Source organism: Paraburkholderia fynbosensis, from assembly GCF_902859935.1.
GTDB classification, from domain to species: Bacteria; Pseudomonadota; Gammaproteobacteria; order Burkholderiales; family Burkholderiaceae; genus Paraburkholderia; species Paraburkholderia fynbosensis.
Genome location: NZ_CADIKI010000006.1, coordinates 1 through 56,878, shown reverse-complemented (window position 1 = coordinate 56,878; position 56,878 = coordinate 1). Strand labels below are relative to the sequence as shown.

Here is a 56,878-nt window from a genome sequence, read left to right as displayed (position 1 = left end):
TGCTGTCGGCGATTCCGTCATATCGGCCTGCGTGTGTCATTCTGGACATCCAGATGCCGGGAACTGGCGGCCTGGAAGTGCAGCGTCAACTTGCGCCGCTTGGTTTGCCGATCATCATGATCACGGCTCACGACGAACTCGCCGTTCGACAGGCGGCGCTGGCGTCGGGCGCCGCAGCGTATCTGCGCAAGCCTTTCAATGCGGCGATTCTGCTCAAGGCGGTGGAACTGGCGATAAACGGTCCGTTGCGCCCTTGAAGCACGCTCACCCCACCTGGCGATATGAGACCAAAGTCCCATTGTCTCGCCGTATGGCTACAACCAAACTGACCTAAGTCCGCGCGTCAACCGGGCGGTCGGCCGCTTCGAACCGAAGGCGCGGCTAGCTGACCCGACGCGTTCGCTGGGTGAGGGCGCGTGCGGGTTCACTGTGCGCGCAGCCTTCAAAGAAAACGCGGGAGTACGCGATGAAATCCGGGTCCGTTTTACTCACGATTCTGCTCAGCGTCGTCGCACTCGATACATGGGCCGCCGGCTTCGATGGCAGCAAGCCGCTCCTGTGCGCGACGATCGACGCGCACGCGTGCGATCCGGGCATCGCCTGCACCCGTTCGTTGCCGGACGACATCGGCGCCCCCCGGTTTCTATCGCTCGATTTCGACAAGAAAGTGATCACCGGACCCGCGCGAACGACGCCCATGCATATCGCCAGCAAGGACGCCAACCAGATCATCATGGACGGCACCGAGATGGGCTTCGGGTGGACGCTCGTCGTCGATTCGACAGACGGATCGATGACCCTGACGATCGTCAATAGCCAGGACGCCATGGTGCTGTTCGGCAACTGTACGGTCTTATGATCAGGCGGGTCGCGCAATGAAAACCGTCTCCGTCCTCCACACCGAGCAGCGGCGGCATCTTCGCGGACCCGCGGAGCCCTCCGGCTGGTTGCATCGTTCGGGGCGCGCGCTGCTCTTGCTGGCAGCGGCCATGACCCTGCTGGTCGCCTGCAAGAAGCATCCCGCCGCGCCCGCGGCCGCCGCGCCGGAGGTGACCGTCACGACCGTGGTCCAGCGCGATACGCCGGTCGACTTCCAATTTACCGCTCAAACCCAGAGTTCTCGCGAAGTGGAGATTCGCGCGCGGGTGGATGGCTTTCTCGACAAGCGCATGTATACCGAAGGGCAGGTCGTCAAGACAGGCCAGACCATGTTCCAGATGGACAGCAAGCCGTTCGAGGCCGCGCTGCAAACGGCCAAGGGGCAACTGGCGCAGCAGCAGGCGCGGCTGCAGGTGGCCCGGGCGAATCTCGCGCGCGTGGAGCCGCTGGCCGCCCAGAACGCATTGAGCAAGAAAGACCTCGACGACGCGATCGGCAACGAAAAGCAGTCTGCCGCAGCGGTCATCGCCGCGCAGGGAGAGGTCCAGACGGCGCAGCTCAATCTCGGCTACACGACGATCAAGTCGCCGCTCACGGGGCTGTCGAGCTTCGCGCGTCAGCAGGACGGCAGCTATGTCACGGCGACTTCCAACAGCTTGCTGACCTACGTCTATCAACTCGACCCGATGTGGGTGAACTTCAGCATCTCTGAAAACATGATGCTGAAGTACCGCGACGAGATTGCCGCCGGACAATTGAAATTCCCGCAGAACAATGATTTCGTGGTGCACATCGTTCTGGCCGACGGCTCGACGTTCGCGCAGTCGGGGCGCATCGACTTTGCCAATCCGGCCTTCAACACAGAAACCGGGACGTTCCTCGTGCGGGCGGTTTTCGCCAATCCGACAGGGACCTTGCGCCCCGGCCAGTTCGTCAAGGCCCGGATCTCCGGCGCGCTGCGGCCCAACTCGATTCTCGTGCCGCAACGCTCCGTCCTGCAAGGCTCGAAGAGCCACTTCGTGTGGGTTGTCGACAACGAGTCCAAGGCCCGGCAGCGTGTGGTCGAAGTGGGCGATTGGAAGGGCGAGGACTGGTTCATATCGGAAGGGCTCAAGCCGGGCGAACGCATCGTGGTGGATGGCGCGTTGCGTGTCTCGGCGGGACAGCAGCTCAAGATTGTCGCGGGCCCGGTGCCAGGCGCAGCGCCCGCCGAGGCGGCCGCCTCCGGCAGTGCCGCGCCGCCGCCTTCCGCGCAGGCATCGGCGACGGCGCAAGGAACCCACAGCGGTACGACCCAATGAAAGGGCCGCCGATATGAGCATCTCGCACTACTGCATCGATCGTCCGATTTTCGCGTCGGTCATTTCGATCGTCATCACGCTAGGTGGTGCGCTGGCGATGTTCTCGTTGCCGGTCGCGCAGTATCCGGACATCACGCCGCCGCAGATCACCATCTCCGCGACCTATCCAGGCGCCAATGCGGAGGTCGTGGCGAACAACGTCGCCGCGCCGATCGAGCAGCAGGTCAACGGCGCGGACAGAATGATCTATATGAACTCGTCGAGTTCATCCACTGGCAACCTGACCATCAACGCGTACTTCGAGATCGGCACGAACCCGGAACTGGCTCAGGTCGACGTGCAGAACCGCGTGAACCTCGCGCTGCCGCAGTTGCCGCAGTCGGTCCAGGCGCAGGGCATTCAGGTGCAGAAGAAGTCGTCCGCTTTCATGATGGTGATCGCGGTCTATTCGCCAACGGACCGGTACGATTCGGTCTACATCGCGAACTTCACCAACATCTACGTACTCGATGCGATCAAGCGCGTTCCGGGTGCGAACCAGTCCAGCATTTTCGGCAACCCGGACTACGCGATGCGGATCTGGCTGAAGCCCGACCGGATGGCGCAACTCGGCGTAACGGCCGCCGACGTGCAGCGGGTGGTCGCCAATCAGAACCAGCAGTTCGCGGTGGGCAGCATCGGGCAGTCGCCGACGGGCAAATCCGTCGAGCAGTCGTTCGCCGTCACGACGACCGGCCGTCTCGCCGAGCCCTCCGAGTTCGAAAACATCATCGTGCGCGCGGCGAGCGGCGGGGCGGCGATCGTGCGGATCAGGGACATCGGGCGGGCCGAACTGGGGCAAAAGGATTACTCCATTCGCAGCCGATTCCAGGGCAAGCCCGCGACCGTCCTCGCCGTTTATCAGCAGCCGGGCGCGAATGCGCTCGAAGTCTCGAAGAAGGTCCGGGCGACGCTGGCGGAGTTGAACAAGTCGTTTCCGGAAGGGCTGACCTATGAAATCGCCATGGACACGACCGAGTTCACCCGGGCGTCGATCTCCGACGTGATTCACACCTTCTTCGAAGCGCTGGTGCTCGTCGTCATCGTCGTGTTCGTGTTCCTGCAAAGCCTGCGCGCGACGCTGATCCCGATCGTCGCCGTGCCGGTCTCGATTGTCGGCACCTGCATGTTCATGCTGCTGCTGGGCTTCTCGATCAACATGCTGACCCTGTTCGGGATGGTGCTCGCGATCGGGATCGTCGTGGACGATGCGATCGTCGTGATCGAGAACGTCGAACGAAACATGACGGTGTACAAGCTCAATCCCAAAGACGCCGCCAAAAAGGCGATGGACGAGGTGGCGGGACCGGTCATCGCGATCGTGCTGGTGCTGTGCGCGGTATTCGTGCCGGTGGCGTTCCTCGGCGGCATCACGGGGCAAATGTACAAGCAGTTCGCCATTACGATTGCGATCTCGGTCGTGCTGTCCGGCATCGTGGCGCTGACCTTGTCGCCCGCGCTCGCTGCGTTGCTGCTCAAGAGCACCCATCACGAGAAAAAGGGCTTTTTCCGCTGGTTCGACAGGCAGTTCGCCCGCATGACGGCGGGCTACTCGCGCGCGGTCAAGCTGGTAATCAAGCGGTTCATTTTCGGGCTGCTGTTCTTCGTGGGCATGATCGTCCTCGCGGTGCTCATGGTGCGCTCGATTCCGTCGGCGTTCCTGCCGCCGGAGGACCAGGGCTATCTGCTCGGCGCGGTGATCATGCCCGACGCGGCGAGCCTCGACCGGACCGGAGAGGTCTCGCAGAAGGTGACCGACTACTTCATGAAACAGGATGCGGTCGGGAGTATCACGGTGGTCGATGGGTTCAGCCTGCTCGATAGCCAGAACAAGAACAATTCGAGCACGTTCTTTGTCGGCCTGAAGAGTTTCGAGGATCGTTACACGTCGGCGAACATCAGGACGCAGAATGCGCGCACGGTGCTGCTCGACGCGTACCGCCACTTCGCGGACGTGAAGGAAGGCGTGGTGTTCCCCGTCAACCCGCCGTCCATTCCGGGGCTCGGTACGACCGGCGGCACCGAAATGTGGATTCAGAGCACGGGCGACGCGAGCATCGCGCAGCTCGCGGAGGTGACGCAGCAGTTCGTGCAGAAAGCGCGGCAGCGTCCAGAGCTGACCGGCGTGACCATGACGTTCAACGCGTCGTCGAGGCAATTGCTGGTCGAGGTAGACCGCGATAAGTCCGAAACGCTCGGCGTGCCGGTCGAAGACGCGTATAGCACGATGCAGACGATGTTCGGCTCGCTGTACGTGTCCCAGTTCAACCGTTCGAGCCGGCTCTGGCAGGTGATCCTGCAGGCCGAACCGTCGTCCCGGTTGACGCCCGCCGACCTCGATCAGATCTACGTGCGCAGCAAGTCCGGCACGATGCTGCCGGTCACCTCCGTGGCGACCTACCGGTTCGTCGTCGGGCCCGATCTGGTCACGCGCTTCAACAACTTCCCGGCGATCAAGATCACGGCGAACGCCGCGCCCGGGTTCAGCTCCGGGCAGGTGATCTCCACCCTGGAGGAACTGGCGGCGCAGATGCCGCCCGGCTATAGCGTGGCCTGGAGCGGAGAGGCCTACGAGGAACGGCAATCGGGCGGCACGTCGGGGCTCGTGTTCGTGTTCGGCCTCGTGATGGTGTTCCTCATCCTCGCCGCGCAGTACGAGAAATGGAGTTTGCCGGTCGGCGTGCTGATGGCGGTTCCGTTCGCGCTTTTCGGCGCATTGCTCGCCGTTCTGCTACGCGGCCTGAGCAACGACGTCTACTTCCAGATCGGGCTGACGATGCTGGTGGCGCTCGCCGCCAAGAACGCGATCCTGATCTTCGAATTCGCCGTGTTGAACCGGGAAACCGGCGCGTCCGTGATCGATGCCACCATGACGGCCGCGGAAGAGCGCTTGCGTCCGATCGTGATGACGTCTCTCGCGTTCATTCTCGGCTGCGTGCCGCTCGCCATCGCGACGGGCGCGTCGGCCAACAGCCGCCATTCGATCGGCACCGGGGTGATCGGCGGGATGATCGGCGCGACAGCCATCGCCGTGTTCTTCATCCCGATGTTCTATTACCTGCTCGAAACGATGTCGTCGCGCTCGCGCGGCGGCAAGCCGACGCCGGACAAAGGCGCGGCCGGAGCGGGGCCGGGCGCGAGAGCGGCGGAGCCCGGCTTGCCGCCGCAAGCACCGTCGCAAGAGAGCAACTGACATGGACGGGACGCTACTGGCGCGTTTGTCGGCTTGCGCTGCGCTGCTTGCGCTGAGCGGCTGCCTGCTCGGCCCCGACTATGCGCGCCCCAAGGTGGACGTGCCTGCAACATACCGGTTCGCGCAGGGCGAGGCTGCCGAGATTGCCAACGTCGTCTGGTGGGAGCAGTTTCAGGATCCCGTGCTCGACCAGTTGATAGCCACCGCGCTGCAGGAGAACCGCGATGTCAAGATCGCCGCGGCCCGCGTCGACGAGTTTCGGGCCCAGTTCGTGACGACGCGCTCCGCGCTCTTTCCGCAGATCGGCGCTGGCGCGGACGCGTCGCGCCAGCGTGCGTCGGCGGCGGCCGGCATACCGATACCGAACGGTGTCAGCCCCATCTACAACCAGTTCGACGCGACGGCGTCGGTCGCGTGGGAAATCGATCTGTTCGGCAAGGTTCGCCGTCAGACCGAGGCGGCCCGCGCGAACCTGCTGGCGAGCGAGGAGGGCCGCCGGGCCACCATTCTGACGCTGGTCGGCTCAGTCGCCTCCGCGTATATCAATCTGCGCAATCTCGACCGGCAGCTCGAGATCGCAAAGGAAACCGTGGAAAGCCGCGACGAGTCGGTGCGGGTCTTCACGCTGCGCTTCAAGGGCGGCGAGGTGTCGCAAATGGAACTGGCGCAAAGCCAGTCCGAGTCCGAGGCGGCGCGAGCCACCATTCCGCAGATCGAGATGCAGATCGGCCAGCAGGAAAACGCGCTGTCCGTGCTGATCGGCAAGAATCCGGGCGCGATTCTGCGCGGCCGCGAACTGTCGACGTTGGGCACGCCGCAGGTTCCGGACGGATTGCCCTCCGACCTGCTCGGACGCCGTCCGGATCTGCTGCAGGCCGAGCAGGCCCTGGTGTCGGAAAACGCGCTGATCGGCGCGGCCAAGGCGCTTTACTTTCCCTCCATCTCGCTGACGGGGATGTTCGGCACGGTCAGCTCGCAGTTCTCGAATCTCTTTACCGGGCCGGCGCGGGTGTGGTCGTTTGCCGGCAGCGTGACACAGCCGATCTTCACGGCGGGCAATATCTCGGGCCAGGTGCACCAGGCGGAGGCACGCCAGCAGGAAGCGCTGTTCCAGTACGAGAAGTCGATTCAGGTGGCGTTCCAGGAAGTCGAGGACGCGCTCATCTCTGTGCAGAAGACACACGAGCAGCTGGCCGTGGTGGGCAAGCAGGTCGAGGCGCTGCACACCTACGCGCGGCTCGCGAGTCTGCGTTACGAGGGCGGTTATACGAGCTACATCGAAGTGCTCGACGCCGAGCGCAGCCTGTTCAATGCACAGCTGAACTACACGCAGACGCAGGGCGCCGCGCTGACGTCGTTCGTCAACCTCTATAAGGCGATGGGCGGCGGCTGGGTTCTCGCTGCGGAAAAACTGTCGTATCCGCAGCCCGCATCGGCCGCGTCGCCGGATAGCGCACCGGCAGCGCCCGCGGCCCCCGAGGCACCCATCGCGCGCGGCGCGGCTCCGGCGCGCGACCCGGCGGTTGCTCTGGAGGCGAGATGAGCGAGACGACGCAGCGGGAGATCATCGCGTGCGAGGAGTGCGACCTGCTTCAGCTTGGAGCGCCGCTCATGCCCGGCAGCTCGTTGCGTTGCCGCCGTTGCCGCGCCGAGCTTGGCAGGGGGCGCACGAACGGCCCCGAATATGCGCTCGCCTTTGCCATCGCGTCCGCCGTGCTGCTCGTCATTTCGAACGTCTTTCCGATCGTCGGTTTGTCGATCAACGGCAATCTCGTTCAGACGACGCTGGCCGGCTCGGTCCGCATGCTTTACACGCACGGCACCTGGCCGCTCGCGGTGCTGGTTTTCATGACGACGATCCTGATGCCGGTGCTGCAGACCCTGGCGATGCTGTGGCTGCTCGTGCCCTTGCATTTCGGGCGCGTGCCGTGGCGCGCGGTCGAGGGCTTCCGGCTGTTTCAACTGTCGCGGCCGTGGGGCATGACCGAGGTGCTGATCCTCGGTCTGCTGGTCGCACTCGTCAAGCTCGCGCACATCGCGAAGGTCGTGCCGGGCACCGCGTTATGGTCGTTCGTCGTGCTGATGCTGCTGCTCGCCGCGGCATCGGCGGCATTCGATCCGCACGAGATCTGGTCGCGCATCAGCGCCGGAAAAAACGGTAACGGCGCGTGGCGGCCGCCGCCTCTGAAGCTGCGCCGCCGCGCGGTGACGGCATCCGCGTATGGGCTCGTGCTGTGCGAGGAGTGCGGACTCCTGTTGCGCGATCCGGCGCGCTCGGGCATGCACGCGTGTCCACGCTGCAAAGCGCATTTGCATCGGCGCAAGCCCGCGAGTCTGTCGCGGACATGGGCGTTTCTGACCGCCGCCATGGTGCTGTATATCCCCGCCAACGTGCTGCCCGTGATGAACACGAGTTCGCTCTTCGGCGCGCAGAAAGACACGATCATGAGCGGCGTGGTCTATCTGTGGATCTCCGGCTCATGGCCGCTCGCCGTGCTCGTGTTCGTCGCGAGCATCGTGGTGCCGATGCTCAAGATTCTGGGCCTCGCGTATCTCGCGGTCTCGACCCAGCTTCATTCGCAATGGCTTCCCGTGCAGCGCACCCGGATCTATCGCACGATCGAACTGGTCGGGCGCTGGTCCATGCTCGATATCTATGTGATCACGATGCTCGTCGCGCTGGTGCAATTCCACGCGCTGGCGACGATCGAGGCGGGCCCGGCCGCGATCGCGTTCGGGGCGGTCGTCGTGCTGACACTGTTGGCGTCGATGGCTTTCGACCCACGTCTCATCTGGGATGCAGCGGAGAGGGATCATGTCCGGGTCAAGTGACGAGTCCGATGCGCCTGATTTGCCCGCGGCGGAGCCGGTTCCGCGCTCGCGCTGGCGCATGCAGCTGGTGTGGCTCGTGCCGATCGTGGCGGTGCTGATCGGCGGATGGCTTGCCACGAAGGCGATACTGGAACGCGGCGAGAAAATCTCCATCAGCTTTAAGACCGGCGAGGGGCTTGAAGCCGGCAAGACGAAACTCAAGTTCAAGGACGTGGACATCGGCGTGGTCGAGGCCGTGAACCTGTCGCCGGATCACAAGAACGTGGTCGCGCAGGCGGAGGTCGCTCGCGACGTCGCGAGTCTGATGGTGGAGAACACGCGGTTCTGGGTGGTGCGACCGCGTATTTCGGGCGGTACGGTCTCGGGGCTCGGCACGCTGCTCTCGGGGTCGTACGTCGATGTCGATGTCGGCAATGCGACGAAAGCGCGGCGCAGTTTCGTCGGACTCGAAGAGCCCCCGGTGTTCGCGAGCGACGTGCCGGGGCGCGAATTCACGTTGAAGAGCACGGGGCTCGGCTCGCTCGATGTGGGCACGCCCGTCTATTTCCGCCGACTCAGGGTCGGTCAGATCTCCTCCTACCAGTTGGACCCGGACGGCCGCGGCGTCACGCTGAAGGTGTTCGTCAATGCGCCTTACGACCGCTTCGTGAAAACCGACACGCGCTTCTGGCACGCAAGCGGGGTCGACATGGCGATCGATACCAACGGTGTGCGGATCGAAACCCAGTCGATCGTTTCCATCATCATCGGCGGCGTGGCTTTCGAGTCGCCGCCGGACTCGCAGGAAGAGGCCAACGCCCCGGCCGGCACGGGGTTCGAACTGTACGCCACGCGTGCCGACGCGATGAGAAAGCACGATCGGATCGTCGATAAATACGTCGTGAATTTCATAGACTCGGTGCGCGGTTTGACGGTTGGCGCGCCGGTCGATTTCCGCGGCGTCGTGATCGGCGAAGTGACGGCCATCTATACACGCTTCGACCCGGCGCACAATCGCTTCAGCATTCCCGTCGAGATACAGATCTATCCGGAGCGCTTTACGTCACGCTACCAGGGCGACCGCACCGGTGGGCGCATCAGCGACGACCCGCGCGGGGTCGCGAACTATCTGATCGAACACGGCTTCCGGTTCCAGCTCAGAAGCGGCAATCCGCTGACCGGCCAGCTATACGTCGCGCTGGATCGTTTCCCGGATGCGCCCAAGGCGACGATAGACTGGAGCAAGACGCCGCCGGAATTGCCCGCGATACCGCGTACGCTTCAGTCGCTGCAGGACTCCGTCACGCGCCTGCTGGCCAAGCTCAACAATATTCCGTTCGAGGCGATCGGCACCGACACGCGCACGATGCTGCGCTCGACCAACACGATGATCTCGCAGCTCAATAACGAAGTCGTGCCGAAGGCGCGTGACACACTCGCGTCCGCGCAATCCACGCTCGATTCCGCGAATACCGCGCTGCAACCGGATTCGTCGCTACAGCAATCGACAGAAGAGGCGATGCACGAATTGACCCGCACCGCCGCGACGCTGCGTACGCTGGCCGACTATCTGTCGCGGCATCCGGAAGCGCTCGTGCGGGGCAAGTCGGAGGACACACCATGAGGTACGCGGCGGCATGTTTCCGATGCCTGTTAATTGCGCTCGTCGCCGGCGGGCTCGGCGGATGCAAGTCGCCCTCGGCCAGTTTCTACACGCTGAGCCCCGACCGGTCGCTCGCCAGCTCGGGCGCGACCCGCTCGATCGCAGTGGTGATCGGTCCGGTCACGATACCGGACATCGTGGATCGTCCGCAGATCGTGACCCGGCTCGGCGATAATGAGGTCGAAGTCAACGAATTCGCCCGTTGGGCGCAACCGTTGAGCGGCGACGTTGGCCGCGTGATTGCCGCAGACCTGGCCGTGCTGCTCAATTCACCGCAGGTTTCGGTGTACGACACGACGCGCGATCCGCTGGGCGTTTGGCATGTGCGCATCGACGTCATGCGCTTCGAGTCCGCGCCGGGGCGGGACGTCACCGTCGACGTGCTATGGGCCGTGCGCCCGCCTGCGAAAGGCCGCACCGTAACGGGCCGCTCCGTTGCGCGCGAGCCGGTGTCCGGTGCGGGCTTCGAACCGATGGTCGCCGCGCACGATCGCGCGCTGGCGTCTGTCAGCCGCGATATCGCGGCGGCGCTGCAAGCGAATCCGGTTCAGTGACGCGGCTTGCGTCGACACCGAGCTGCGGCGCCGCGTGCAAGGTAACAGTCGAGGAGCAACCATCATGGCAGACCTGATGCTTGGCAACGTGGAGGAAAGTGTCTCCGATGAAGAAATCGGCGAATTCCTGGTACGGTACGGATTCCCCCAGTTCAGTACGATCCGGCGTATTCCAGGCGCGGGCTCCCGGCCCGCCGCGCTGGTGACTTTCGACGACGTCACGCCGGACGGGCTGCGCAACCTGCAGCCGCGCGTTCACAACCTGTTCTGGAAGGGCCGCACGATCACGGCGCTGCTGCTTCCGGAGCGCGACGAATCTTAGAGCGCGAGGAGCCGGGCATGGGTCTGCTGTCGTGGTGGTCGGGCAGGCGCCGCGCGTCTGACACAGGCGATTCTCAACAGACGAAGCACATCGTCGAGCGGATCGTCAGGCTCTACCCGCAGTTGCGCCTCGCGCCCGATTACGAAGCGCGTATGGCGCCCGCTGTGCAGCGCACGCTCGGCTACCTGCGCGACCTCGTCGCGCAGGTGCCGGCGGCGCGCGAGGCCAGCGCGGCGGCATGGGCGACGGACCCGTACATTCATGCGTTCTTTGCCACGCCTGAGGACGTCGCTGCGGTTTTCAGCCATGCCGAGCCGTTACGCCAGTGCTTCAACGATCATCCCGCGGCGGCCGAGGTCTTCGCCGTACTCGGTATGGCCGTCAACGAACGGCAAACGCTCGGCGCCGCACAATATGGCGCCACGACGCGCACCGACGTTGCCCAGACGACCGTCAACTTCAGCGACCACCAGGTGCGCGTGTGTGCCGTGTCGGAGGCGACGCTGCGAGAGGAAATCATTTTGCGGGTCGTCGATCAGCTCGCGCTCGAAGGGCTCGGCGCGATCGAGTCGGACACGCTGCAGCGCGATTCGCTGGAGCACGAACGGGCGCTGCTGAAGACGCGCCTGAAGATCCTCGAACGGCAGGGGACAGGGGTACGCGCGCTGACGGGGGGCGAGGCATCGTGCAGTTTCGCGGAAGTGACGCGCCTGCAGACGCAAATCGACGAGAACGATCGGGCACTGGCGAATCTGGGCCTGAAAACCGAGGCGCTGGCGCGTGCGCTGGAGATGGTGTGCAACGTACTCTCGTCGCCGGAGACACAGGTGTACGTGCGGCAGAAAACGTTTCTGCTCGACCGTATGAACGTCGTCGTCGGAGACGGCGACACCCGCGCGGCGCACGAAGTAGTATTCCAGATGGCGCAGCTGCCGGCGAGTCCTCATGCGATGCGTGCCTTTTCGATGGTGCGCTTCAAACGCGGCGATCTTCTGCCCGCGCGAGACATGCTGAAGGAAGCTGGGCGCCTGCTGATTTGACGCAAGGCGTTCGCACCAGTGCCGCGCGCGGTCTCGCGTCAATCGCTTCTTTTGGGGGCGATGCCAGCCTGATTGTCCTGCGCCGCGGCCCGGTTCGGCTGATCGATCCACGCCAGCAGCAGATGGTAGGTAACGGCGAGAATGACCGGGCCGATGAACAGACCGACGGCGCCGATGGCGATCAGCCCGCCCAGCACGCCCGAGAGAATGAGCACCAGCGGCAGCGCCACGGCCCGGCGAATGAGGAGCGGCCGCAGGACGTTGTCGAGCCCCGAAACGCAGACGGTCCAGACTAATAGCACGATTGCCGTCAGCTGCGAATCATGCATGAACAGCCAGATTACGCAGCCCAGCATCGGCAGCAGCGGACCCAGTTGTACGAGGCACATCACGAGCATCAACGCGCTCAGCACGCCGGCGAATGGAATGCCGGCCAGCCAGATTCCCGCCGCGCCGAGCGAGGCCTGCACGAGCGCCGTGACCACCACGCCGAGTGCGATCGCGCGGATCGACTGGCCCGTGAGGTGCACGATGTTGGCGCCGTTTCCCGGCGCGACGCGCAGCGCCAATGCGCTCACGAGGCCGACCGTGGCCTCGCCTTTGCCGTAGAGCAGGCCGCACACGATGAGCATCAGTATCAGGTGCACGGCGAACGCGCCCACCAGACCCATCTGAACCAGCAGCCATTTCGCGACGACGGCGGCGTACGGCTCCACTTTGGCGAGGATGCCCCCCGGTCCCGCATCGGACAGGCGTTGCCACTCCTGCGTGAGGCGGTCGGTCAGCGGCATGCTGGAGAGCCAGCGCGGGGGCGAGGGCAGCGCATAGTTGGGCAGGCCTTCGACGAACTTCATGATCTCGGTCGAATGATCGGCAAGCGTGGAGACGGCCGCGTAGGTCGGGATGCAGATCACCACGATTTCCAGCAACAGCATCACGGCGACGGCGAGGCCGCGTCGGCCGCCTAGCCGCTGCTGGATCGCGAGCATGAGCGGCCAGGTCGTGACGACGATCGTGCCGCCCCAGATCAACGCGGGCAAGAACGGATGCACGATGTAGAGGCTGCCGCCGACCAGCACGACAAGCGCACTGACCGCCAGCACGATCCGCGCTAGATCGACGGTGGGTCGAACGGGCTGCTGCGGTGGCGGCGATTGCGGGGCGGGTTGGGCGACGTCATCCATCGTCTGTGCGGATCCAGAGCAACGGCGCAAGGAACTCATGTGCACGCGCCTCGCAGAAACGGCCGGGCCGGGCGCTCGCCGTGTGTGCGGCATGGCACGATCGAGCGCGACCGCCGACGGCAAGCCGGGCAAGCGGCACCCGATCGCCACGCGAGCGACACACGTTGCGGCGAGGACGATGATGGGCCGGCCTTCTCCCTGCGCCGCTTGCGCGGCTATTTGGCCTGAGGTTCGACGGAAATGGCCACGGCCTCGGTGTAGAGCACCTCCATCTGATCGCCTTTCTTGATCAACTTGAGCTGGGCGGGGTCCTGCACGACCATGTCGACCGAATTGCCTTGCGGACCCTTCAACGTGACGACGCCGCTCTGGTGATTGACGGCGGTGACATTGGCCAGAATCGTGACTTCCCGGCCGGCCGTGCCGCCCGGTTTGGCGCCTATCGGCGTGCGCTCCATGCTCTGAGTTTCACTTGCGCCCAAAGGCGCGCCGCCCTTCTTGAGCGTGATGGTCATAGCCTCCGAATACTCCGCGTTGACGACGTCGCCGACCTTCAACTGGCCGAAGTTGCGGGCTTCCTCACCGACCACGACCTCGACGACTTTCCCGTGGGCGTTCTTCAGCCACACGGTTCGCGTGGCCGGCTCGATACCCACCACGGTCGACGTCGTCTTCACCGTGCCTGTCACGGTGACCTGACCCGGCGCGCTCTTGACGCCCACTTTCGGCTCCGTCTGCGCGAAACCGGCAGTCGCGAAAGACACGAGCGCCGCCGCGACGATCAATTTGCTGCTTCTCATGCTGTTCTCCCTGAACGCCTGTGTGCGCGTTGTCTCGCGGCGAGGCTGGCCGCTGTGCTTCATTTGATCGTGTAGCCACGGCCTTCCATACACGCGGCATAGGCGCGATTGAAGGTGTCCATGGCACCCTGTGTCTGGGACTGCGACGATGCCGCAGCCGCGCGCCGGTTCTGGCGCGCCCGCGATCCGCCGACCATCGTTCCGGTCGCCGCGCCGATCGCCGCGCCCTTGCCCGCGTCGCCCGCGATCGCGCCGATCACGGCGCCTCCCGCGGCGCCACGCGCGGCGCCCTGAACGCGCTCACCACCGCCCACGGCGGGTCCGGAAGGCGGGGGCGGGGCATTGGCCATCGCGGCCGGGTCCACGCCGGTATTGCTTTTTGCCCACGAATAACATGCGCCGTCATCCTGCTGCTGCTTTTGCGGGCTTTGCCCCTTGGCGGGGTACGCAATGGGTTTGCCCTGCGCCATGCCGTCGAGCGTCATCGACCCTGCTAGAGCGGCGATCAGGCAGTACTTTGTCAATGTAGTCACGGTGACTCCTTGCGTGAGCTCACGCGAATGCAGATCGCCGGTTGCCGGTTCGCGCGAACATGAACGCAAACGTGACGTACTAACCGGCGCCGATCATTGCGGTCCTGTCAGAGCCGGGCGCGAGGCGGTGTGCCTGCAGCAATGGCAGGTTCGCTCTCATGATTGCGTCGCAGGCGTGCGGCGCGCAATCGGACCAAGGTCGTATTTGCAATGTGGCACGTGCGCGGTCCAGACTGTAGGGGTGCACTACCAGGTGTGCGTTCCGTTTCCATTGTTTCGGATAACTGTCTTTTGAAGATTGCTGTCCGGGTCGAATGGCGAAGCGTGAGGGGAAGCATCAATGGACCGCATTACGCGTGCTTTTGAACGGATCATCCCGTTTGCGAGGGCGGCTGGCCGCTGGCGCGCGGCGATGCTTCACGTTTCGACGCGCGCCCCGGTAGCGAACCATGCGCTGATTGCCGCGATGCTGGCGGTTTGCGCCACGTTTGGCGCGACATCCTCGCAGGCGCAAGCGCCGGCCGCGAGCGGCGGCGCACCCGCGGCCATTCCCGCCGCGACCCTCGACAAACTTGTGGGCCCCATTGCGTTGTATCCGGACGACCTCATCGCCATCATGCTCCCCGCGGCGACTTACCCGGTGGAGATCGTGCAGGCGGATCGCTTCCTCGAGCAGCGGAAGAGCGACAAGGCGCTCACGGTCAACGAAAGCTGGCACGACCCGGTCAAGGCGCTGCTGAATTACCCCGAAGTCGTCAAGAAAATGAGCGCCGATCTCGACTGGACGATCGGTCTCGGCGAAGCCGTCGTCGCCGATCAGGGCGCGGTGCTCGAGGCGGTTCAGCGTTTCCGGCGTCAAACGCAGTCGGCGGGTCAGCTCAAGTCCGACGACAAGCAGGTCGTGGTGGTCGAAAAAGAGATAATCAAGATCGTCCCGGCCGATCCGCAGGTGATCTACGTGCCGCAATACAACCCAACGACCGTCGTGGTCAGCGGCGCACCACCGTCCTATGGATACCTGCCCGCTCCCTATCCGGTCTACTACTATCCGTACCCGCCGGGGGCGGCGCTCGCGACGGGGCTGGTCTGGGGCGCAGCGATGGCCGCAGTCTGGCACGGCGGACACTATGCAACGCATTACGGAGGCGGCGGCAATAACAACATCAACGTCAACCGGGAACGGAATGTCGAACGAGGCAACATCAATACGGGCGACGTCAACCGCTCGCGATCCGGGACCGGGCAAACGTCCGCATGGCGACCCGACAAGAAGCCCGGCCAGGTGAGCGGCACGACAGGCCGCGCCACCAGCACGCCGCGAGTGGGCGACCCCCCGGCCCGCGGCAGCGCGGGCGGCGGCAATGCGGCGGCCGGCGGGCGAAACCAGGCCGCTCGGCGCCCCGCCACGCCAGCGACACGGGAAGCGGGCGCGCGGGAGTCGGCCACACGCGAAGCCGGTGCGCGGGACTCGGGCGCGCGGGCCTCGCAAACGCCCCGGGGCGGCGACGCGTTCAGCGGCTACGGTTCGGCGCGTGACGCCCAGGCGAATAGTTCGAGAGGCGCGGCGAGCCGTCAGTCGATCTCCCAATCGCCCGCACGAACCGCCCCCGCTGCGGCGCATTCCGGCGGCGGATTTTCGGGCGGTGGCGGTCGCGGCGGCGGTGGCGGCGGCGGTGGCGGATTTTCAGGCCGTGGTGGTGGCGGTCGCGGTGGTGGACGGCGCTAGGGGGATGACCATGACTGCCCGTAGCATGACTGGCAAGACCCCACGCGCCGACTGGCGGCGCCGCCTCGCCGCGCGCTGCGGGTTGTGCGCCGTGATCGTCGCGCTGTCGATTCCGCTGGGCGCGCTCGCGGCGGCGCAACGAACTTTTGCCACACCGGAGGCGGCGGTGGAGGCGCTGTCCGCAGCGCTAAAGGCTCGCGATGAGGCGACGCTGGTCGCGATTTTCGGGGAGGCGCACAAGGACCTCGTCGTGTCGCCGGATCAGGCGGAGAATGCCGCGAACTGGGCCGAGGCGAGCGCGGAGCTCGACGCCTTTCACGTGCTGCAGGACGCCGGACCGAACCGCCGGATTCTGCTGGTCGGCGACGAAGCCTGGCCGATGCCGATTCCCGTCGTGAAGGAGAACGGCGACTGGCGTTTCGCCACCGAACAGGGCGAAGAAGAAATCACGAACCGCCGTATCGGTGCGAACGAGCGCGAAGCGATCGTAGTGCTGCGCGCCTATCTCGACGCGCAGCGCGAATACGCATCGCGTGATCGAAACAACGATGGACTGCTCGAATACGCGCAGAAGCTGGCCAGTACGCCCGGCAAGCAGGATGGCCTCTACTGGCGCACGGATGAGGGCAGCGACGAAGAGGCCAGTCCATTCGGACCGCTGATCGCGGCCAGTTCGGCGTATCTGAAAGCGCACAAGGCAGGCGACGCTTATCGCGGCTATCACTTCCGCATCCTCACGAGGCAAGGCAAGAGCGCCCCGGGCGGGGCCTTTAGCTATGTCATCAACGGGCACATGATCGCCGGCTTCGCGATGGTTGCGTACCCGGCCCGGTATGGCACGAGCGGTGTGATGACTTTCGTGGTCAACAACAACGGCGTGATCTACCAGAAGAATCGCGGCGAGCATGCGGCGCCTGTCACGGTGTTCGACCCGGACGAGACGTGGCAGCGCGTCAAGGACCCATTCTGAGCCGGCCAGGTATGCGCGGCGGATGCGCTTCGCACGCGCCATGAATCTGCGTTGAGAGCGCGTTGAAGCGGACACCGCGGCTGCGCGCGCATGCATGCACGAAAGCACCTAGGACCAAGGTCCGATGTGGCTTGCGCCGCCCACCGGCTACGCTTGAGAAACCGAACGGCGGCCCGGGGCATTGTCATGCCCTCGATCACACGTCGAAAGTACGCCCGTCTTTCCATCGAGTCGGCTTCTGCATGCGAGGCGCTACGTTGACCAGGGAATCCAGCGTCACCGATCCGGTGGCGGCCGATCCGCCCGCACGCGGGTGGCGCCATGCGTATTCTCCTGCGCAGTGGCTGCGGAGCTACCAGCCCCGATGGCTCGCGCACGACGCGATAGCCGGCGTGACGCTCGCCGCCTATGGCATTCCGGTTTCGCTCGCCTACGCGTCGCTGGCCGGCTTGCCGCCGCAATACGGCATCTACGGATATCTGGTGGGTGGACTCTTCTACGCGCTGTTCGGCTCGTCGCGCCAGCTGGCGATCGGCCCGACTTCGGCGATCTCGATGCTGGTCGGCGTGACGGTCGCGGGGATGGCCGGCGGCGATCCGGCGCGCTGGGCTTCGATCGCGGCGCTCACGGCCGTGCTGATCGCCGGCATGTGTCTGGTGGCCTGGCTGCTGCGCCTCAGTTCGCTGGTGAATTTCATTAGCGAGACGATCCTGCTCGGCTTCAAGGCGGGGGCGGCGCTCACCATCGCAATGACGCAATTGCCCAAACTGTTCGGCGTGAAGGGCGGCGGCGAGTCGTTCTTCGAGCGGCTTGCCGTGCTGGGCGGCCAGCTTTCGCAGACCAACCTGGCCGTGCTCGCCTTTGGGCTCGTGTGCGTGGCGCTGCTGGTGCTCGGCGAGAAATTCCTGCCGGGGCGCCCGGTTGCGCTGGTCGTCGTCGCCGCTTCGATCGTCGTGTTGTCCATCACGCCGCTCGCGGGCGCTGGATTCAAGGTCGTGGGCGCGCTGCCGCAAGGCTTGCCCGAGTTCCGCCTGCCGGGGGTGCGGTTGCGCGATGTCGATGGCGTCATCCCGCTCGCCTTTGCGTGTCTGCTGCTGGCGTATGTCGAGAGCGTCTCGGCAGCGCGCGCGCTCGCGCAGCAAAACGGCTACGAGATCGACGCCCGCCAGGAACTGCTCGGTCTGGGCGCGGCGAATCTGGCCGCAGGACTGTTCCAGGCCTACCCGGTCGCAGGCGGACTTTCGCAATCGTCGGTGAACGACAAGGCCGGGGCGAAGACCCCGCTTGCTCTCGTATTCGCGTCGATTGCCATCGCATTCTGTCTGATGTTCCTGACCGGGCTGCTGGCCAATCTGCCCAACGTCGTGCTGGCCGCCATCGTGCTGGTGGCCGTGAAGGGGCTCGTCGATACCGGTGAATTGCGCCATGTCTGGCATGTCAACCGCTTCGAGTTCGCGATCTCCATGGTCGCGTTTGCGGCGGTGCTCATGTTGGGAATCCTGAACGGCGTGATCGTCGCTGTGCTGGTGTCGATGCTGCTGATCATCCGGCGCGCCGCGCACCCGCATGTGGCGGTGCTCGGGCGCATTCCCGGCACGCGCGTTTTCTCGGACCTTCAGCGGCACGCCGAGAACGAGGCGATTGCGCATGTGCTGACGGTGCGCGTCGAGGCGTCGCTGCTTTACTTCAATGTCGAGCACGTGCGCGAGACGGTCTGGCGGCTGATTCGCGCGGCGCCCGAGCCGGTCCGGCTGGTGATCTGCGACCTGTCCGCGTCGCCGGTTGTCGACCTCGCGGGGGCGCGGATGCTCAAGGCGTTACACGACGCGCTCCAGGCGTCCGGCAGGGTCATGAAAGTGGTGGCCGCCCACGCGGAGGTGCGCGACATCCTGCGCGCCGAAGGGCTCGAAGAGCGCTTTGGCCATATCGGCCGACGCAGTTCGGTGGCGGACCTCGTCGACGAGTTCGAGGCGAACCGGAACGTTGCCGATGATCCCGATGCGGCACCCACGGCTACGACGTAGCGTGCGGCCGCAGCAGCTATTAACGGAGATGACCTATGCCAGCCCGATTTCGTATGGCCGTACGCCGGTTGCCGCAGTGGATCGCGGGTGCCGCGCTGCTGGCCGGCGCGAGCTTCAGCCATGCCGCGAACCTGAACTTTTTGAAGAACACGCCCATTAGCTATATGAGGGACGCCGACCGCAAGGCGCTTAACGATGCGGCGCAAATTGCGCTCGAAACAAAGAAGGATGACGAATCGTTGGCGTGGAGCAATGCCGGCACCGGTAACTCCGTTTCGATCACCGGCACGATTACGCCGCACGGCACGACGAAGGAGGGCGATAAAACCTGCCGCACTGCAACGCTCGTCGCGATGGCCAAAGGCCAGACCCAAAGCTGGACGCCGACCGTCTGCAAACAGGGCAACGGACCCTGGAAGATCCTCAGGCAATGAGCGACGGTCTCGGCGAACTGCCCGCGGTGCGTGGGACCAAGGTCGTACTGTCGGTCGCGGGGAAAGCGTTGTGCGACTCGCGCAGCATCGCGCTGAACGAACTGGTCGCGTCGGACCTCGTCTATCCGGACAAGGTCGGCGAGACCTATGCGCTGGTGTTCAATCCGCGGCACCGCTGCTATTACTTGCCGCACATGACGCCCGACGAATTCCTGCTGCTGAAAATCTACGATTGCGCGGGCGATTCGCTTGCGCGGCTCAGCGCGCATTCGGCATTCGACGATCCGACGTCCGCTGCGGATGCGCCGCCGCGCCGCAGCATCGAATTGCGCTCACTGCTGTTCTTCTGAGTTCCTGAGTGCAAAGCAGGCCGGCGTCGTTATGCCGTTGCCTGCTAAGCATAGAAAAAACGCTCGCTTATCCGTGCGATCCGGCATTGCTACGATCGAGGTCTTGTCGAATTGACCACACCGGAATTTCGAGCCGTGACATTTTCACTCTTTCGTTTGCTCGCCCGCGCGGCGTTGACTTCGGCGCTCGTCATGAGCGCCGCCCACGCACAAACCGCCGCTCATCTACCCGCGCCGGTGAAACTGCGGATCGGCTATCAGAAGTCGTCGACGCTCATCACGATCCTGAAAGCGCGCGGCTCGCTCGAGCAGGCGCTGGCGCCGCTCGGCGTGACCATCAGCTGGAACGAGTTCGCGAGCGGCTTGCCGCTCACCGAGGCGCTCAATGCGGACGCGGTCGACTTCAGTGCCGATGTCGCCGATACCGTGCCGGTGTTCGCCCAGGCCGCGCATGCACGGTTCGTGTATGTCGCGCAGGAAGCGCCGTCGCCGGGCGCTCAGGCGATCATCGTGAAGCGCGACGGGCCGCTGCATACGCTTGCCGATCTGAAGGACCGGCGCATCGCGGTGACCAAGGCGGCGGGCAGCCATTATCTGCTGCTGGCCGCGCTCGCCAAAGCGGGCCTGACGCCGGCCGACGTGCACATCAGCTATCTGACGCCCGCCGATGGACGGGCCGCGTTCGAACGCGGCAGCGTGGACGCGTGGATTACGTGGGACCCATACGTCGCGTCGGTCGATAAGGCGCCCGACGTGCGCATTCTCGCCAATGGCGAAGGTCTCGCGTCGTATCAGCGGTACTACCTCGCGTCGAGCAGTTTCGCCGCGGCGCACCCGGATGTGATCAGCACAGTTTTTGCGCAGTTGACCTCGGCGGGCGTGTGGGTTCGCGCCCATCCCGATGCCGCCGCCAAGCTGCTCGCGCCGGTCTGGGGGCTGGACGCGGCCACGATCGAACGTGCGAACGGACGGCGCAGTTACGCCGTGCGCGCCGTGGACGGGCAAAATTTCGGCGAGCAGCAAAAGATCGCCGACACGTTCTATCGCGCGGGTCTTCTTCCTGCGCCGGTCGATACGGCCACGGCACTGTGCTGGAACTTCACGACGAAGCAGGCCGAAGCGGCGGGCGCTTCGACTACCGCATCCGCGTCGCCGGGTGGATAGGGGTCAATCCCGACACCGCGCCGTTCGCTCCAACGTGAACGCAACGGGCAAGAGCCTGAGCATTGAAGCCGCACATGAACCGCCGACTCCGGCGGTCGCAGCACGCCCTGCGTGCCTGCCCGCGGACTCACGAGCCGCAGCCTTTCCAAACCGGTCGCGCCGCGCTCCCGTCCATCACACAACCCAACACGCATAGACACATTGAGCGGCTCGATGACGCTCAGTTGAAGCTTGCGTTCACCGCGCGCGAGCATGCCCCGCATCGCATGGCGGTTCAGGCACAATGCGCAGGATTGCAGCGCAAATCGGACTGTGCGAATCAGCAACGGAAACCCTCGGGTGCTCAAGCTTTCGCTATGATCCTGGCGAACTTCGTTTTCATCACCCGCCAGGTTGCCTGCTTCAATTTTTACCTGCCGCGATCCGCCGAGAATGCAATGAGCGATACCACGCAGCCCCCGTTTTCCATCCTCTTCGTCGATGACGAGGAATTGTCGCGCAATCACTTCGCCCGCGCGATCCGCGCGGACTACTGCGTGCACGTCGCGCAGAGCGCGGACGAGGCGATTGCCGTGCTGAGCGAGCACGGCGCCGAGATTGCCGTCCTTGTGACCGACTACCGCATGCCTGGCCGCGACGGCGACGACCTGCTGCGCCAGGTGGCGCAGGAATATCCGCAGATCGTGCGGATCCTGGTGACCGCGTACGCCGACAAGGACATGCTGTTGCAGACGGTCAATAACGGCGAGGTGTTCCGTATCCTCGAAAAACCGCTGCGCACGGAAAAGGTTCGTGAAGTCCTGCAACTGGCCATTGCGCGCTACGCCGAGCGGGAAACCCGCCACCAGCGGCTCATGGCGATGGACGAGACGCTGGCGTTCCTCGCGCACGAACTGAATACGCCGCTCGCGACGATCTCGCTGTTTGCGCGCTCCGTCGAAACCGACGTGGCCGGGCAATACGATCCGCAACGCCAGCAGGAGATCGGTCACGCGGCCAGATCGATGCTGAACAATGCACAGTATTGCCTCACGCTCATCTCGTCGTTCTGGGAGACGGTGCACAAAAGCGGCGGCCAGCAATCCGCGCAGGAGGGCGCCATTCGCGAGGTCAGGGCGAGCCGCCTGATCGCGACGCTGCTCGACACCTATCCGTTCGTCGGGTCGCAGCGCGACTGGATACAGGTCGACGTGCGCGGCGATTTCGTGGTGCGCGCGATGCCCAATTGCGTGGCGCTCGTGCTGTCTTCGCTGCTCTCCAATGGGCTGCGCGCGCTCGAAGGCGCGGCGGCTCCCTCACTGCGCCTCGAAGTGGTGGACAGCCCCGAGCCCGAGATCCGCATGTGCGATAACGGCCCCGGCATTGCGCCGGAGATCAAGGCGCGGCTGCTGCTGGACCCCGTCACGACGTACGCGGGCGCGGGCGGTCACGGCATGGGCATGATCTTCTGCAACCGCATCATGCAGTCTTTTGGCGGCTGCCTGCGGATCGAGTCCACGCTCGGCGAGGGGACCACGGTCACCATGGGCTTTACCCAACCGAAAGGACGGCTGCAAGACGGCGACTAGTGAGGCGGCGCGCGCAGTCGGCTTTCTACTCGCGCCACCCCGTTAATCGCTCAACGCATCCGGATGACCGTGGCGTGCTTTGGCCGACGCATAATACTTCTGCAGCGCGTCGGCCGAACGCCCGCCCAACGTGCCGATGTGCGCGAGCCAGTCGGGCTCCGACGGCCATTCGCCGTCAATCACACGCGGATAGATTTGCCGCGCGAATCGATGCAGCGCCTTGGCGCCGATATTGCCGCTGACGCCCAGCAGGACGTGCAATGCGCTGTGCGTCGCCTTGATGTCGAGCGCCGCGACGCTCGTGGTAAGCCGCGCAATCAGCGAGCGAATCTGCTCGATACCGTTGAGGAACGTTTCGTCGAGCAGATCGAGCGCGACCAGTTCTTCGAGGTGTTCCTCGTCAAGCAGATCGCCATCGGGGACGGGCGCAAGCTGGCCGGTAGACTCCGGTGTTGCCGGCAGATCCTGCTGCGCCGATGCATGCGGCGCGTCCGATGCGTGTTGCAGCGCGAACTGTCTCGTCAGGCACGCGTAAAGCGAGCCCGCCTGCACGGGTTTGATCATGACTTCGTTCATGCCGGCGGCGAGACACGCCTGCACGGACTCGATGCCGGATTGGCCCGTCAATGCAATGATCGGCACCTGCGCATACGCGTCGGTGCGCGCGCGAATCGACACGGCGGTTTCGACGCCGCTCATGCCCGGCATGTTGATGTCCATCAGGATCGCGTCGATCACACCGTCCTCCTGCAAACAGGCCAGCACGGCCTGACCATGTTCCGCCTCGACGACGGTCGCCCCGCAGCGTTCCAGATACGCTTTAGAGACCAGGCGGCTGTAGGTGTCGTCGTCGGCGATCAGGATCGATTTGCCGGCGAAGCTGTCGGATCGCTGGCTCAGGTGGTGGCGGTTGCCGTTCTCGAAGAGCGCCTGCAACCCGCTGATCAATTCCTGCACGCTGGCCGACTTGCCGATGATTTCATCCATGCCGGCCCGCCGCGCTTGCACGCGCACCGCGTTGCCGGGCTCGGCCGTATAGGCGGCAATCAGCACGCTGCGGTTCGGACACGCGTGGTCGGCGCGAATCCGCTCGGTGGCGGCATAGCCGTCCAGCACCGGCATGCTGATGTCCATCAGCACGAGATCATAGGGCGATGAACGCCGCAGCGTCGTCAACGCGATCTCGCCGTTTTCCGCCTCGCTCACATAGGCGCCCGCCTTCGTCAACGCGCGACGGGTTCTTGCCCGCTGGCCGGCGTCGTCATCGACGATGAGAATGCGCTTGCCCTGGAAGACCGGCGCCGCGCGCTCGAAAATTTTGCGCTCGTAGTCGTCGGCTTCGTCCTTCGAGACGACCGGAAAGCGCAGCGCAAACTCCGTGAAGCTGCCGAGTTCCGAGCGGCAGACGATCGTGCCGCCGAACGCGCGCATCGCGCGCTGGCAATACGCGAGTCCCAGCCCCGTGCCGCCTGAATTGCCCGCCGTGCGAAACGGCTCGAACAGATGCGGCAGGATCTCGGGCGCAATGCCCGCGCCCGTGTCGCGAACGATCACGGATGGTTTGTCGACGGTGAGCGTGAGCGTCGCGAGCGGATGTGTGGCGATGTGATAGAGCGCGTTCTTGATGAGGTTGAACAGCGTGAACAGGTAGACCGTCTCGTCGACCTTGAAGACGAAATCTTCCTTTACCACGAGGCTGACCTTGTCGCGCGCCTTGTCGTCGTCGAAGCCGTATTCTTCCAGCGCCTTGCGCGTGGTGGCCGCCGCATTCAGATGGACCAGGCGGTCCGAGCGGATGGGCTTTGCGCTGACTTCGTCGAGCGTCATGGCGATGATGCGCAGGCCGCGCTCGATCGACAACTGCCCCTGGGCGAGATGACCATACAGCGAAGCCGCATTCTCGTGCGACAAGGCTGGCGCGCGACTGGATTCCGAGGCGACGGGCAGCGCTTCTTCCACGCGATCCAGAACGTGCCGCAACTGGCTCAGAGGATTGCGCATTTCATGCGCGATGGAACCTGCGAGCGCCTGGAGCGCGCGGTTCTTTTCGACGAAGATGCGTCCTTTGCTGATCGCGTGACTGAAGGCCACGCTGCACAGAACGACCACCGGCATCACCGCGAGATTCGACTTGTCGTTGGCGGCAAGCACGATCGGCTCCGGCGAGGAGATGACCGCCGCCAGCGTGCCGGACAGCGCGCCAATGCCGATACACGCGATCAGCAAAAGCGGATTGTCGATACATAGCGCCAGAATGAAGACCATCATCACTTCGGTCATCATCCACATCGTGGAGAATGAATTCCTGACGGTAAGGAATGTGCAAACGAATGGCAATACGTAGATCAACGCGCAATGCCAGTAAATCAGCAGGTAATGATTAAACCGCTTTGGCCAGTACGTCTGGAAAAGCAATGGAATACAGATGACCGCCGCGCTCAACCGGAGCAGAAGATTGTCGTATGGCTGCGGCAGGATATAGGTCCACACGACGTAATAGATGGGGTGGCACACGAGGCCAAGTGCGCCCCCCCATCGAATTGCAAACCTGCTTCGTTCAAGCATATCCCGCATGCTTTCGCGCGATATCGCCATCAGGCCTCCGTTGATTTTACGGCCCCATCAGTTCAGGGTCGCTGCGTTGTTGTGTTTCGAGGCTGATCGGCGAGCCGTTCTTCCCGTGGAAAGGACCGACCGAAAACCCGTACTTCTTCAAGAGACCGTGAGTATAAGAGACCGACCACACGGGCGGGCTGCCGATGATGAAATCGGACGCAATGCCTTCCTGCCAGGCGGAGTAGCCTTCGGCGAAGCAGGTATAGCAGTCGCGCGCGGACGGCAGCCTGAACGGGAAGGTGGTGTCGAGTCCGGCGGGACCACGGGCGAAACACTCAATATATAGCGTCTGGCCGCGTGAGGCGAGTTCGGCCTCGACGCTCGCCGCCCGGGGATGGGAGTCGTCGATCCAGAACTGCGCGCGTCTGAGGTCGGACGCGGTGAGGTAGGGCACGCTGGTGCTGCTCGCGAGGATCGCGCCGTCAAACTGTGGCAGCGGTGTATCCGGGCTGAAAGTGTGCACCGACACGCGCGACTTGCCCAGCAGGTCCGACGCCAGCAGTTCTTTGGCCTGTTCGGTGAGCAGATTCAGCTTGTCCGGCAGGTCGATCAGGACCAGTTCTTTCGGGGCATCCTTGTAGAGCAGATACTTGGCCACGGTCGTGCCGAGCCGTCCGGCCGCACCGAAAAGGGCGACCCTGGTGTTGCCGAATTCGAGGTCGACTTCGTTGCAGCAATGGATCGCCCAGTCCTTCAGCATCGCCGCGGTGGCCGCGTGGCCCGTGGTGATGTGGGGCGGCTTCGTATGGCGCGGCAGGGCGCCATAGTTGCACGCGTACGGCGTGGACGCGCCCATCGCCACCATGTTCAGACCTGCTTGCCGCGCCAGTTCGAGAGCCGGAAAAAATTGCGTCTCCCGGAACCGCTTGATGCCGCGCGGGCTGCCAAGCCACATTTCGAGCGGCACCGGACAGGCGATATTCGCTCCGATGACCTGGGATCCGGAATAGATCGGCGACGCAATAAAAGGCTTGGTATTCCAAAGCTCCTCTTCAAATGATGCGTTCCGATGCTTGACATTGTGAAAAGAAAAGGAAAGCGTATCCCAGTCCGTAGCGTGAAACAAAAAGCCCACTCCGCCATGACCCGCGGGCAGGTTATCCCGGATTTGTTCCGGGTGGATGGTGTGTTTGAGTGCCAGCGTTGCGCAATTCAGATGCAAATTCAGACCGGCGTGCTGTTCGGAATTAGTCGACACTTCCTTGAGAACAGAAGTTTTCATTGGTTTTCCCTAATGTTGAAATTACGCTGCAAAATCAGCGGAATGTCGCCGGTCAGGATTGACGGGCAACCCTTCAACTCTAGAGAAAAGTGCTGTTGTGTGCGCGTCTGTTCGTTCACAGAGCATTGAGTGCGGCGTTCAGTGAGTGTGCGCGTCGGAGTTGTTGTCGGTGGACCGGCAAGCGGAGATGAATTGACCAGGAACGGGACGGCGGGGCATGTCGAGGCCCGTTTTTTGACATGCTCGTGGGCAATAGCGCCATGCCTTCGATGCAAATGGCATCACGCCCGAGCGGAATAAATGACCGAACGATAACGCGGAACCCGCCGCGCGAGCTTGTGTGGTGGAACTCGCGATTGCGCGGGGCTTGGGCGTAGCGCGGTTCACGGGCGTTCGTCTCACACTGTCACTGTTCACCCGGCCCGCCGCTCTGAAATTATCCGTCCCACATTCTGATTAACGCTGCCTCGCACTCGAGCTGGCGGTCTCCACATTGGCCTGCAAGCGGTCGGCGCATGCGGCTCCGACGTCAGCGCGCAAGCCGCGAGGGCACGCGCCGCGAACGCCGCCGTGACTGACTCGGTGAACCGCCGATCATGTTTCTTTTGATTGGCATCCCTATCAATATGAAAAGGCCGCTTCATTGAGCGGCCTTTCTTTCGCATAGCTATGCACGTGTGGCCGCAACCGGAGCCGGTCAACGGCGTGTCTCTACTGCCAGAACGCTCTCACACCCGCTCACTACCGCGTGATGCTATACCCGATTCGCGCAATCCACCGATGCTGGTTGTAGTCGAGAATATCCTCGCCATAACCCGTGAAGAACCCGACCCACAGATAGCCACCCCAGGCGCTATTGATCAGCTTCGCCAATGGGTAGGTGAACTGCGTATCGATACTCCCCTTCGTCGACTTCGTGCCTTTTCTCAACGTGGTGGCCAGTTGCCAGCCATCGGTACTGCCGTACTTGAGCAATAGATCCACGTAGCCGCGATAGTCCGCGATATCGTGGTTCTCTCCCGCAATATGCACGTAGTAATAGAACTTCGGCGACACGGTCAGATGGTTGGCATTCAGGTCGCCGAACTCCCACGTGGGGCGCACGAACAAAATATCGACGCCGCGCGATTCCGGACCGTCGCGGCCATTCGATTCGTGACCGTAGCCGGCCATCAGGCCCATCTTGCTGAATAGCGAACTCTTCCAACCCGTGTCGTCCAGAGAATAGAACAATTGAGGCATGTAGCTCGTGTCCCGGAAGGGCGCGGAGTACTCGCCGAGATCCCACAACGAAGTTTGCGTGTACCCAAAGTACAGGTTGTCGACGAAACGTTTCGAGCGCGGGTCGTCCGGTATGACCATGCGGAACTTGAAGCTCAACTGAAACTTCGCGAGGTTCTCTCCATTCGAGCCATCGGCGAAATACATCGGTTCGAATGCGGAGAAACGGCTCAGGAAACTGGTCACCTCCGGCGAGGGTGCATTGGCGCGGGCGGGCGCCGGCGCGGGTGAAACAGGGAAGGCGCTCGCGGGCTGTTCCGCGATAGTCGACACCTGCCCCGGCGTGCCCGGTGCGCCCGCCGACTGAGCCAATTCCGTCGTTTTGCCGGAGTTGGGCGGACGGGTGAGCATGACGAAAGAGGGCGAAGCATCGAAATCGGGAATATCGATCTTCATCGCGCCGCGAGCCCATTTGGGCCACGTGCCGCTATAGCGGACCGCTTTGAGATCGCCGGTTGCCAGCTTGATGTGATCGGGTGTGCCGCTATCGCGAGTGAGCGTCAACGGAGTCGGTATGACGTCGATGTTGCTAACGGCGACTTTCAATTGGGCGGGAACGTTGTATTCCGAGCCGTCCGGCTGATCACCGGAATAGAGAATCGTGACTTCGAGTGGGGCACTGGAGAGCGCCTCGCGCGGCGGACGCAGGACCGCAACGCCGGCAAAGCTGGCCGCCGGATAGCACAACACCAGCGCGCTTATTCCTAGAGATAATCCGGGCACATATGGGTGTTTGCGGCCGACGATGAACTTGCGGCGTTTCCTTACTCGAAACATCAATCCATTCCACACGTGGAACTCCCATTGATCTACGAATTCAGGTTGCAGTGAGACGATAGCGTTAAAGCGGGCCGTTGGGTAAAAAAAATGGGGGCATGTGTTATTGATGACAGAAGCGCCCGCACATGCTGGTGATAGGTTCTCCTGCATTTCAAATGCCAGTAGTCCAAAGTTCTTTGCGGCAACGTGTTTTTTTCGGCGTCCGTCAATCGATTGATCCGTGTCTTCTCCGGGCGTGGGGTACTCGCTGATTCTGCCAGCCGGATCAATGAATTGCGCAAGCGGAAAAAATTGCGCAGAACTTCTTCTGCCGAACCGCAAGGTTGCCCTATTGAATCTGATCGCCGTTGCATTTCTGCAACGAACGAGCGGTGGGATGTCCTTTGAGGATCGCCAGTGCGAGCGTCGGCTCCACAGGCGTTTCAGTCGCCGTCGTCACCGCTTCTTCGGGGGCGCCGCGTTTTGCAGAGGGTTGAAGCCGGAACCCGCCTGAGTATTGCGACCGGCGCGAGATGGCTTCGCTTTTTTGTTCGACGTAGCGCGTGTCCCTGCGAGTTGTTCAAGCAGTTCGGACTCCGGGGCATCGTCGTTCCCGATTTGCGGGGCCGCAGACCGTTTGCGCGGCTTGCCGGCAGCGCGTCTGTCGTCGCCGCTGACCGGCCGTGCCGTTTCCTTCGCCGCTCCGACGAGATGGTCGATCACAGCCGCGTAATCCTGATCGACATTGTCGAGTGCGTTGCCGGGCATCATGACCGAGACCACGACTTCCGGCAACGAGCGTTGGTCATTCGCACGCGAGTCGGAACGAGTCTCCCATCGGGTCGCGGCGAGCGAGGCAATCACACGTTGCAGCACCGCGGGCGACAATACCCCGCCATCGTACAGGCTCAATATCAGCCGCTCGGCGACGGCGAAGAGCGGGTCGGGGCGTGAGGGCATACACGCTTCTCCAGAGGGTGGCTGTCACAGTCCCGCTCGGCATTTCCGCTGCTTTGAACGGCGGGCCGAGACGGTACGGCAGCGCGATCAGTAGGCGAATTTGCGGTACTGCTCGGGCGCCGACGCGCCGTCCGCCTGATCGACCCGCGGCATGTAGCGCAGCAGCCGCTTCGCGCGCGGACTCAATCGTTCATCGACCGTGACGGGCACGTCGACGTGCACCTCGGGACGGAAGTACCAGCTCCTGCTGTAGCCGATCACCACCATCGGGCGAGGCTCGTCGGTTGTGTTCGGTGTGCCGCGATGCAGTGCGCGCACGTCGCGGATCATCACATCGCCAAGCTCCATCGGAATCGCGTGCAACGGCAGGCGGCCTTCCTGCCAGGCATTCATCGCGTCCTCCGAGCGCATACGATGCGTGCCGAGTGTGGTCTCGAATGGACCGTTTTCCGGCGTGACGTCGCAGAGGGGGAAGTTGACAGCCAATTGGAAGGAAGGCGTTTCCGGCATCCCATCGAAGAGGGCCGGTGTATCTCGATGGATATCCTGATACGTCGAGCCGTTCAGCGGCGTGTCGGTGGCAAGCTGGCACATCACGGGGTCGTCGCCCGCGACTCGCTCGACAATGCCGAGCACGTCCGGATCGCAGAAGATGCTTTCATCGGCGAACACGCCGCTAAACGGCAGCGTGATGTAATGCCGGTTCGCGCCGCGCACGGCGGTCGCGTTCGACGCAATGCGTTCTTCGAGCAACGGGGCGAACGCCGCGCGCCATGCGTGGAGCGTGGCCTTCGCAAAGTGGCGCCGCAGGATGACCATGCCGTCTCGCTCGAATGTTGCGGCGTATTCATCGAGTTGTCCGGGCGTGAAGCGTTCCATCGTCGTCTCCTTGATATCGTCGTCGGGCCCGCCAGGCCAGCGCTTATCTTAGCTTCTCCCGACGATGCGAGCGACAGGTGGATGACAGGTGTGAACGTTTCCCGGTTTGCGAGCCGGGCGAGGGGCGAGCGTGCGGGGGAGGTGTTGCTGGTGCCGGCCGAGTCGTAGCCATGCCAGGTTGACGCAGCCGCATACCCCAGATGCGTCGCGGCTCTTCCTGCGAGCGCCAGCAGTTTGCCGTCGCCGGCGGCCTCTTTGGGGATCACATATCGATCGGCGGTATCGGTCACGGGTCGCTGAACGGTGTCGGCGACTCGCGCCGGGCGATGAGAAAATCGCTGATCGGCGATGCGTCCAAGGCCGGGGAATGGACTTCGGCGAGGACTTTGTGGAGCGCGTGGGACGTCCGCAGTCCGAACGCTTCGGCATGCTTGCCGACCATCGAGGCACGGGGCAACGGCACAAAAGAATGCCATCGCACTGCCAGGCTTATCCACAGAAAATGTTCATATCCTTGTGGACAAGTCCCGGCCAATTGCCCTAACTCATTGAGCGCAAGGCGAATTGTCAGGTGGTCCAACGAACGTTCGGACTGTGCGCGCCCGCACCAAACGGCTGCCCCGAGCGGCTCAATCCACCGGCGACGCCAGCAACGACACCGGCACGCCATGACAATCCACCTTGGCGAGAATCGCGGCGCCGAATCCGGCGCCCGGTTTTTCGCGCGCATCGAAAGCAGCCGCCTGCCTGTCGACCCGCAGAATGTTGATGGGCCACGTCCGCCGCGAAAGCCGCTCGTGCGCGAGCGCGCCGACCCACAGCGGCGTGGCGGTGTTGCCGTTCGCCACTGCATAACCGCTTGGCCAGAAGCGCAGCACGTCGCGTTCGGCGCGCGTATCGCCGGGGCGCATGAAGACCAGCGACGAAGGCACCCCGTTGTTGAGCTTGGGCAAGACCGGCAGCGAGACCGCGGCGACATCGGGCGATGCGAGCGAGAGCAGGCTGTGCGCGGACACGTCGGTGCCCTCGACCCATCCATGGGCGCGCAGTTGTCCGCGGATTGCATCGAGGTCCGACACCCACTGCAGCGTGAGCGGCTCCTCGCGGTCGCCGCCCATATCCGAGCGATAACACGGCAGGCGCTTCCACAAGGAGAGCGTCCACTCGGACTGCGTGACCAGCACGGGCGCCGCGCGCTGCGCACTGGCAGGCGGCGCCGGTGGATTGACGCGGAACTGCACCCCCACGCTCAACAGTATGACCGCCAGCACCACCGCGGGCATGAATGTGCGCCGCGGCGGCGCTTGCGGATGCCGCCACATCGCCGTCAGCGCGACGAGCGCCACCCACGCGTACGCGAGCGCGGCGCCGCCGATCGCATCGGAGAGCCAGTAGCGCCCGAAGTACACGCCCGCGAGCGCGACCACGATCACCACGATCGTACTGACGGCCGCCACCAGAACGCCCACCAGCATGCCGACCCGCCGCGCCAGCAGGAACGAAAGAAAGCCATACACGATGACCGTCGCGGCAACGTGGTTGCTCGGAAACACGTAGTGAGCGCTCATCAGTTCGTTGGGCGGCGCGCGGTGCATCGCAAACTGCAGCCCAAAGATCAACAATTGGGAAAACACCACCGCCGCGAGCCAGTAGCCGATGGTGCGCCAGCGCCGCTCCCACAGCATCCACACCACGACCATCGCGATCAGCGCCGTCAGGGTGGCGCCGCTGCCGAGCGTCTCGAGACCGGCGAGAACGCTGTCGCTCCACGGCGTGCGCACCGACTGCAGGAAGTGATAGACGGACAGATCGACGGCCGTCAGCGGATCGCCGTTGACGACATCGCCAAGCACGCCGATAAAAAGCGCCCCGGCCACCAGCACGATCAGCGAAGTCACGAGGATGTAGGTCGCGTCCGGCGTCTCGGGATCGAGCATCTTGCGCGCGACGCGGCCGAGCGGCCCGGGATGCCGGCACGCCCAATCGCCGAGATGGCGGCCCGCCGCGCTCGACCATGCGTTCGCGTGCGAGAGCAGGAAGCCGGCGCCGCGAAAGCTGAGCCAGACAATGCATACAAGCAGCGCGAGAATCACGACGAGCCGGAACGACACCGCGCCGGCCAGCAGCACCGACGCGCCGAACACCACGCCCGGCAGGATATGGGCGGGCGCCCACAACAGTGCGGACAGCACGTTCATCGCGTAGAAGCGCAGCGGCGGCATGCCGAGCATGCCCGCGACGACCGGCACGATGGCCCGCAACGGGCCGATGAAACGTGCAAGCACGACGCTCTTCACGCCATGCTTGTGAAAGAAGCGGTGGCCCGCGTCGAGCAACTCGGGGTGTTTGCGGAACGGCCACAGCTGGACGATCCGCTCCTTGTAGCGGCCGCCGATCCAGAAGCTCATGCCGTCGCCGGCGATTGCGCCGACGATTGCCCACACGAATACCCAGCCGAGGCTCAGCGAACCGGTGCCGGTCAGCGCGCCGGCGAGGAACATCGCCGTGCTGCCGGGGACGAACGTGCCGACGACGGCAAGTGCTTCGAGAAAGGCTGCGAGGAAGACGACCGTGAGCATCCACGCCGAGTGGCCGGCTAACTGGTGCAGAAGGTGGATGTAGGCGTGCTCCATCGTGCGCGATCGGCCGTGCTGGCGTAACGATCGATCATAACGCTCGGCAGGGTGGTGTTATGGCTTTTTGGCGGGTGGGTGGGTGAAAGGCGGATGAGATGCATGAAGCGTTCGGCGAGGGGGCGACGGCGAGGGTCTCGTGGTCGCGGGACTGGCTGCTTGCGCGCGCCAGGTCGCGGTAACTTTGCCCCTTCATGCGACGTGCCGGACGATCTTGCCGATGCCTGGTTTGCGGCGCGCCTGGTGGGCGTGAGCGTCCGTACAGCGAGACGCTTCATCCATCCATTCGCGCACGCGTCATTCCGCGCTCAGATCTCTTCCGCGAATTCGTCGACGAAACGGTTTAGCCGCGCGTGCCGAACGGCGGCCATACGTGCGCCGGTCGCTGTCTGGAAACCGGACGGATCGCCGCGGCGTTCTTCCAGACCCGCTGCAGATGCGAGGTGTCGTGCGAGCCGTCGCCGTTGTCCTTGTCGAAGGCGTGCGGCAGCAGGGTGCGGGCGAGATCCTGGAAGGGGGCGAAGGCGGGTGTCGTCATCGGCGTGGCGGGTGAAAAAAGCTGTCGATTATTGCGCATCGCGTGTCGGCCCGTGATTGTGCGCACTTGAACGAAGCAGGGCGCGCGTCGTCATACGTATTGAGCACGCCGCTTTGCGCGGCATTGCGCTCGCGGCAATTCAACGATGTGACGGAGTGGGCCATGAAGATCGTAACGGGCAGTATGGCGGTGACATTGGTAGCGCTATTGGTCGGTATCGCGGGCGCCGCCGATGCTCAGCAGTCGGGCAACACCAGCGCCGGTATGAGCGGCACGCAGTCGAGCGGCGCCAACACCACCGGCGCCGCTGCTGCGGGCATGGGGACGGGCACAGGCACGGGTCTCAGCCCGACACCGGGCGTTGGCATGTCCGCGGGCGTAACCAGCCGCAGCAGTTCGGGTCCGGCGCTCAACAACATGCGGGCAAACGGCACGAGCCTCGACATGAACCCCGATCCGCGCGCGCCGAACGTGACCGGCAAGGCGGCGCCGCGTCGCTAGACCGGTTTCGTCACGCTCGCGTATGTCGCGCCGGTCGTCGTGAACATCGCGTATAAAATGCCCATCCCGGCACGGTTTTCCGACGAAGGAGCGAGGCATGGCATACGGCGAGCACAAATACAAGGTAACGGTGCAATGGACAGGCAACCGCGGCAGCGGCACCTCCGGCTACCGCGATTACGGCCGCGATCATCTGATTACAGCAGGCGGCAAGCCGGCCATCCCGGGGTCGTCGGATGCGGCTTTTCTCGGCGACGCCAACCGATGGAATCCGGAGGACCTGCTGGTCGCTTCGGCTTGCGCGTGTCACAAGCTCTGGTATCTGCATCTTTGCGCGGATGCCGGCATCGTGGTGCTCGAGTATCGCGACGACGCCGAAGGCACCATGCTCGACAGCGCGCAGCAAGGCCGCTTTGCAGAGATCGTTCTGCGTCCGCACGTTGTGATTCAGGCAGGAGACGATGTCGAACAGGCCACGCACTTGCATCATGTGGCGCACGAAAAGTGCTATATCGCGAATTCGGTCAACTTCCCGATTCTTTGTGAGCCCGTTGTCGAAACGCACGCACGTTGACGCGGGTATTTGCAATTCACCCGAGCTGTTCCGTGGGGCCCCGATAGCGCGGCCCATGCGCAGCCGGACATCGGAATGCTTCGTTAAACGAAGCATTCTTTCGCCGACCCTGGCGCAAAGCGCCGTGCCCACGGCGCAACGGGCGGCCGGTTTTGCCGTTCAGCGATTGCCGTCGAGCAGGTCGCCGAGCAATTCGTCGAATGCCGCCTGGGCGTCTTCGAGTTCCTGCAACGCGGCGTCGAACGTTTGCAGCGCGAACTGTGAGGGCTTGCCGCTGCCAGCGGGCGGGAATTGCGATTGCAGCGACGCAAAGGCCGACTGCACCCGTTGGGTCGCGGTCAATACACGCTCCATCGCGGCTGATTCTTCGGCTCGCGCCTTTTCGTGGTCCATGAAAACTCCGAGTTCGTCTGGTCGGCTCACGCCGTTTCAAAGGGGTGACTATGCCACGTTCGCGCTCAGGACAGCGGCAAACCGCCGTTGGCCTTCACTTCCCGCAACGACAACGCCGACTCCACCGACGTCACGCCAGGCAGGCTGCGCATCTCGTCGCGCATGAAGCTGCCGTAATCGTCGAGGTCGCGCGCCACCACTTGCAGGATGTAATCGGCGCTGCCCGACACGTTATGGCACGTGAGAATGCGCGGGATTGCCTGCACCTCGCGCTCAAAGCGGGTCGCCACCGCCCGGTCGTGCACCGCGAAGCGCACATACACGAACGCGACGACGCCGAAGCCGAGCGCGGAGCGCGAGAGCATCGCACGGTACTGGTCGATATAGCCGTCGCTTTCGAGACGCTTGAGACGGCGCGCGCAGGGCGTCTCGCTCAAGCCGACCGTTTCGGCGAGCCGCGCATTCGACATGCGGCCGTCATTCTGCAGCGCGGCGAGGATCGCGCGGTCTGTCTTGTCGAGGTCGGCTGTCATGGCTTGGGCGGGGCTGCGCTGAAATAGTGGAAAATCTGCTTCGAAGTAAGAATCTTAGCGTATTCCTCCAAATACGCGAGTGAGAGCTTAGACATTCGCCAGCAAACCCTCCGCCGACGATAGCAAGATAGAGCCCTTGAGAACAGGAGGCTCAGATGATTTCCGCACACCTGCTGGCGGTTTATATCGCGGCGTTGGTCGTCGTCTACGCGGTGCCGGGGCCGGACATGGCGCTGGTCCTGCAAACCAGCATCGGACGCGGCGTGCGCAGCGGTCTCGCAGCCGCCGGCGGGCTGGGTCTGGCGCGCGCCACGCATGTGACGCTCTCGGCGTGCGGCGTGGCGGCGCTATTGCGCAGCGCGCCGTGGCTGTATGACGTCGTGCGCTATGGCGGCGCGGTGTATCTCGCCTGGGTGGGGATTCAGATTTTCCGCTCGCCGGTGTTCGCGCTGCCCGAGGGCGGCAATGATGGCAGCGCTGCGCAGACCGCGAACGCCGGGGCGCGTCCGCTGCGGGCAGCGTTCGTCAAAGGCTTGTTGACGAATCTGCTGAACCCGAAGGCGTTGCTGTTCTGCTCGGTGTTGTTGCCGCAATTCGTGCGTCCGGAAGCGGGGCCGGTCGCTTGGCAGATGATCGAACTCGGTGCGGTGCTGCTTGCAATCGGCGCGTGTTTCGATGGGCTTTACGCAATCGGCGCCGCTCGGATTGCCAACTGGATGCGCGCCCATCCGCTTGCGCAGACCTTGCAGCGCTGGGCATTTTCATCCGCATTGATCGGCTTCGCGCTGCGGCTTTCAATCGACTGACGGGGCCGCTCGGCGATGCCTCGCGCGGCTCGTTGTGATGGTCCCGCGAGCCGCTCACTTCTTCAGCTTGTGCTCGCGGCGCGGACGGTCCTCGATGATCTTCCGGCGATGCTTGTCCTTCATCTTCTTCCAGCTTTTGCATTCGTCGCGGGTGCGCATGCAGCCGATACAGAAGCCGGTTTCGCTGTCGAACTTGCAGATGTCGATACAGGGCGACGCGACGCTCATGACTGATAGCCAGCAGGAAACAGGGAACGAGGACTGTCGCACGCGGCATGCCCGCTTCGCCAGGTGATTGTGTTAATAAAGCCGATAGGGCCGCGCATCCGTACGCGGCGACACGACCATTTGCTTGCACCCATCGATGAAAACTTTCCTGCTGTATGTTGTGACTGCCGTTGCCGAAATTGTCGGGTGCTATTTGCCGTGGCGCTGGCTCAAAGAGGGCGGCTCGACGTGGCTGCTATTGCCCGGCGCGCTCAGCCTCGCCTTGTTCGCGTGGCTGCTGACGCTGCACGGCACCGCCGCGGGCCGGGTGTATGCGGCTTACGGCGGTGTGTACGTGGCGGTGGCGATTGCGTGGCTGTGGTGCGTCGACAAGGTGCGGCCCACGCTGTGGGACGCGGCCGGCGCGGCGTTGACGCTGGCCGGCATGGCAGTCATCGCGTTTCAGCCGCGCATCTAGTCGCGGCACGACGCATCGCGGGTGGCGCGTCTAACGCATGCCGCGCCCGACGCCAGTGTGTTCGCTTTACTTGATGCCGCCCAGGTAGTCCAGCTTGCCGAGTTCGACGCCGTTGTGACGCAGAATGTCGTACGCGGTCGTGACGTGAAAATAGAAGTTCGGCAGCACGAACCCGAGCAGATACGACAGCCCCGTGAACTCGACCGGACCCGTGCGCATCTTCAGCGTGATGGGACGCTCTTCCGAGCCGTCGATCTGCGCCGCGGTGAATTCCTTCAGATAATCGATCGTCTTCTGAAGGCGGGCCTGGAGCTCGTCGAAGGTCTGTTCGACGTCTTCGTATTTCGGCGCTTCGACGCCGGCCAGACGCGCGGCGCAACCCTTGGCGGTGTCGCTCGCGATATAGACCTGGCGGACTAGCGGGAGCATGTCCGGTGCGAGCCGGGCGTTCGTGAACACCGAAGGCTCGATCTGCTTCTCGGCAGCATGCACTTCCGCTTTGCCAAGGATGGCTTGCAGGTTCGTCAGGCCGCGAATCAGCACGGGCAGGGATGCTTGATACATCGAAATTGACATGGGGTTCCTCTGATTCTTCGATCAGGCGCGCGGGCGGCGCGCGAGGCAATGTAACGGCTGGATTGCCGCTGCAGCATCATAGCGCGAGCGGTGCGGGATGCGCATTGACGCAACGCGCATTGGCCATCCGGACAACTGCCGCTCGCGCCGGAACTGTGGTCGAATGCTAGGGTCGGACGGTTTGAGGAAACCGTTGAATCAGCAAGCGGCCGCCGTGCGCCATGCCATCAGGTTGGGCAGGCGCGCGCCGTGCTCGGGTCCACTTTGCGGCCCGCGCCGTCACGCTTACAGGAGAGTCGACACTATGGTCAACAAGCACCCGTTGCCGGGAAGCGAGCGAACCGAAGAACTCGGTTCGAAGGTAGTTGGGCAATGCGATCCGGCGGAGCGGATCGAGGTTTTCGTGATGCTGCGCCGTCAGCAGCAGGCGCAGTTCGATGCGCTGATGAGCCGGATCGAAGCCGGCGACCCCGGCGTCCAGCCGCTGTCGCGTGAGACGCTCGCCAAAGATTACGGCGCCGCGCCGGACGACATCGCGAAGGTCAAGGACTTCGCCACCGCGCACGGCTTGACGGTCGTGCGCGAGGATGCGGCGGCGCGCTCGGTTCTGTTGAGCGGCACGATCGCGCAATTCCAGAGCGCATTCGAGGTCAAGCTGGAACATTACGAACATCACACGGCCGGCCAGTTCCGCGGGCGCACCGGCGCGATCAGCGTGCCGGACGATCTGCACGACGTGGTCGAAGCGGTGCTCGGGCTCGACAACCGGCCACAGGCGCGGCCGCACTTTCGCATCCGGCCGCCGTTCGTGCCGGCCAAAGCGCACCAGGCGTCCTTCACGCCGCCGCAACTCGCGTCGCTTTATCAGTTTCCGCAAGGCGATGGCGCAGGGCAGTGCGTCGGCATCATCGAACTCGGCGGCGGCTATAACACCAGCGATCTCAACACTTATTTTGCAAGCCTCGGCGTGGCGTCGCCCACGGTGAAAACGGTCGGTGTCGATCAAGGCGGCAATCATCCGAGCGGCGACCCGAGCGGGCCGGACGGCGAGGTCACGCTCGACATCGAAATCGTCGGTGCGATCGTGCCTGGCGCGACCATCGCCGTGTATTTCACGCAGAACAGCGACGCAGGTTTCATCGACGCCGTGAGCCGCGCGGTGCACGACACGGCCAACAAGCCGTCGGTGATCTCGGTCAGTTGGGGCGGCCCGGAGTCGATCTGGACCAGCCAGTCGCTGAAGGCGTTCAACAGCGTGTTGCAGAATGCGGCGGCGCTCGGCGTGACGGTCTGCGCGGCCTCTGGCGACAGCGGTTCGAGCGACGGCGCGAGCGGCGGCGAGCAGGTCGATTTCCCGGCGTCGAGCCCCTACGTGCTGGCTTGCGGCGGCACGAGCCTGACCGCGGCGGGCACGTCGATCTCGCACGAGGTGGTGTGGAACGATGGCGCGGAAGGCGGCGCGGGCGGCGGTGGTGTGAGCCGGGCGTTCCCGGTACCGGCGTGGCAAAAGGGTTTGTCGGCGAAGTCGACGGGCGGCGGGAGCAAGCCGCTCAGCGGGCGCGGCGTGCCCGACGTGGCGGGCGACGCGTCGCCGATCACGGGCTACAGCGTGTTGATTGACGGCACTCAGACGGTGGTCGGCGGCACCAGCGCGGTCGCGCCGCTGTGGGCAGCGCTGATTGCGCGGATCAACGCGGCAAAAGGTCAGCCGGCCGGCTTCGTCAATCCGAAGCTGTACAAGGCGCCGGATGCGTGCAACGACATCACACAAGGCAACAACGGCAGCTTCGCGGCTGCCGCCGGTTGGGATGCATGCACTGGGCTCGGCAGTCCCAATGGTCAGAAGGTCGCGGACGCACTATAGTCTGCAAGTTGCTGGGGCCAAATGGATGGCCCCAGGCGCGTCCCTCGGAACTCCTTCGGCACGCCCCCGAAGGAGGCTTCCTTCGGGGACAACTGATGAGGCATCCTCATTGAGCGCGCCCGGAGGAAGCTTCGTCGTCGGAGGCCGTAGAAAGGAAGTCCCTGTAGAGACGTCCCGAAGAAAGCGCCCCTCAAAGGGCGACGTACAACCAGGCGTGAACGAACCCATGGAGCGATCATGACGAACACAGAGTCAGCTTCCGTTAGTCCGCAGTCGCCGCACAATTCTTCTGCTTCGACCACATCGGCGTCCACCGCCGCGCGCAAAGCCGGCGATCAGCCGTTCTTCGACCCGGTCGCCTATGGCAACGGGCCGGACGATTCCGTCACCGAAGTCGCCGAAACCGCGGCGGTGACACGTCATTCGGTCACGCTCGGCGGACGCAAGATCAACTACACGGCGACGGCGGGCCATCTGGTGATCGTCGACACGAGCAGTTCGCAGCCGGAAGCACGGATGTTCTACGTGGCGTTCACGCAGGACAACCAGAAGGAAGAAGCCCGTCCGCTGACGTTCTTCTATAACGGCGGGCCGGGTTCGTCGTCCGTGTTCGTGCTGCTGGGCTCGTTCGCGCCGCGCCGCATCAAGACGTCGATGCCGAATTTCACGCCGCCTGCGCCGTACTCGATAGAAGACAATCCGGACAGCCTGCTGGACCGCAGCGACCTCGTGTTCATCAATCCGGTCGGCACCGGCTATTCGGCGGCGATCGCGCCGAAGAAGAACCGCGACTTCTGGGGCGTCGACCAGGATGCGGACTCGATCAAGCAGTTCATCAAGCGTTTTCTGACGAAGAACAACCGCTGGAATTCGCCGAAGTACCTGTTCGGCGAATCCTATGGCACGGCACGCAGTTGCGTGCTGGCGTACCGCTTGCACGAAGACGGCGTGGATCTGAACGGCATCACGCTGCAATCGTCGATTCTCGATTACACGCAGTCCGGCAATCCGGTCGGCACACTGCCCACGGCGGCCGCGGACGCGTGGTATCACAAGAAACTCGGACTCGCGCCGCGGCCGACCGATCTCGGCGTGTTCGCCGAGGAGGTCGCGCAATTCGCGCGCACCGATTACCTGGCGGCATTGCGCAAGTTTCCGACCACTGACACGGCGACGGTCGAGAAACTGAGCGAGTACACCGGCATCGACAAAACGACGCTGCTCGCGTGGAGCCTGGATATCGCCGCATATGACAGCCGTGGCAATTCGCTCTTCCTGACCACGCTGCTGAAGTCGCAAGGCCTTGCACTCGGCGAGTACGACGGCCGCGTGACGGCGATCGACACGGGCATTGCAGGCAAGATCGATCCGAACTCCGGCGGCAACGATCCGACCATGACGGCGGTCACCGGCGTCTATACGACGATGTGGAACGTGTATCTGAACGAGCAGTTGAAGTACACGTCGAATTCGTCGTTCACCGACCTGAACGATCAGGCTTTCAAGTACTGGGATTTCGGCCACATCGATCCCACCGGCGCGCAGAAGGGGCTCGACTCGAAGGGCAACATCGTTCTGTACACCGCCGGCGATCTTGCCGCGGTGATGGCGCTCAATCCCGATCTGAAGGTGCTGTCGGCGAACGGTTTCTTCGATTACGTGACGCCGTTTTATCAGACCGTGCTCGATCTGCAGCAGATGCCGCTGCTCAGCCAGCAGGTGCGGCAGAATCTGTCCGCGCGGTTTTATCCGTCGGGGCACATGATTTATCTCGACGGCGGTTCGCGCACCGCACTGAAGGCGGACCTCGCGCAGATGTATGACTCGACCGTGTCCAATGAGCAGGCGCTTGGACGGATTCGCGCCTTGCAGGCGCGAGTGGTGAAGTCATAGCGAGGCAAAGTGTTGCGCGTGTGAGAGAAGTGGTGCGGGCGTTGCGCAGGGTGGCTGCGACCTTGCCGGACGACGCCCCCACGTAATCACAGGAATACGCTCGCACCGACCTCCAGGAGCCGCCCGCCAAGCCTCGCGCGCCTTGGCCGCCGTGGGGCGCTTTTGTACATAGGTATATTGAATGTGTTTTAATTGGTCTGCGAATTGAACTATTGCGCGCCGCAGCCGGCGCGCCGACGAATGAACGCAGGCCTTGCACACACGCGTTTTACCCGCCTTTCCGCCGACCCAACCCGCAATGCGAATGGGGCGCCGCCGCTGGCACTCGTGGTCCAGCGCGGCTCGACGCAGCCGGTTCGCAAAACACGGCGCGCGGCGCTTGTGCTGGGCCTCGCCGCGATGCTCGCACTGCGTTTCACGGATGCATACGCGCTGGACAGCGAGATGCTCGATGAACGCGTGACGCAGCAATCGATCGGCGAAACGATCTGCCGCCCCGGGTATGCGGACGCCGTCGCGCCGCCTTTCGACGAATGGATGGCGCGCAAGGAGCAAATGCTGGCCGAGCGTGGCATCGATACGGACGACGGCGTCGCCTTCGCGCTCGATAGGCGTGTGCCGCTCGTACTCGGTGGTTCGCCGGACGCGCCCGCCAACCTCGATCTTCTGCCGTGGGCGGGCCGCGGGGGCGAACGTCGCAAGGCGCGTGCGGCGGTCATGCTCAAGCGTTGCGTCTGTGAAGGCAAGCTGAGCCTCGCCCAGGCGCAAGCCGCGATCGTCGGTAACTGGTCGATGGTTTATTCTGGCTTCGGCCAGACCTCCTGCGACGTGAGCCGCCTCGACGTCGTCGCCGGTGGCGACGACGGGCAGGGCGCCGAACACGACGGTGCGCGCTGAGGCCGAACCTCGGCCTCGGCGGCCGAATTGCGTTCACGTTCATCTGCGCTTGTTCAGGCGCGCTGCTTGCCGCTCCCGCAGCCTGCTGTCCTCATTTTTTCGGAGAATCACCATGACCCATTCACGTCTTGCCGCAGCGGCGCTCGCTTTCGGTTGCCTCGCTGGCAGCTCGGCAGCGCTCGCGGCCGACCCGATCCGCTGTGGCAATGCCGACGCGTTGCAGATTCGCGGCGATGTACCCGCGGCAATCAGCTTCGATGTGTACCGCCAACTGCGGCCGCTCAGCGCGCAGCGCATCGCGTTGTTCCAGGCTGCCGGAGAAGTGAAGCACCTGCCCGATGGCCTGCCGGTTTGCCAGATTGCCGACGACGGTGTCGACGACCCGTCCGCGGTGCTGGTTCAACTGCCGCAGGGCAAGAACGCGTGGTGGGTGAGTGCGGCCAACGTGGAGGCGGCGAACTGATCCTGCGATCAGGCCGGCCCTCGCGCAGGCTCCTGGGGGCGCCGCGGCCCGTTTTTTGCAACCGCCGTTTTGCTGCCGACGCGTCGCCCTGACCCCGCACTGCGCCAAATGAACAGATGTTTTGCTATTTCTGAGCCTGCTTATTCAGGTACAGTGCATTGACGCAGAGTTTCAGTCCGTTTTATGTACCGTGTCGCATCGCCGTGTTTTCGACTATCGACTGTGGCTATCCAGTTTGCAGGACGAATTTCGCAGAGGAGATTTAAATGATTGCCTTCTATCTGTCGTTGGTCGCCTTGGGCGCCGCTGGTGTTGCAGTGATCCGCGAAATCGCCGCCGCGCAGACGAAACAGCGCGCCGCACTTCGCCCCGTGCGCATACGGGACGCGGATCGACATACGGGTCGTCACGCGCGTCGAGGGTAGGCCGTATGAATCTGATCGTGCGCAACATTGCCCAATCGTGCAGCGAGCAGGAAGTGCTTGAGTTCCTCAAGCGCGAACTCGGGCACTATGCGAAAAGCGTCGAGGTGACCGACGCCGGCACACCCGGCGCGTACGCCACGGTCGAACTTGACGCGAACGTGCCCTATGTCGGTGATGTGATCGCGCGACAGATTCACGGCAAGCAGTTGGGCGGCCAGGCGCTTGAAGCGAGCGCCGACCTGTTTACTGACGAGCCGCCCGCGCAGTAATCATCCTCCCCGGATCAGACTTCTGAACACGGCGCGCGGCAGAACGCGCGCCGGTTTAGCTTGACGCTGCGCATGCTTGCCGCGTTTTCCCGCCGTCACTTTCCCCCGCTTTTATTGCCCGTCATCCTGTGGTGCCCAGTCGAACGGCGTGTACGGCAGCGCGCGCTTGTGACGGGTCGCGTCGTAGAAACGCAGGATGATGTCGCGCGCCGCGTCGCTGACGGGTTTGCCTTCCAGGAAGTCGTCGATCGTGTCGTAGGGGATACCGTACGCGTCTTCGTCGGGACGCAGCGGCCGCAACATTTCGAGGTCAGCGGTCGGCACCTTGTGCGCCAATGCTTCGGGCGCGCCTAGCGCCTTGGCCACCGCCCGTACCCTGCGCTTGCTCAGCCCGGCGAGCGGCAGCACGTCGGCGCCGCCGTCGCCGAACTTGGTGAAGAAACCCATCACCGACTCCGCTGCGTGGTCCGTGCCGATCACCACACCGGCCCGCGCGCCCGCCACCGCGTATTGCGCAATCATGCGTTGGCGCGCCTTGATATTGCCGTGCACGAAATCCTGGTGTGATTCGTCATTAAATGGCACGCCGCCTTTATCCAGTGCTGCAAGCATCGCATCGACGGCGGGTTTGATGTCGATGACGATATTTTCATCTGCGCGAATGAAGCGCAATGCCTGTTGCGCGTCGGCTTCATCTTTCTGCTCGCCGTAAGGCAGACGTATCGCGACGAAATGGGCGTCGTAATGATCGGCGCGTAATCGTTCAACCGCTAGTTGTGCAAGGCGCCCGGCAGTGGTCGAATCGACGCCGCCGCTGATGCCGAGTACATAAGTTTTCAGGCGGCCGCTGCGCAGGTAGTTCGCCAGAAAAGCGACCCGGCGCTCGATTTCCTGCTCGGCGTAAAACTCGGCGCCGACGTGCATTTCAGAGATGATGCCCGCCTGACGGGCGTTTTTGTCATGGTGTGTCATGATTTTCCTGGCTCCTTCCGCGCTGACATGGTGTCGGCCGCGAACGCTCGCGCGCCGGTAAGATAAAGAGCGAAACGACGAGCGGGCGAGCGCGGCACAGTTACTGCTGCAATGAAGTGATGGGTCGGTCCTGGGTTTTAATCACTGATAGTGGCTTTAAATCCCTATTGCATCTATTTTTAAACTGTCGCGCGATTGTTAAAGAGGCTCGGCCTATTTCGATTGAATTGAAGCATTGACGGTAGCTTCATCGACAAAATGCAATGTGCTGAGTAACATCGTCGTTCCGAGCGCCGCGTGACCCGGCGAGCAGCCAATAATAATCAGGTTTGCCCTAATACGCGATGAACCATCCAGATCGGCCTGGCCAGCCTGTATTGGACCGCCTGACTTTCGCGTGGGTCGTGCATCGGTGTGATATGCCGTGTGCGGCGCGCGCGGGGTTCGCGGCGTGCGTCAACCGTGGCACGCCTGCTTCCCACGTTATCTCTCAGGTTATTTGCCAAGTTATTTCCGTCACGCGAGCTTGCCGGTTTCTGACGCGCGCATTGCGCGCCGTCGTGTGCGCAATGTCGTGCGCTGCCGCGATGGCTGCGCCCGTCCACGGGACGGCATCGTCGGCGGCACTGACATTGGCGTCGAAGCCGGCGCCTATCGCCGCAAGCCGTCCGCCATCCGACATCAATGCGACCGCGCTTGCCGCGCCCGACGCCGCGGGCGTCGTCGATCCACGCCGTGCGTTTCTGCTGCGCGACGTGTTCGCGAGTAACGTGACACGCCGCCTGAAGGTGCCTGCCGCCGAGCAGCGCGCTTATTCGGACCGCCTGGAAACAGCGCTCGAAGCGGACACGCTGGGCAGTCTGTCGGGCGAGTACGTCGTGCTGGTCGATCGCAACGCCAACGTGCAGGCGCTGTTGATCTACTTTCGCGCGGTCCCGGCCGACGCCTGGCAGATGATCGGCGCGTCGCCGGTGGCGACCGGCCGGCCCGGTGAATTCGACCATTTCATCACGCCGCTCGGGGTGTTCGAACATACGCCTGCCAACATGGATTTTCGCTCCGAGGGCACGCAGAACGAAAACCATATCCGCGGCTACGGCAAGCGGGATATGCGCATCTTCGATCTTGGCTGGGCGCAGGGCGAGCGTGGGTGGGGCAAAGGCGGCGTGTCGCAGATGCGCTTCCAGATGCATTCCACCGATCCCGACCGGCTTGAACCGTTGCTGGGGATACGCCATTCGAAGGGCTGCGTGCGGATGCCCGCGTCGCTCGATGCATTTCTCGACCACTACGGCATTCTCGATGCCGAATACGCGACGCTGATCGACTCGGGTAAATCGCTGTGGGTGTTGAAGAGCGACCGGCAGATCACGCCGTGGGCCGGGCGCTACATCGTCGTGGTGGATTCGGCGCGCAAGAGCCGCCCCGCGTGGGCCCCGGCGCCAGGTGGAAAGGCGCGCGCCAAGGTGCCGGCGGGCGCGGATACGGCTGACTGAGGCGTGGCGGCGAGTGGTTGATCAGGAGCGCCGCCGCCAAGGCGTCTGCGCAAGAGCACCGGCACTAGAGCCACCAGCCCAAGCCCGTCAGCCCAAGCCCAGCAGCACAAGCCCACCAGCACAAGCCCACCAGCACAAGCCCACCAGCACAAGCCCACCGGCACAAGCCCACCGGCACAAGCCCTGCCGCCCATCACCCCCAACCACCTTCACGAGCGCGCCAGCAACACTCCCACCAAGGCGACGGCAAATCCAGCGATCTGCAACGGCATCAACGTTTCCCCAAAGCCGACATACCCTTCGAGTGCGGCGAGCGGCGGCGCGAGGAACAACAGCGCGGTGGCGCGAGCCGCATCGCCGCGCCTGACCATCCACACGAGCAAGGTGACGCTGATGCCCGAGAGCATCACGATGCCCCAAGCCAGCGAGACCCATAAGGTGGTCGACGCAATCCAGCGATGCTCGCCGAGCGCGAGCGCCAGCAGTACCGCGACGAGCGCCGCGCCGAGATTCTGCACCGCGCTCGCGCTGCGAATATCGGACTTCGCCAGCGAGGTTTTCTGAAACAGCGTCCCCGCCGTGATCGCGGCGACCGCGATGACCGAGATCAACACGACTAGCCAGCCCGGCGCATTGCCATGGGTTGGCGGCGTGGCCGATGCGAGCTTCCGTTCGAGCACCAGCACGACGCCGACGAGCCCCAGCGCCATCCCGCTCCAACCGCGCCGCGAGAGCCGCTCGCCGAACAGCGGCGCCGCGACGGCGGCTGTCGCGAGAGGCTGCAGCGCGCCGAGCAAGGCCATCACGCCGGCGCTCAGACCTTGCGCGACAGCCCAATAGCCCGCGCCGAGATAGACGCCTTGCAGCAGTGCGCCTGCCGCCAGATGCTTGCCGAAGTCGCGGCCGGTCGGCCATGCTGCGCGCGCGAGCACGGCGGCGAGCGTGAAGATCAGCGCGGTGCCGCCGAAGCGCGCGAGCAGAAAGAGATTGGGATCGGCATATGGCGTAATCGCGCGGGCGACCACGAAACCGGTCGACCACAGCACGACGAACACCGCGGCAATGAAGGAAGCGAGCATCGGAACGGTTAGCGGGAAAAGCCGCCATCGTGTCGGCAAATGTATGGCGTGTCTTGTTCGAAGCTGCAATCGGTTGGGCGATCCTGCCGCGCGTCGCACGTCTCACGTGGATGTCGGTCCCGGCCGCATCACCACATCAGCAGGATCGTTCCCGCGCCGAGCGCTCCGCCGCACAGCACACACGCCCACAGCAGCGTTCGCGTGCGCCGGTATTCGCGCCCGATATCCGCGATCAGCTGCGCGTTCTGCTGCGGCGTGCGCGCGCGGGCGTGTTCCTGCTGAAGATAGCGGACCGCCAGTTGCGGCATGCGTGGCAGCATATGCGCGAGATGCGGCAGTTCGCGCGAGATCCGCTTGATCCAGCCGCGATGATCGACGTCGCGCCGCGCGATGTCAGCGAGCACGCCGCGCGTGATATTCCACGTATCGACACCGGGATGCAACGCGCGCGCCAGCATCTCCGCCTGCTGGAACGAGCGCTGCGCGGCGGCGAGGCGCGCGGGCACCGCGCCCGCGAACGGCTGCACCGCATGCAGCAGATGATGAAACAGCGAACCCGCCGAACGGTCTTCCGGCACCGCCGCGAAGTGCGCTTCGGCGCGCGTGCGCAACTCGGCTTCGAGCATTTCTGCACGCGTATCGGGCGGCACGTGTCCGGCATCGCGATGCAGGTCGGCGAGGCGCCCATAGTCCTGGTCGAACAGTGCGGTCGCGCCGTGCACGAAGAACTCGCGCTCGCCGGTGGAGAGCGTCGACATGATCGAAAACTCGGCCAGCACGAGGCGCCCCAGCGTGTCCGGCTCGATGCTCACGCGCACTCGGCGCGCATCGAGCGTGGCGTGGAAGAAGCCATGCTCGAACGCCTGCTCGGACACGATTTCGACGATATGCGCGGCAAGCGGCGCGAGCTTGATGTGATGCGCGTGCAAGCCCGGCAGGTCGCTCGCGGGCAAGGTGCTGATGCGCTGCATGGTCAGCGTGTGCGCGGTGCACAGTTCCCAGATCACGTCCGGCACGGCGATGCGCTTGTCGCCGTCGAAATGATGGCCGGTCTGGCTCAGGTTGGCGGCTTCGGCGCGCAGATCGAAGCGGCGCAGGATGTCGTCGGTGAAGCTTTGCGCGAGCGCGCGCAATTTCAGGCGGCGTGCCGTGCCGGAGAGTTTTTCCAGCCAGCGCGCGACCCAGCGCAGCAGCGCGAGTTCGTCGCCGATCTGTTGCAACTGATCGGCGCGCACCAGTTTGATCGCCACTTCGTGATGGCCTTTGACCGGCGTGACGAGCCGCGCCAGATGCGTCTGCTCGGCAAAGCCGCCGCGCACCGGCGTGAGGTCGACCGCGCTGAAGAGCGTGGCGAGCGGCCGGCCGAACGCGCGCGCCAGCGCTTCGGCGGATTCGTGAGGCGGCAACGGGGCTTCCAGGTGATCGATCGCGTCGATGGCCTCGTGCAGGGTTGCGCTCGCGAGTTCGGGGCGTTCGGCGAGCGTTTGGGCGAAGCGGCTAGCGAGCGGTCCGAGCGCCGGCAGCACGTTGTGCAGACTTTGGCCGCTGCGTCCCGACGCGTGCACGCGGCCGACCAGTTGGATCATCCAGTGCAGTTTGTGTTCGGGCGGCGCTGCGAGCCAGATCAGGCGCGCGCCGTAACGCAGCGCATGGAACAGCAGGATTAGACGGCGAAACAGTGGTGGCATCGGTAGTTCAGTTGATGGACCAGCGGTAACGACAGGCATCGGCCTGGCGTCGGCGCGCGGCCAGGGCAACAAGGTTAGCAGGTAAGTCCCAGATGAGCGCGCCGGCCGGCGCATCGCCGTGCATCGCGTACTACAATACGCCGGCCTTCTCCAACCGTGGCGAAACCTCAAGCGTGCCGGCTCGCCGGCCTTCCACAGATGCTCGCAGAACAACGTCACCAATACATCCTGGCGCAAGTCGCTAAAACCGGCGCGCTCTCGGTCGCCGAGCTGGTGCGCGAACTGAACGTGTCGCGCGAGACCATCCGCCGCGATCTGAACGCGCTGGCCGGGCGCGGCCTGCTGGTCACGACGCACGGCGGCGCATTGTCGAGCGACCGGCGCGAGCCCGACCTCGATACGCGCGAAGCCGCCAACGCGGGGGCGAAGCGGGCGATCGGCGAGCGCGCGGCCGAGTTCGTGCCGGACGGCGCGTCGCTGATCATCGATTCGGGCAGCACCACGCAGGCGGTGGCGCGCGCGCTGCTCGACCGGCATCGGCTGGTGGTCTACACGAACGACTGGCGCATCGCATTGCTGCTCGGGCGGCGCAACGAGAATCGCGTCACGCTGCTCGGCGGCGAACTGTCGGATATCGAAGACGCCACCTTCGGGCTCGACACGGTCCATCAGCTCACGCAATACCACGCGGACTTCGCGTTCATCGGCGCAGGCGGAATTTCGCCGGACGGCTATCTGAGCGATTACAGCCGCATGGCCGCCGAAGTGCGCAGCCGCATGATCGCCGCCGCTGACATGGTGGTGATTGTCGCCGACCATTCGAAATTCGGCCGCGTGACGCCGGTGCGGATCAACGGCATCGAATCGGCGCGCTATCTGGTGACTGAGCTCGCGCCCGAGCGTGCGCTCGGCAAGGCGATTACCGCGCATGGGCCGGAAATTCTGATTGCCTGAAGGCGTCGGAATGGGGCTGTGCTGTTGTCATGCGAATGCGGGAATGTCTTGGGTTCCTGCGCAAAACGCCTCGTCGATATAAATCCCTCATTCGCTGCAAGATCCCGAGCAGGAGGGCACAATACGCGCCGTTGTCCAGAACCAGCACACAGCCAGGGCGACGCGCGAGTCAATTGCAGCCGTTCCAGGGGGCGCCAATGCCGCCGCGTTTGAAGCGGCATGCATACAGCGTCATTTTTCACCGTGTACGATTTCGCGAGCCCGACACAGACGCGCCGCAGCATGCGATCGAACGCGGCGTCCGACGAGCCAGGCTGGAGCCATATCGCTTCGCGCATCGGCGAGAAAGCGCCGCACGGCATCCTCGGTGCTCAACCGGATCGGGCGAATTTCAAAGGCTCAACAAGCCTCTTTCGATCTCGACCGTTTGCCACGTTAGAAAGATAAGGACCTCGGCGCTTGGACTTTATTGGCGAATTGTGTCGTTTTTTGGAATTCACCAGAATAGTCATGGCGTTGTCATTGAAACCTGTGATTCTTGCCGTGCCCGTTCAGGCATGGCTGGCAGCGCGAGCGTCGTAGGTGGGGCTGTAAGACAGGCTGAGGAAGAAGCGGCAAAGTTGTCGGCAATCTGCAATCCGCGCAGACCGGCACGACAATTGGCCGCGGGCAACACGCAACACGCAAACGGCACGGCGCGCGGCGCCGTTCAATCACAACAGGTATCGGGACTTCCCGACCGTCTGGTTTTTTGCCTTTCGGAGAAAAAGCGACATGACAAAGACGAATTCCCTTCACGCGAGTGCAGGCCTCGTTCGCAAACTGCTGCCGGCGCTGGTCGCCGCGGCGGCATTCGGCGGCGCGGCCATGCAGGCGCACGCAGCCGGCGCCGTGGTGCTGTACACCGCCGACGGCCTAGAAAATTTCTACAAGGACGTGCTGCCGGCCTTCGAAAAGAAGGAAGGCGTGAGGGTCAACATCGTCACGGCGGGCAGTGGTGAAGTGGTGAATCGCGCGACCATCGAAAAGGATCAGCCGAAGGCCGACGTGCTCGTCACGCTGCCGCCGTTCATCCAGCAAGCTGATCAAGCCGGTCTGCTGCAGGCTTATCAGAGCGCCAACTACAAGAACGTGCCGGCGATCGCAAAGGCGTCGAACGGGGCGTGGGCGACTTTTGTGAACAACTACTTCTCGTTCGCGATCAACCCCGAGGTCACGAAGAACCAGCCGAAGACCTTCGCCGATCTGCTGCACCCGGATTACAGCGGCAAGGTCGCGTACTCGAACCCGGCCACGGCGGGCGACGGCATGGCGGTGATCATCCTGACCTCGTCGCTGATGGGCGAAGACAAGGCGTTCGACTATCTGAAGAAGCTCGAACAGAGCGCCAAGTTCCACACCAAGGGCACCGGCTACCTCGACGTGCTGCTCTCGCGCAATGAAATCGCGGTTGCCAACGGCGACCTGCAAATGGATCTGGACGACGCAGCCAACGGCGGCCTGTCGCTCAAGCCGGTGTTCCTTGCGGCCGCGCCCGGCGGTCAGCCGACCACCTTCCAGTTGCCGTACGCGATCGGCCTGATCAAGAACGGTCCGAACCAGGATCAAGGCAAGAAGCTGATCGACTATCTGATGTCGACGGAAGTGCAGGCCAAGGTGCCGGACATCTTCGGCATTCCGGGCCGCACCGATGTGCCGCTCGCCGGCAAGAACGGCGAAACCGTCAAGCAGGCCATTGCTGGCGTGAAGCTGATTCCGGTGGACTGGAACCAGGTGATGTCGAAGAAGGCCGACTGGACCGCGCGCTGGAAGAACGAGGTGATCGGTTCGTCGGGCAAGCAGATCGAAGTGGTCAAGCCGAAGTAAGCCGTCGGTCCCGGCGGCTTGCACGTCACGAAGTAACGTCACGCAGCGATGCAGCTGCGTGACCCAAAGAATCAGGCGGCGCCTTGCAGGAAAAAACACGAGGCGCCGCGTCAGCATCAATCTTGTTGGAGGATCAACCCGGTGAATACGGCCAGTCTTGCTCACCCCGGCGCGCTCGACGCCTCACCGGGCGCGCTCGGCGCCGCCCATTCGGAGACGCCGGGCGGCGTGCAGATCGATCATCTGACGGTGCGCTTCGGCTCGCGCACGGTGCTCGACGATCTGTCGCTGACCATCCAGCGCGGCGAACTGCTTACCGTGCTCGGCCGCAGCGGTTGCGGCAAGACGACGTTGCTGCGTTTCATCGCCGGGTTCATCGAAGCGGATGGCCTCACCGGCACGCTGACCGTGGCTGGCCACGATCTCACGCACGTGCCGCCGCACAAGCGCAATCTTGGTTTGCTGTTTCAGAGTTATGCGCTGTTCCCGCATCTGTCGGTGTTCGAGAACGTGGCCTTCGGGTTGCGCGCGCGCCGCACGCCGGCGCGCGACATCGCGCGGCGCGTCGCCGAGGCGTTGAAGCTCGTACAACTGGGCGACGCCGGCCACGTAATGCCCGCGCAACTGTCGGGCGGCATGCAGCAGCGGGTGGCGCTCGCGCGCGCGCTCGTGATCGAGCCCGACGTGCTGCTGCTCGACGAACCGCTGTCCGCACTCGACGCCAATCTGCGTGCGTCGGTGCGTTCCGAACTCAAGTCGCTGCATGAGCGTTTGCCGAATCTGACGATCGTTTGCGTGACGCACGATCAGGACGACGCGCTCGTGCTATCCGACCGCACGCTGCTGATGCGCGACGGCCGCATCGCGCAACTGGGCACGCCGCAGCAACTGTACGACACACCGGCCGACGGTTTCGTCGCGCGTTATCTGGGCGCGGCCAATCTGTTGCCGCCGCAGATCGCGTTCGGCATGGACGACGTGCGTCATAACGTGCGCGATCGCGTCGCCTGTTTGCGTCCCGAGGCGCTGCGCATCGTGCCGCTCGGCGAGGGGCCGCTGCATGGCGCGATCGCATCGGTCGAATGGTACGGCGCGGTCTTGTCGGTCTCGGTCGTGCTCGACGCGCTGCCCAACGAGCCGGTGCTCGTCACCATGCAGCGCGGCCACGGCATGATGCCGGAGAAGGGCGCGCGTGTTTCCCTGCGTTACGAGGCTGACGATGTCGTCCTTATCAACCCCTGATACGTCCGCTGCGCTCGGCGCGGCCGACGCCGCTGCCGCCGCACGCCGAAGCGCCAGCGCGGCGGCGCATACGGCCGCGGTGAAGCGGCGCGAGCGCGCGGCGCAATGGCATCTGCTTTTCATCGCAGTAGTAGTGCTCGGACCGCTGGTCATCTATCCGCTCGTGCGGCTGGTGATGTTGAGTCTGACCGGCGCGCACGGTCCGAGCGTGCAGGCTTATGCCACCTTCTTCGGCAACCCCGAAACGCGCGGCGTGATCGGCACGACGCTGTGGATCCTGTTCGCGAGCGCGGGTCTCGCGTCGCTGCTCGGGGTGGCGCTCGCGTCGATCCTGTTCTTCAAGCCGTTTCCCGGCGCGCGGCTTATCACGCGGTTTCTCGAACTGTTCGTCGCGTTCCCGTCGTTTCTGGTCGCGTTCACGCTGATCTTTCTGTACGGCTCGCAGGGCTCGGTGAGCATCGGCTTGCAGCGGCTCTTCAATCTGCAGGCGCCGCCGCTCGACTTCCTGTTTGGCATCGGCGGCGTGATTCTCGCGGAAGTGGTGTTCTACGCGCCGTTCGTCGTGCGTCCGACGCTGGCTTCGTTCGCGATGCTCGACCGACGGCTGATCGAAGCCGCCCGCAGCCTTGGCGCGAACGGCCTGATGGTCGCGTTCAAGGTGATCCTGCCGCTCGCGTGGCCGGGCATCGCGGCGGGCACGATCCTCTGTTTCCTGCTGACGCTCAACGAGTTCGGCATTCTCCTCGTGCTCGGCAGCGCGCGTCTGATCACGCTGCCGGTAGCAATCTACAGCGCCGCCACCGTCGACCTCGATCTACCGACCGCCGCCGCCGGCGCGGTCGTGATGCTGATGATGTCCCTGTCGCTGTACGCGTTGTATCGCCAGGTCGACCGTCGCAAGGCGAAAGGAGCGGGCCATGGCCGTTGAACTCGACCCGACCGTATTGCCGGTCATGCACAAGAAGGCACGCGCGGTGCGCCACAGTCTGCTGGTGCGCATGCTCGGCGGACTGTTTCTCGGCTTCGCCGCGCTGCTGTGCTTCTGGCTGTTCGTGCTGCCGGTGCTGGTGGTCGCGCTGTCGAGCGTGGCCGCGCACTGGTCCGGCACGATCCTGCCTGACGGCTTCAGCATGCGTTGGTTCGAGCGTCTCGGTTCGAGCGACTTCGACGCGCTGACGACCAGCCTCGAAGTCGGCATGGGCGTCGCGGTGCTCGGCACGATCCTCGGATTGTGGCTCGCGCTCGCGCTCGAAGGTCGCGACCGGCGGGGCCTCGGCGCCATCGTCGATACCGTCGCGATGATGCCCAACGGCGTGCCGAGCGTGGTGCTCGGTCTCGCCGTGCTGATCGCCTATCACAAGCGGCCGGTGGATCTGTCGAGTTCGGCGGCGATCGTCGTGTTCGTGCAGCTCGCGCTGGTGCTGCCGTTCTGCTATCGCTGCGCGGCCGCGGCGTTGCGCCCGGAGCTGACGGTGCTGCGCGAAGCGGCGGCGAGCCTCGGTGCGCCGCCGTCGATGGTGCTGCGCCGCGTGGTGCTGCCGCAACTGGTGCCGGCGATCCGTGCCAGTCTCGCGCTCGGTCTCGCGCTGTCGCTCGGCGAACTCGGCGCCACGCTCACCGTGTACCCGCCGGGTTTCGCGACGGTCCCGATCGTCGTCGTCGGACAGGTGGAGCGCGGCTATTACCTGCCGGCTTCCGCGCTGTCGCTGATTCTGCTGCTGGTCTCGCTGGCCGCACTGGTGTTGATCGCCGCGCGCGTCCCGCGCCGTCGGATGGACTGACGCCCGCTTCCATGCCTGGGCGGGCGCGCCGTGGCGGCGCGCGGGCATCTTTCGATCGACGTGGCAAAATTTGTCAAAATGACCGAATATATGCGCACGGTTTCTGCCGATCCAATCGAGATGGTGCGTAGGCATTCCCTAACGACCCTGGTGCGCGACGAGATCGAGCGGCATATCGTCGAAGGTATGCTCGCGCCCGGCGACAAGCTCAACGAAGCCGATTGGGCGACGCGTCTGCGGGTGTCGCGCGGGCCGGTGCGCGAGGCGTTTCGCGCGCTGGAGCAGGCCGGGCTCGTGCGCACCGAGAAGAACCGTGGCGTCTTCGTGCGCACGGTGTCGCTGGCGGAAGCCGGCGAGATCTGCGCGGTGCGCGCGGTGCTCGAAGAAGCCGCGTGCCGGATGCTGGCTGCGAGCATCGACGCGGGCCAACTGGCGGTGTTACGTGACTGGTTCGATGCGATGCGCACCGCAGCCGATTCGCGCGATCACGATGCGTACACGCGCGCGGACATGGCGTTTCACGACGCGCTTGTGGCGGCGTCGGGAAACCGGAAGTTGTATGAGACGTATCGCAGGCTGGTGAGCGAGTTGAGCCTCTTTCGTCGCGCTGCGCTGGCGATGCATGCCGGCGCGATGGAGCGTTCGCTGGCCGAGCACCGTGTGATTCTGACGGCGCTCGGGTCGCGCGACGCGGAGCATGCCGCGATGCTGATGCGCGCGCATGTGAATGGCGGCTTGCAGCGTGTGCATGCGACGTGCGCGGTGGCCGGTAGGGCGGCGAGCAAAGCGGTTGCCGCAGCACCGGCGAAATTGCCGCCCGCGCCGCTGTTGAACAATTGAATGATTGATCCTGCTTTTCCGGGCGGAAGCGCTGCGGCTCGAAAGGTGGACGCGCGACCCGTACGCGCACGTTCGACGTGGTCGATCCTCATACGCGCACGCGCGTGGGCACCGTCGCCACAGGAGTGTCGACGACGTGCGTGCCGCGTTCGACTACGCGGCGGCCTATCAGCCGGCACTCACGCGCTACGGGCGTTCGCAGATTCTCGAGCGCGCGACCGCGCTGCTGTGTGAGCGCACGGAGGATGCGTCGCATCTGAGTTCGCTCGAATCGGGTTTGTCGAAGCACGGTTCGCGGTACGACATCGGCCGTCTGGCGGATGTTCGGGTCGCATCCGGAATGGAACATCGTTCGGGTAGCGCTCGCGTATGTGTACGAACCGGTAGGGTGCGATCACGCGCCTCATCAACGAATTGCGCGGGGGCGGTCAACGTGTGGGAAGTGCCGGGCTGCCGGATCGAGCTGACGCCATGCGTCGGCATCACGCTCGCAGGGCCAGGCCATAAGGAAGGGGCTCAGAAGAGCTTCACCAATCTGAAGAACTTTTTATTACCGTGGGAGTGAGAGCGTGGCATTGAGTTTGAACGACATTCGTTTGCTGTTCGAGCGCTACGGAGAACTGGCTTATAGCGGCGAACCGGTGACGCAACTTGAGCATGCGTTGCAGAGCGGTGCGTTGGCCGAGGCGGAGGGCGCTGCCGACGAGCTGATCGCCGCCGCGTTCTTGCACGACCTCGGGCATTTGCTGAATCTGCAAGGCGAGACGCCGACCGAGCGGGGCATCGACGATCTGCATCAGTATTTCGCGCTGCCGTTCTTGCGGCCGGTGCTGCCGGATGCGGTGCTGGAGCCGATCCGCTTGCACGTCGACGCGAAGCGCTGTCTGTGCGCGATCGACGAGACGTATTTGGGCCAGCTCTCGGCCGATTCGGTGCGGAGTCTGGAATTGCAGGGTGGCATCTTCAGCAAGGAGGAGGCCGAGGCGTTTTTGCGGAAGCCCTACGCGGAAGATGCGCTACGTTTGCGGAAATGGGACGATCGCGCAAAAGAACAGAATCGCGCGACGCCGGGTATCGATCATTATCTGGATGTGGTCGAGCGAGCGATGCGGAAACGTGTGGATGCGTGAGTCGGTGTTTCTGCTTGCGCTCGATTCGAAGGAGCCTGCGGTCGACGAACCGCGCCGCATAGAAAAGACGCCTTGAGTAAAGTTTGAGATAACGCTTGCAAGTCCTCCTGGGGCTCGCTAGAATTCCGCTCTTTCGTGCTCCGGATGCCGGGGCACGGAGAAGCGGGAAAGCCAGCAGTGGCAAGGCTTCCAGCGCGGTGGGCAGGTTGGGCAAGTGATAAAAACCTGTTGACGCTGCTGCGAAAGTTCTCCATAATCTCGTTTCTCTGCTGCTGATGCAGCGACGCAGAACGACGCGGTGCCGGGTGGTTGAAGTGGGCGCTGTGCGTGAGCGGATCGATCTTTAAAAATTAACAGCCGATAAGTGTGGGCGCTTGATGCGTGACGCGACGGTGGATTCTGCGGAATCTGCCGTAAAAGCGGAAGTATCAAGTCTCACACAGTAATGAAAGGAAGGTCTGGCCGTCGGAAGATGGCCGGACACTTCGTCAGTACGTTGAGTGAGCGA

General features: G+C 64.2%; 51 protein-coding genes and 2 pseudogenes (1 of these 53 cut by a window edge). 35 read left to right on the top strand and 18 right to left on the bottom strand.

Annotated elements, in window-relative coordinates:
• The 10 genes from HV770_RS11615 to HV770_RS11570 all read left to right on the top strand — a co-directional run.
• A protein-coding gene (locus HV770_RS11615) for a response regulator transcription factor (protein ID WP_175159698.1) crosses the window boundary here: on the top strand, positions 1 to 257 show its 3' portion. The gene continues 130 nt to the left of window position 1, outside the view; only the last 257 of its 387 coding nucleotides appear in the window; its start codon lies beyond the left edge, outside the window; its stop codon occupies positions 255 to 257.
• Positions 258 to 466: 209 nt separating this feature from the next.
• Positions 467 to 859 (top strand): hypothetical protein, encoded by a 393-nt coding sequence (locus HV770_RS11610; protein WP_175159696.1) that lies wholly within the window; start codon positions 467 to 469, stop codon positions 857 to 859.
• A 16-nt stretch (positions 860 to 875) separates the two neighbouring features.
• Entirely contained in the window at positions 876 to 2,180 is a 1,305-nt protein-coding gene (locus HV770_RS11605) for an efflux RND transporter periplasmic adaptor subunit (protein WP_425497399.1), read from the top strand.
• 13 nt (positions 2,181 to 2,193) lie between these two features.
• Positions 2,194 to 5,412 (top strand): efflux RND transporter permease subunit, encoded by a 3,219-nt coding sequence (locus HV770_RS11600; RefSeq protein ID WP_175159694.1) that lies wholly within the window; start codon positions 2,194 to 2,196, stop codon positions 5,410 to 5,412.
• Between the two features lies 1 nt (position 5,413).
• Positions 5,414 to 6,955, top strand: coding sequence for an efflux transporter outer membrane subunit (locus HV770_RS11595; RefSeq protein ID WP_175159692.1), 1,542 nt, complete (start codon positions 5,414 to 5,416; stop codon positions 6,953 to 6,955).
• Positions 6,952 to 8,244, top strand: a complete 1,293-nt coding sequence (locus HV770_RS11590) for a paraquat-inducible protein A (protein ID WP_175159690.1) — start codon at positions 6,952 to 6,954, stop codon at positions 8,242 to 8,244. Before HV770_RS11595 ends, HV770_RS11590 begins: the two co-directional genes overlap by 4 nt.
• Positions 8,228 to 9,847 carry a PqiB family protein gene (locus HV770_RS11585; protein ID WP_175159687.1) on the top strand — a complete coding sequence of 540 codons (1,620 nt, stop codon included), beginning with the start codon at positions 8,228 to 8,230 and terminating at the stop codon, positions 9,845 to 9,847. Before HV770_RS11590 ends, HV770_RS11585 begins: the two co-directional genes overlap by 17 nt.
• Complete coding sequence (locus tag HV770_RS11580) at positions 9,844 to 10,440, top strand: PqiC family protein (protein WP_175159685.1); 597 nt, start codon at positions 9,844 to 9,846, stop codon at positions 10,438 to 10,440. Before HV770_RS11585 ends, HV770_RS11580 begins: the two co-directional genes overlap by 4 nt.
• Positions 10,441 to 10,504: 64 nt before the next feature.
• Positions 10,505 to 10,762, top strand: coding sequence for an RNA recognition motif domain-containing protein (locus tag HV770_RS11575; protein ID WP_175159684.1), 258 nt, complete (start codon positions 10,505 to 10,507; stop codon positions 10,760 to 10,762).
• A 17-nt stretch (positions 10,763 to 10,779) separates the two neighbouring features.
• Complete coding sequence (locus tag HV770_RS11570) at positions 10,780 to 11,802, top strand: hypothetical protein (protein ID WP_175159682.1); 1,023 nt, start codon at positions 10,780 to 10,782, stop codon at positions 11,800 to 11,802.
• A 38-nt stretch (positions 11,803 to 11,840) separates the two neighbouring features.
• Here HV770_RS11570 and ydiK read toward each other — a convergent pair whose 3' ends face one another.
• From ydiK to HV770_RS11555, 3 genes are all read right to left on the bottom strand, one after another.
• Positions 11,841 to 12,986 (bottom strand): AI-2E family transporter YdiK, encoded by a 1,146-nt coding sequence (gene ydiK, locus HV770_RS11565; RefSeq protein ID WP_175159680.1) that lies wholly within the window; start codon positions 12,984 to 12,986, stop codon positions 11,841 to 11,843.
• A gap of 215 nt (positions 12,987 to 13,201) precedes the next feature.
• On the bottom strand, positions 13,202 to 13,786 hold the full coding sequence (locus HV770_RS11560) for a hypothetical protein (RefSeq protein ID WP_175159678.1): 585 nt from the start codon (positions 13,784 to 13,786) through the stop codon (positions 13,202 to 13,204).
• Between the two features lie 59 nt (positions 13,787 to 13,845).
• Complete coding sequence (locus HV770_RS11555) at positions 13,846 to 14,271, bottom strand: glycine zipper family protein (protein ID WP_246290890.1); 426 nt, start codon at positions 14,269 to 14,271, stop codon at positions 13,846 to 13,848.
• A 388-nt stretch (positions 14,272 to 14,659) separates the two neighbouring features.
• On the opposite strand from HV770_RS11555, the gene HV770_RS11550 reads away from it, so the two are divergent.
• From HV770_RS11550 to HV770_RS11520, 7 genes and pseudogenes are all read left to right on the top strand, one after another.
• Positions 14,660 to 16,045, top strand: a complete 1,386-nt coding sequence (locus tag HV770_RS11550) for a DUF3300 domain-containing protein (RefSeq protein ID WP_175159675.1) — start codon at positions 14,660 to 14,662, stop codon at positions 16,043 to 16,045.
• On the top strand, positions 15,963 to 17,015 hold the full coding sequence (locus HV770_RS11545) for a DUF2950 domain-containing protein (RefSeq protein ID WP_246290863.1): 1,053 nt from the start codon (positions 15,963 to 15,965) through the stop codon (positions 17,013 to 17,015). Before HV770_RS11550 ends, HV770_RS11545 begins: the two co-directional genes overlap by 83 nt.
• Positions 17,016 to 17,272: 257 nt before the next feature.
• Complete coding sequence (locus tag HV770_RS11540; RefSeq protein ID WP_246290862.1) at positions 17,273 to 19,039, top strand: SulP family inorganic anion transporter; 1,767 nt, start codon at positions 17,273 to 17,275, stop codon at positions 19,037 to 19,039.
• A 35-nt stretch (positions 19,040 to 19,074) separates the two neighbouring features.
• On the top strand, positions 19,075 to 19,473 hold the full coding sequence (locus HV770_RS11535; protein ID WP_175159671.1) for an RT0821/Lpp0805 family surface protein: 399 nt from the start codon (positions 19,075 to 19,077) through the stop codon (positions 19,471 to 19,473).
• A gap of 65 nt (positions 19,474 to 19,538) precedes the next feature.
• Positions 19,539 to 19,823 (top strand): annotated as a pseudogene (locus HV770_RS11530) (CmcJ/NvfI family oxidoreductase); the annotation flags it as partial.
• 192 nt (positions 19,824 to 20,015) lie between these two features.
• Positions 20,016 to 20,987, top strand: a complete 972-nt coding sequence (locus HV770_RS11525) for an aliphatic sulfonate ABC transporter substrate-binding protein (RefSeq protein ID WP_175160150.1) — start codon at positions 20,016 to 20,018, stop codon at positions 20,985 to 20,987.
• A gap of 437 nt (positions 20,988 to 21,424) precedes the next feature.
• Positions 21,425 to 22,555: a hybrid sensor histidine kinase/response regulator gene (locus tag HV770_RS11520; protein WP_175160149.1), complete on the top strand. Its 1,131-nt coding sequence runs from the start codon at positions 21,425 to 21,427 to the stop codon at positions 22,553 to 22,555.
• A 42-nt stretch (positions 22,556 to 22,597) separates the two neighbouring features.
• On the opposite strand, the gene HV770_RS11515 is transcribed toward HV770_RS11520, so the two are convergent.
• From HV770_RS11515 to HV770_RS11480, 8 genes are all read right to left on the bottom strand, one after another.
• On the bottom strand, positions 22,598 to 25,150 hold the full coding sequence (locus tag HV770_RS11515; protein ID WP_175159670.1) for a hybrid sensor histidine kinase/response regulator: 2,553 nt from the start codon (positions 25,148 to 25,150) through the stop codon (positions 22,598 to 22,600).
• A gap of 16 nt (positions 25,151 to 25,166) precedes the next feature.
• Positions 25,167 to 26,393 carry a hypothetical protein gene (locus HV770_RS11510; RefSeq protein ID WP_175159669.1) on the bottom strand — a complete coding sequence of 409 codons (1,227 nt, stop codon included), beginning with the start codon at positions 26,391 to 26,393 and terminating at the stop codon, positions 25,167 to 25,169.
• Between the two features lie 741 nt (positions 26,394 to 27,134).
• A complete protein-coding gene (locus HV770_RS11505; RefSeq protein ID WP_175160148.1) occupies positions 27,135 to 28,451 on the bottom strand; it encodes a phospholipase A in 1,317 nt (438 codons plus the stop codon).
• Positions 28,452 to 28,889: 438 nt separating this feature from the next.
• Positions 28,890 to 29,393, bottom strand: a complete 504-nt coding sequence (locus tag HV770_RS11500) for a hypothetical protein (RefSeq protein WP_175159668.1) — start codon at positions 29,391 to 29,393, stop codon at positions 28,890 to 28,892.
• Between the two features lie 87 nt (positions 29,394 to 29,480).
• On the bottom strand, positions 29,481 to 30,272 hold the full coding sequence (locus tag HV770_RS11495) for a phytanoyl-CoA dioxygenase family protein (protein WP_175159667.1): 792 nt from the start codon (positions 30,270 to 30,272) through the stop codon (positions 29,481 to 29,483).
• A gap of 286 nt (positions 30,273 to 30,558) precedes the next feature.
• On the bottom strand, positions 30,559 to 30,852 hold the full coding sequence (locus tag HV770_RS11490; protein ID WP_175159666.1) for a hypothetical protein: 294 nt from the start codon (positions 30,850 to 30,852) through the stop codon (positions 30,559 to 30,561).
• A 49-nt stretch (positions 30,853 to 30,901) separates the two neighbouring features.
• Positions 30,902 to 32,905, bottom strand: coding sequence for a bifunctional DedA family/phosphatase PAP2 family protein (locus tag HV770_RS11485; RefSeq protein WP_175159664.1), 2,004 nt, complete (start codon positions 32,903 to 32,905; stop codon positions 30,902 to 30,904).
• 343 nt (positions 32,906 to 33,248) lie between these two features.
• A complete protein-coding gene (locus HV770_RS11480; protein WP_343048167.1) occupies positions 33,249 to 33,443 on the bottom strand; it encodes a hypothetical protein in 195 nt (64 codons plus the stop codon).
• Positions 33,444 to 33,605: 162 nt separating this feature from the next.
• Here HV770_RS11480 and HV770_RS11475 point away from each other — a divergent pair, with 162 nt between their 5' ends.
• Entirely contained in the window at positions 33,606 to 33,944 is a 339-nt protein-coding gene (locus tag HV770_RS11475; RefSeq protein WP_175159663.1) for a hypothetical protein, read from the top strand.
• A 97-nt stretch (positions 33,945 to 34,041) separates the two neighbouring features.
• Positions 34,042 to 34,518, top strand: coding sequence for an OsmC family protein (locus tag HV770_RS11470; protein ID WP_175159661.1), 477 nt, complete (start codon positions 34,042 to 34,044; stop codon positions 34,516 to 34,518).
• A gap of 159 nt (positions 34,519 to 34,677) precedes the next feature.
• On the opposite strand, the gene HV770_RS11465 is transcribed toward HV770_RS11470, so the two are convergent.
• Both HV770_RS11465 and HV770_RS11460 read right to left on the bottom strand, forming a co-directional pair.
• Positions 34,678 to 34,911, bottom strand: coding sequence for a hypothetical protein (locus HV770_RS11465; RefSeq protein ID WP_121321459.1), 234 nt, complete (start codon positions 34,909 to 34,911; stop codon positions 34,678 to 34,680).
• A gap of 65 nt (positions 34,912 to 34,976) precedes the next feature.
• Positions 34,977 to 35,444 (bottom strand): Lrp/AsnC family transcriptional regulator, encoded by a 468-nt coding sequence (locus HV770_RS11460; RefSeq protein WP_175159660.1) that lies wholly within the window; start codon positions 35,442 to 35,444, stop codon positions 34,977 to 34,979.
• A 155-nt stretch (positions 35,445 to 35,599) separates the two neighbouring features.
• On the opposite strand from HV770_RS11460, the gene HV770_RS11455 reads away from it, so the two are divergent.
• Entirely contained in the window at positions 35,600 to 36,250 is a 651-nt protein-coding gene (locus tag HV770_RS11455) for a LysE family translocator (protein WP_175159659.1), read from the top strand.
• A gap of 54 nt (positions 36,251 to 36,304) precedes the next feature.
• Here the strand turns inward: HV770_RS11455 and HV770_RS11450 are convergent, their stop codons facing one another.
• Positions 36,305 to 36,478, bottom strand: a complete 174-nt coding sequence (locus HV770_RS11450; protein WP_175159657.1) for a DUF1289 domain-containing protein — start codon at positions 36,476 to 36,478, stop codon at positions 36,305 to 36,307.
• A gap of 136 nt (positions 36,479 to 36,614) precedes the next feature.
• On the opposite strand from HV770_RS11450, the gene HV770_RS11445 reads away from it, so the two are divergent.
• Positions 36,615 to 36,935, top strand: coding sequence for a YnfA family protein (locus HV770_RS11445; protein WP_175159656.1), 321 nt, complete (start codon positions 36,615 to 36,617; stop codon positions 36,933 to 36,935).
• 66 nt (positions 36,936 to 37,001) lie between these two features.
• On the opposite strand, the gene HV770_RS11440 is transcribed toward HV770_RS11445, so the two are convergent.
• Positions 37,002 to 37,511, bottom strand: a complete 510-nt coding sequence (locus HV770_RS11440) for a DUF1993 domain-containing protein (protein ID WP_121321466.1) — start codon at positions 37,509 to 37,511, stop codon at positions 37,002 to 37,004.
• Between the two features lie 304 nt (positions 37,512 to 37,815).
• On the opposite strand from HV770_RS11440, the gene HV770_RS11435 reads away from it, so the two are divergent.
• The 5 genes from HV770_RS11435 (at position 37,816) to HV770_RS11415 (ending at position 43,322) form a co-directional block, all read left to right on the top strand.
• Positions 37,816 to 39,375, top strand: coding sequence for a S53 family peptidase (locus tag HV770_RS11435; RefSeq protein WP_175159654.1), 1,560 nt, complete (start codon positions 37,816 to 37,818; stop codon positions 39,373 to 39,375).
• 237 nt (positions 39,376 to 39,612) lie between these two features.
• Positions 39,613 to 41,268, top strand: a complete 1,656-nt coding sequence (locus tag HV770_RS11430; protein WP_175159652.1) for a S10 family peptidase — start codon at positions 39,613 to 39,615, stop codon at positions 41,266 to 41,268.
• 240 nt (positions 41,269 to 41,508) lie between these two features.
• Complete coding sequence (locus tag HV770_RS11425) at positions 41,509 to 42,165, top strand: hypothetical protein (protein ID WP_175159650.1); 657 nt, start codon at positions 41,509 to 41,511, stop codon at positions 42,163 to 42,165.
• Between the two features lie 112 nt (positions 42,166 to 42,277).
• A complete protein-coding gene (locus HV770_RS11420) occupies positions 42,278 to 42,628 on the top strand; it encodes a hypothetical protein (protein WP_175159648.1) in 351 nt (116 codons plus the stop codon).
• A gap of 430 nt (positions 42,629 to 43,058) precedes the next feature.
• Complete coding sequence (locus HV770_RS11415) at positions 43,059 to 43,322, top strand: RNA-binding protein (RefSeq protein ID WP_121321476.1); 264 nt, start codon at positions 43,059 to 43,061, stop codon at positions 43,320 to 43,322.
• 111 nt (positions 43,323 to 43,433) lie between these two features.
• On the opposite strand, the gene nadE is transcribed toward HV770_RS11415, so the two are convergent.
• Complete coding sequence (gene nadE / locus HV770_RS11410; RefSeq protein ID WP_175159646.1) at positions 43,434 to 44,294, bottom strand: ammonia-dependent NAD(+) synthetase; 861 nt, start codon at positions 44,292 to 44,294, stop codon at positions 43,434 to 43,436.
• A 569-nt stretch (positions 44,295 to 44,863) separates the two neighbouring features.
• Here nadE and HV770_RS11405 point away from each other — a divergent pair.
• Positions 44,864 to 45,790: a L,D-transpeptidase gene (locus HV770_RS11405; RefSeq protein ID WP_246290859.1), complete on the top strand. Its 927-nt coding sequence runs from the start codon at positions 44,864 to 44,866 to the stop codon at positions 45,788 to 45,790.
• Positions 45,791 to 45,999: 209 nt separating this feature from the next.
• Here HV770_RS11405 and HV770_RS11400 read toward each other — a convergent pair whose 3' ends face one another.
• Positions 46,000 to 46,869, bottom strand: coding sequence for a DMT family transporter (locus HV770_RS11400; RefSeq protein ID WP_175159645.1), 870 nt, complete (start codon positions 46,867 to 46,869; stop codon positions 46,000 to 46,002).
• Positions 46,870 to 46,997: 128 nt separating this feature from the next.
• On the bottom strand, positions 46,998 to 48,557 hold the full coding sequence (locus HV770_RS11395) for an ABC1 kinase family protein (RefSeq protein WP_175159643.1): 1,560 nt from the start codon (positions 48,555 to 48,557) through the stop codon (positions 46,998 to 47,000).
• 198 nt (positions 48,558 to 48,755) lie between these two features.
• Between HV770_RS11395 and HV770_RS11390 the strand changes: the two genes are divergently transcribed.
• From HV770_RS11390 to HV770_RS11355, 8 genes and pseudogenes are all read left to right on the top strand, one after another.
• Positions 48,756 to 49,511, top strand: a complete 756-nt coding sequence (locus HV770_RS11390; RefSeq protein WP_121321486.1) for a DeoR/GlpR family DNA-binding transcription regulator — start codon at positions 48,756 to 48,758, stop codon at positions 49,509 to 49,511.
• A 774-nt stretch (positions 49,512 to 50,285) separates the two neighbouring features.
• Complete coding sequence (gene phnS / locus HV770_RS11385; protein WP_175159641.1) at positions 50,286 to 51,377, top strand: 2-aminoethylphosphonate ABC transporter substrate-binding protein; 1,092 nt, start codon at positions 50,286 to 50,288, stop codon at positions 51,375 to 51,377.
• Between the two features lie 141 nt (positions 51,378 to 51,518).
• Positions 51,519 to 52,619, top strand: a complete 1,101-nt coding sequence (phnT, locus tag HV770_RS11380) for a 2-aminoethylphosphonate ABC transport system ATP-binding subunit PhnT (protein ID WP_175159639.1) — start codon at positions 51,519 to 51,521, stop codon at positions 52,617 to 52,619.
• On the top strand, positions 52,597 to 53,547 hold the full coding sequence (gene phnU, locus HV770_RS11375; RefSeq protein ID WP_175159637.1) for a 2-aminoethylphosphonate ABC transporter permease subunit: 951 nt from the start codon (positions 52,597 to 52,599) through the stop codon (positions 53,545 to 53,547). Before phnT ends, phnU begins: the two co-directional genes overlap by 23 nt.
• Positions 53,537 to 54,400 (top strand): 2-aminoethylphosphonate ABC transport system, membrane component PhnV, encoded by an 864-nt coding sequence (gene phnV, locus HV770_RS11370; protein WP_175159635.1) that lies wholly within the window; start codon positions 53,537 to 53,539, stop codon positions 54,398 to 54,400. The genes phnU and phnV overlap by 11 nt, the downstream gene beginning before the upstream one ends.
• 78 nt (positions 54,401 to 54,478) lie before the next feature.
• Positions 54,479 to 55,240 carry a phosphonate utilization associated transcriptional regulator gene (locus HV770_RS11365; protein WP_175159633.1) on the top strand — a complete coding sequence of 254 codons (762 nt, stop codon included), beginning with the start codon at positions 54,479 to 54,481 and terminating at the stop codon, positions 55,238 to 55,240.
• Positions 55,241 to 55,244: 4 nt separating this feature from the next.
• A pseudogene (locus HV770_RS11360) lies at positions 55,245 to 55,586 on the top strand (aldehyde dehydrogenase family protein); the annotation flags it as partial.
• A 223-nt stretch (positions 55,587 to 55,809) separates the two neighbouring features.
• Positions 55,810 to 56,370 (top strand): phosphonate degradation HD-domain oxygenase, encoded by a 561-nt coding sequence (locus HV770_RS11355; RefSeq protein ID WP_175159631.1) that lies wholly within the window; start codon positions 55,810 to 55,812, stop codon positions 56,368 to 56,370.
• Positions 56,371 to 56,878 lie beyond the last annotated feature (508 nt).

Excerpts from the sequence above, each read along its gene's own strand:
- HV770_RS11580 (WP_175159685.1), top strand. The coding sequence starts at position 9,844 with ATGAGGTACGCGGCGGCATGTTTCCGATGCCTGTTAATTGCGCTCGTC.
- HV770_RS11445 (WP_175159656.1), top strand. The coding sequence starts at position 36,615 with ATGAAAACTTTCCTGCTGTATGTTGTGACTGCCGTTGCCGAAATTGTC.
- HV770_RS11470 (WP_175159661.1), top strand. The coding sequence starts at position 34,042 with ATGGCATACGGCGAGCACAAATACAAGGTAACGGTGCAATGGACAGGC.
- HV770_RS11575 (WP_175159684.1), top strand. The coding sequence starts at position 10,505 with ATGGCAGACCTGATGCTTGGCAACGTGGAGGAAAGTGTCTCCGATGAA.
- HV770_RS11430 (WP_175159652.1), top strand. The coding sequence starts at position 39,613 with ATGACGAACACAGAGTCAGCTTCCGTTAGTCCGCAGTCGCCGCACAAT.
- HV770_RS11460 (WP_175159660.1), bottom strand. The coding sequence starts at position 35,444 with ATGACAGCCGACCTCGACAAGACAGACCGCGCGATCCTCGCCGCGCTG.
- ydiK (WP_175159680.1), bottom strand. The coding sequence starts at position 12,986 with ATGGATGACGTCGCCCAACCCGCCCCGCAATCGCCGCCACCGCAGCAG.
- phnU (WP_175159637.1), top strand. The coding sequence starts at position 52,597 with ATGTCGTCCTTATCAACCCCTGATACGTCCGCTGCGCTCGGCGCGGCC.
- HV770_RS11500 (WP_175159668.1), bottom strand. The coding sequence starts at position 29,393 with ATGCCCTCACGCCCCGACCCGCTCTTCGCCGTCGCCGAGCGGCTGATA.
- HV770_RS11400 (WP_175159645.1), bottom strand. The coding sequence starts at position 46,869 with ATGCTCGCTTCCTTCATTGCCGCGGTGTTCGTCGTGCTGTGGTCGACC.
- HV770_RS11420 (WP_175159648.1), top strand. The coding sequence starts at position 42,278 with ATGACCCATTCACGTCTTGCCGCAGCGGCGCTCGCTTTCGGTTGCCTC.
- HV770_RS11465 (WP_121321459.1), bottom strand. The coding sequence starts at position 34,911 with ATGGACCACGAAAAGGCGCGAGCCGAAGAATCAGCCGCGATGGAGCGT.
- HV770_RS11610 (WP_175159696.1), top strand. The coding sequence starts at position 467 with ATGAAATCCGGGTCCGTTTTACTCACGATTCTGCTCAGCGTCGTCGCA.
- HV770_RS11555 (WP_246290890.1), bottom strand. The coding sequence starts at position 14,271 with ATGACGCTCGACGGCATGGCGCAGGGCAAACCCATTGCGTACCCCGCC.
- HV770_RS11455 (WP_175159659.1), top strand. The coding sequence starts at position 35,600 with ATGATTTCCGCACACCTGCTGGCGGTTTATATCGCGGCGTTGGTCGTC.
- HV770_RS11365 (WP_175159633.1), top strand. The coding sequence starts at position 54,479 with ATGACCGAATATATGCGCACGGTTTCTGCCGATCCAATCGAGATGGTG.
- HV770_RS11480 (WP_343048167.1), bottom strand. The coding sequence starts at position 33,443 with ATGACGACACCCGCCTTCGCCCCCTTCCAGGATCTCGCCCGCACCCTG.
- HV770_RS11525 (WP_175160150.1), top strand. The coding sequence starts at position 20,016 with ATGAGCGCCGCCCACGCACAAACCGCCGCTCATCTACCCGCGCCGGTG.
- HV770_RS11450 (WP_175159657.1), bottom strand. The coding sequence starts at position 36,478 with ATGAGCGTCGCGTCGCCCTGTATCGACATCTGCAAGTTCGACAGCGAA.
- HV770_RS11535 (WP_175159671.1), top strand. The coding sequence starts at position 19,075 with ATGCCAGCCCGATTTCGTATGGCCGTACGCCGGTTGCCGCAGTGGATC.
- HV770_RS11415 (WP_121321476.1), top strand. The coding sequence starts at position 43,059 with ATGAATCTGATCGTGCGCAACATTGCCCAATCGTGCAGCGAGCAGGAA.
- HV770_RS11550 (WP_175159675.1), top strand. The coding sequence starts at position 14,660 with ATGGACCGCATTACGCGTGCTTTTGAACGGATCATCCCGTTTGCGAGG.
- HV770_RS11405 (WP_246290859.1), top strand. The coding sequence starts at position 44,864 with ATGTCGTGCGCTGCCGCGATGGCTGCGCCCGTCCACGGGACGGCATCG.
- HV770_RS11505 (WP_175160148.1), bottom strand. The coding sequence starts at position 28,451 with ATGTTTCGAGTAAGGAAACGCCGCAAGTTCATCGTCGGCCGCAAACAC.
- HV770_RS11435 (WP_175159654.1), top strand. The coding sequence starts at position 37,816 with ATGGTCAACAAGCACCCGTTGCCGGGAAGCGAGCGAACCGAAGAACTC.
- HV770_RS11595 (WP_175159692.1), top strand. The coding sequence starts at position 5,414 with ATGGACGGGACGCTACTGGCGCGTTTGTCGGCTTGCGCTGCGCTGCTT.
- HV770_RS11425 (WP_175159650.1), top strand. The coding sequence starts at position 41,509 with ATGAACGCAGGCCTTGCACACACGCGTTTTACCCGCCTTTCCGCCGAC.
- HV770_RS11585 (WP_175159687.1), top strand. The coding sequence starts at position 8,228 with ATGTCCGGGTCAAGTGACGAGTCCGATGCGCCTGATTTGCCCGCGGCG.
- HV770_RS11390 (WP_121321486.1), top strand. The coding sequence starts at position 48,756 with ATGCTCGCAGAACAACGTCACCAATACATCCTGGCGCAAGTCGCTAAA.
- HV770_RS11515 (WP_175159670.1), bottom strand. The coding sequence starts at position 25,150 with ATGGCGATATCGCGCGAAAGCATGCGGGATATGCTTGAACGAAGCAGG.
- HV770_RS11475 (WP_175159663.1), top strand. The coding sequence starts at position 33,606 with ATGAAGATCGTAACGGGCAGTATGGCGGTGACATTGGTAGCGCTATTG.
- HV770_RS11395 (WP_175159643.1), bottom strand. The coding sequence starts at position 48,557 with ATGCCACCACTGTTTCGCCGTCTAATCCTGCTGTTCCATGCGCTGCGT.
- HV770_RS11440 (WP_121321466.1), bottom strand. The coding sequence starts at position 37,511 with ATGTCAATTTCGATGTATCAAGCATCCCTGCCCGTGCTGATTCGCGGC.
- HV770_RS11520 (WP_175160149.1), top strand. The coding sequence starts at position 21,425 with ATGAGCGATACCACGCAGCCCCCGTTTTCCATCCTCTTCGTCGATGAC.
- phnV (WP_175159635.1), top strand. The coding sequence starts at position 53,537 with ATGGCCGTTGAACTCGACCCGACCGTATTGCCGGTCATGCACAAGAAG.
- HV770_RS11510 (WP_175159669.1), bottom strand. The coding sequence starts at position 26,393 with ATGAAAACTTCTGTTCTCAAGGAAGTGTCGACTAATTCCGAACAGCAC.
- HV770_RS11570 (WP_175159682.1), top strand. The coding sequence starts at position 10,780 with ATGGGTCTGCTGTCGTGGTGGTCGGGCAGGCGCCGCGCGTCTGACACA.
- HV770_RS11590 (WP_175159690.1), top strand. The coding sequence starts at position 6,952 with ATGAGCGAGACGACGCAGCGGGAGATCATCGCGTGCGAGGAGTGCGAC.
- HV770_RS11605 (WP_425497399.1), top strand. The coding sequence starts at position 876 with ATGAAAACCGTCTCCGTCCTCCACACCGAGCAGCGGCGGCATCTTCGC.
- HV770_RS11485 (WP_175159664.1), bottom strand. The coding sequence starts at position 32,905 with ATGGAGCACGCCTACATCCACCTTCTGCACCAGTTAGCCGGCCACTCG.
- nadE (WP_175159646.1), bottom strand. The coding sequence starts at position 44,294 with ATGACACACCATGACAAAAACGCCCGTCAGGCGGGCATCATCTCTGAA.
- HV770_RS11560 (WP_175159678.1), bottom strand. The coding sequence starts at position 13,786 with ATGAGAAGCAGCAAATTGATCGTCGCGGCGGCGCTCGTGTCTTTCGCG.
- HV770_RS11600 (WP_175159694.1), top strand. The coding sequence starts at position 2,194 with ATGAGCATCTCGCACTACTGCATCGATCGTCCGATTTTCGCGTCGGTC.
- phnS (WP_175159641.1), top strand. The coding sequence starts at position 50,286 with ATGACAAAGACGAATTCCCTTCACGCGAGTGCAGGCCTCGTTCGCAAA.
- HV770_RS11495 (WP_175159667.1), bottom strand. The coding sequence starts at position 30,272 with ATGGAACGCTTCACGCCCGGACAACTCGATGAATACGCCGCAACATTC.